We start from the raw sequence: 57,671 nt of genomic DNA on the forward strand, positions 1-57,671 counted from the left end.
TGACGGTGACGCTTCCGGCGGGGGCGACGCTGACGGCCTCGAGTGGTGCGACGGTGACAGCGGGTGTGGATCCCTTGCAGCGGATCGTGACCGTTCCGTTGGGGACGAATGTGACCTTGACGGCGGGCAACGGAGTGTGTCCCACGGAGGTCCGCACGTTTGTGGCCCCGAGCTGTCCGCCGTGTGTGGTACCGGCCCTGACGGTGACGGGTCCGGTGTGCGACACGGCCACGGGGACCTACAGCATCGGTTTCTCGACGAGTGCGGGAGCGAGTGTGACGGCCAACGCCGGGACATTGGATGTAGTCAATAGTCGAATTACGGGCATCACGCTGGGCACGAGTGTGACGGTGGTGGCCAGCAACGGTTGTGGACTGACGCGGGAGATCGTGACCTCACCGGCCAGTTGTTCGGCCAACCCACTGTGCGAGGGCTTCGAGCTGAGTGTGGGCCAGGGTGTGTGTGTGGACGGGGTGACCTACATCGCCAGTGTGACGGTGAGCGGGGGCGCGAGTCTGACGGTTTTAGGAGCGACGAGCTTCAGTAACGGAGTGATCACGGCCGCTGTGGGCACGAATGTGACGGTGCTGGCGGGTCTGTCGGGTTGCGAGACCAAGCGTCAGGAGCTCGTCAGTCCGACGAGTTGTACGGTGACGTGTGCCAGCCCGTTGATGAGCGTGGCGGGTCCGGTGTGCGATGGCAACAACCTGACCTACCGCCTGACGGTAACGGTTCCGGCGGGGGCGACGCTGACGGCCTCGAGTGGTGCGACGGTGACAGCGGGTGTGGATCCCTTGCAGCGGATCGTGACGGTGAGTCTGGGGACGAATGTGACGTTGACGGCGGGCAACGGGGTGTGTCCCACGGAGGTCCGCACGTTTGTGGCCCCGAGCTGTCCGCCGTGTCAGAAACCGACGCTGTCATTGACGGGTCCGGTGTGTGACACAGCGACAGGGACCTATAGTGTAGGCTATGAAGTGAGTGTGGGGGCAAGCATAACAGCCAGCTCAGGCACGCATGATACGGTCAATCAGAGATTCACGGGCATCAGCGTGGGCACCAGCATAACGGTGGTAGCCAGCAACAACTGTGGGGCCTTAAGTTCGCTGGTGATCAACTCGCCGGTGAGCTGTACGACTAGTCCGCAGTGTCCGGAACTGGTGGAATTGAAAGTGGGTCAGCCGGTGTGTCTAAATGGGGTGAGTTATGCGGTGAGCGTAACGGCAACGGCCGGGGCTTCGTTGACCACCATTGGTGGGGGTAACTATGCCAACGGAGTGGTCACTGTACCGGTGGGTACAAACGTGACGATCGTGGCTAGCCTGCCGAACTGTCCGCCAGTGACGGCTCCGATCACCAGCCCGGCTTCGTGTACAAATACGTGTGCAGAACCGCTGGTAAGTGTTGCAGGCGTCCTCTGTGATGGCAACAATGTCACCTACCGTGTGGTGTTTACGGCTCCAGCCGGGGTAACGGTGACAGCCAGCAGCGGAGTTGTGAGTGGCAATCAGATCACGGGTATTGCGTTGGGTCAACCCGTGAGTGTGACAGCGCGCAACGGTAGCTGTCCGGCTCAGGTGATCGATCTGAATGCCCCAACTTGCCCATGTAGTCTGAGTGCAACACTGGCTGCAAGCAACACGGTTGTCTGTGTGGGTAGTTCGTTGGTCTTAACTGCAACCGTAGTACCGACAGGACCATATACGTATACCTGGAGCGGTCCGAACTTCAGCACCGTAACCACTGTACCGACCGTATCGATTCCGAATGCGACGGTTGCTAACAGCGGTAGCTATAGCGTGGTGGTTGCGAACGCAACGGGTTGTAGCACAACAGCTGTTACACCGGTTTCCATCACGGTAACCCCGGCACCGACGTCATCTAGCAATGTTGTTCTGTCGATCTGTAACAATGAGACGGTTGATTTGGCACCGTACTTCCCGGCGGGTGGTACATTCACAGAAATCACCAGCAGTAGTGCGTTGGTGGGTTCGATCTTCAACGGAATTGTTTCGCAGGCAGGTACATTCAGCGTGACCTACTCTTCAGTGGTTACGGGATGCGGTAGCTCAACGTCGGTTGCCACAATCATTGTGCGTAGCTGTAGCCCGCCACCGTGTGATTTCCCGATCAGTACGGGCGTCGTCGATGCCAATTGTGGGGCTAATGACGGACGTGCCCAGGCACTGGTTGGCGGATTGCCGAGTGGAGCGACGGTAGGCTATAACTGGAGCAATGGCGCCAGCGGACCGCAAATCACGGGTCTTGTGGCCGGGGTATATTCCGTAACCGCGACGGTTACCAATGTGCCGGGGGCTCCTTACCTTAAAGGGTGTATTGTGGTCGATACAATTAATGTAGACGAAATCGGTGGCCCCGAGGCTGTCGAAGCCGGTATCATTCCAGCGAGCTGTCCGGCTAATAACAATGGTCAGGTAACGATTAACATTCGGCGAGGTACAGCTCCCTTTGTGATTACTTATACAGGTCCAGTCAATGGTTCTGAGCCAGTCGCTAATTTGGGTAATCAGACTATAACAAATTTGCCGGCGGGTGATTATGTGTTCAAAATTACCAGTACTGTCAGCGGTGCCACCTGTTCAGGCTTTGTACCGGTTCATATTCCGCGCGATGATTCAGGTCGAATTTCTGTGACGCCAACGCCGACGAATGCGGTGGCTTGCGGATCGCCGACGGGCAAAATTCAGTATACGGTTAATCTCCAGCCGGGCGTACTGGCCCCCTTTACCTATTTGCTCAATGGACAGGTAGTCGGAACGTCAACGTTGCCAACCTACACGCTGGAAAATCTCGTAGCGGGTGCGTACGTCGTGAGCGTCATCAGTGCAGATGGTTGTACGGCCGCCGAAGTTCCGGTCATTATCAAAGATACCGGAGCACCGGCCATAACGGGCTGGACTGCAATCGATGCGAAGTGTCCGACCGATGTAGCGTCACTCTCCTTTGTTGGTGGACAACCGGCTACTACACAATACAAAGTAACCAGTGTTGAGAACGGTGGAACGATCACTGTAGTGTCGGGTAACCAGCCCACTTCGTTGGTGGTAAGCGTCGGTTCTTACGCGATCATCCGGACGAGTACAATGGATAACTGTACGTCGGTCGATACATTGATCATCAATGCCCCGACGGGTCTGGATTTCAACGTTCAGTATGCTGCGGCCACTTGTGGGCCGGATGGATCCGCTCAGGCTGACGGTAAGATCTGGGTCGTGAAAATTGACGGCGGAAAAGATCCTCATGCGGTGCGTGTTCTCGATAGCAATAATACGGTTGTCGGCAGTACCACGGCTACATCGGGGCTGAACTCAGGTAACTACATTATTGAAGTGACCGATGCAAATGGGTGCTCGGGTATTCAACAACTGCTGATCACCATCCCGGATTGCCGGAAAATCTGCCCGGTACTACCGGTTGATCGGGTCGTGTATGATCCGAATTGCGGAGCCAGCGATGGTACGGCGACGGCTTCATTGGGAGGCTTACCGGCCGGAAGCGTGGTCGATTATATCTGGAGTAATGGTCAGAACGGACCGACTGCACTGGGCTTAAGCAAAGGCGTTTATTCCGTGACAGCCATTGTGACGAGCTCTACCGACGGTAACGCGGTGGGTTGCCAGTATATGGCTACGGTGAATGTCAATGAGGTCGGTGGTCCGATTCCAACGCCTGTGGCGATCATTCCATCGCGTTGCTCAGCCAACACGGGTGTTGTTTCCTTGAGTATCACGGGCGGTACCGCACCTTATAAAGTGACCTGGACCGGCCCGAATGGCGTCACGGGTAGTCAGGCCGCGCCGAACCCCGCGTCCACCCCAGTCCAGAACCTGGCCCCAGGTAGTTACACCTTCGTCGTGACGGGAACCGGTTCACCGTGTCAGGGTGTAATGGATGTGACCATTCCGGTATCTACTTCAGCCGATATCACGCTAACCGCTGTTCCAACCAACGTAGGAAGCTGCGGAGCCAGCAATGGGTCACTGTTTGTGACGGTAACGGGAGGGACACCAGATTACAGCTTTACGCTGAACGGTCAGCCTTATGCCACGCAACCAGGAACAACGCTGCCAATTCCCAACTTACCGGCCGGGTATTACACGATCGGTGTAACAGCAGCCAATGGGTGTACGACCAGCATATCGGCCGTCATCAGCACCACTGGTGGCCCGGCTGTGTCGGGATGGACAGCCGAAAGTCCGCTTTGTCCGGCCAATACCGGTGCCCTGAAATTTGCAGGTGGTCAGGCCGCCACGGTGAGCTACCGGGTACTGTTGGGTGGCACGACGTTAATTGCAACAGTACCGGGCAACCAGACGGCGAATGTGACCGTATCGCGTGGCGTATACGTGATTGAACGAAGCGATAACAACTGTATCAGTTCGTACCAATCCTTCACGATCACCTCACCGGATGGTTTGGACTTCAATGTGCAACGGACGGGTGAAACCTGCGGTGTTGGCGGAACGGGTAACCGCGATGGCAGCATCCGGGTCATTCAGGTCAATGGTGGTACGGAACCCCACAGTGTAACCATCTTGAACGGTCAGAATCAGGTAGTCCAAAACGCAAATGCCCTGGCTGCTGGTCAGTACAGAGTGATTGTCGCGGATGCGAACGGCTGTTCGGGCGTCAGAGATGTTCTGGTGACGGTACCTCCCTGTCAGCAAGTGTGTCCAACCCTCAGCTTTAACAAGAAAGTATTCGATACGCAATGCGGTCAGGCTGGTGGTACGGCAACTGCTACCTTGTTGGGTGCACCGCCGTTCATCACGTACGAATGGAGCAATGGCATGAACGGATCAAGTATCGCAAACCTGCCTTCCGGTATCTATAGCGTAACGGCGACAGTTACGACCCAAAACGGATTGTACAATGGTTGTCAGTATACCGACACCGTACACGTCAATGATATCGGCGCGCCAATTGCTGAGATCATTCAGACATCCGGCGCTAGCTGTACGGCGTCGAACGGGAGTGTTATTCTGAATATTTCCGGCGGCACAACGCCTTATACGGTTAGCTGGACGGGAGCGGCTTCTTCATCGAGATCGGTGACTGCGAGCCCGGTTCAGATTCCCGGATTGCCTGCTGGTGATTACATCTTCACGATAACGGGCGGTACATCAACCTGTCGTTCGTTCGTAGAAGTAACGATTCCGCATAACGATACGGCGGTTATGAATGTATCGGCGACACCAACGGATGTTTCGGGTTGCGGAGCTTCGGATGGTTCGATCAGCCTGAATGTAACGGGTGGTACCGCACCGTTCTTCTATGTCGTGGATGGGTATATCAACCTGTCCGAGACTGGTCGGACACCAAACTTCCCGAATCTGCCAGCAGGACTGCATACCATCCGTGTACAAGATGCCAGTGGATGTCTGGTTGAGAAGAAAGATATTCTGATCAATACCACAGGAAATCCGCCGATCACGGGCTGGACAAAAACCGACGCTCAGTGTGCAAATAACACGGGTACGTTGGTCTACACACCGACTCCGGGTATTGCCAGTGATCAGTATGTGGTTCGGATCGCCGGATCGAATACCGTCATCGGTCAGACGGCTGGTACTGCAAGCGCGTCCTTCACGGTAGCAGGTGGCACGTATTTAGTAACCCGAACCAGTTCTAACTCGTGCGTGGCCGTCGATACACTGATTGTCAATCAGCCGAAAGGTTTTGAAATCAACATTCAGGCCGTTTCGCCCACCTGTGCATCGCTGACCAGTGGCAGTATCACGGTAGTCCAGACTACCGGCGGTACGGCTGATTATCTGACGGAGGTGAGCAGTACGACCGGAGTTGTCTCGAGTCCGGTAGCCCTGGGTGCTGGTAGTTATACCGTCACGGTAACCGATGCCAAAGGGTGTACGATCAGTGACGTTGTAAGCCTCACGCTCGGGTCATGTAACTTCTGTTTCAACCCCTATGTGTACCTACAAGGTTCTTTGATCGATGAAGATGGAATCTGGCCGACGAATCCGGTAACCAGTACAGTAACTGCCGGACAACCGTTGATGCGTGATGACTTGCGTGCACTGGGAATCATTCCGTTATCCGATCCGTACCGGATGGCGCCCTACATCACGACGTTCTATCCGGGAGGTATCGGTTCTGTTCCTGCTCTGGATCCCTTCAACGAAACGATTACGAATCCGGCGGTTACGTTAGCGGATCGGGGTGAAAACTCAGTGGTAGACTGGGTGCTGGTCGAATTCCGTGACAAAACGAATCCGTCGATTGTCAAGTACACTCGTTCCGGTCTGGTATTGCGGAATGGCACGATTGTGGATGTAGACGGAACGTCTTGTCTGGATATCAGCCACGTGGAACCGGGAGACTACTATGTGGCCGTTCGTCATCGGAATCACCTGGGTGTGATGACGCAGACCACGCGTAGCCTGAATGTAACGGGATCGAATGTGACGGTTGACTTCCGCACCCTTACCCCAGCGCAGATCTGGCACGATACCAGTGATCCGAATATCATCAATCTGTACGGTGATAAAGAACGCCGGGATATTTCCTGGGCTCCGGGATACTATGCACTGTGGGGTGGTAACGCCAACCGTGAGGATAAGACAATCTTCCAGGGGCAGGACAATGATCCACAGGAAGTGTTCAATCAGATTATCACCGCTCCTGGAAATATAGCTAACCTCCAGTCGTACATTCTGAATGGTTATTTCAGTGGAGATGTCAACATGAATGGCCAAACAATCTTCCAGGGACAAGGTAATGATTCACATATCATTTATAACATCATGATTCAGCACCCAAGTAATATATTGAATGTGCAATCATTTGTTATTCAGCAACAACTGCCTTGAGTCGGTAGGGAGATAGGATGGACATTATGAGAAAGAGAGTAATGAAATTAGGTAGCAGTCTAAAAGACATGATTAAGATGAAAGCTGTACTGAATTTTTGGCTTAGATCCTGGATACTGTTGCTCCCGCTTTATTTGGCGGGAGCTTGGGGAAGTGTAAGCCAGGCGCAGAATGTGCCGGGTTGTGATCCGAGAGCCAGGACGCCAGTGGTCGACTTTCAGTTGACGTACGATCCGGCCACCAATCGGTATACGACCTGGTACATTCCAACCGATAATTCTCTTCATCGCCTGGTAACGGGTCAGTTTACCATCGTTGCTCCCAACGGGTTTACTACACCCGGTGCTAACGGGCGTGATGCCAGTTTTCAGATTACCAATATAAATGGTGTTTGGTCTCCCGATGAAGTTGTTGATAATGAATATATTACATCGCTTGGGGTGGCAACGATACCTGAATTGAATGGCCTGGCCGTTCACCAAGTGGGGATGGCTCTGTCAGCCGTTGACGTGGACCCGGATGGTTCAGGGCCATTGAGTACGATGGCGCCAGTTACATCGGGTGTTCCGGTACCGCTCTTCTCTTTTCCGGGTAACGGCTGTGCGGCAGTACTCCGGATTCTCGTCAATGGTGAGCCGATCCGAAATGCCATTCTTTCAAGGTTCGGTGCCAATGTCAACAATAACCTGACAATTCAGATTCCAAGAGCTCCTCAAATTCCTAACCTGGAACGGTATTGCAAAAATGCTCCGCTTGATTCTGTACAAATTGTATTACCCGATATTCAAGATGATACCCAAACTTTATGTGCTACTTCTACATCCTATTCTAATAATTATTTCACGCAGGTTTTTCGGAATTGGAATCCGGCCAATTTACCAGCCGGTACATTTGTCGTACCGGCAAATGCCCAACAATGGTCGGGGTTTACAGTAACGCCTTCTTCACTCTCCGCCAACGTATCGATCAATGCGACCACGGGGGCTTATACGGTTACTTTTCCCGTCGTGGGAGGGGTAACCCAACCCGGTTCTGTAACCATTTGTAACACCCTGCGGGATAGTTGTAACACCGCAAGCGACCAGGCGTGCGTCATCGTCTCGTGGCTTAGTTCGGGCCAGGTGTCAATTACAAACAATCCGACGGTCTGTCTTTCGAACGGAACTACCACTGTCTCGTTGACGGCCACTTCCGGTTTTGCCAGCTACGACTGGACCGGGCCTGGCTTAACGGCCACCATGGGTAATCCGGTTACCGCTACGTTATCGGCAGCCGGTGTCTACTCCTATACCGTTATCGTCAGTAACGGCCAATCTTGTACGGCCTCGAATGTGACGTCGGTTACTGTCCTGAATGGGGCTGATCTAACGGGCATAACGCCAACCAACCCGACATCCTGTTCGGGGTCCGACGGAATGGCAACCTTAACGGGTTTGATGGCGGGTCAAAGTTATTCCATTACCTATACGCGCAATGGCGGTGCTCCAGTTACGCAGACACTGACGGCCAATGGGACGGGTCAGGTAGTGGTTACCGGCTTATCGGCTGGAATCTATTCTTTTACGGCTTTCACTGGTGTGTGTGCAAGCATGCCTGTATCCGTTACCCTAACAGACCCTAATCCGCCGACTGTTCCAACAATTACCGTCAACCCTTCCGCAACCATTTGTCTGGGAACCAGCTTGACATTATCGGCGACCGGATCGGCCAATGCCAGTTTTAACTGGGTGGGTTCGAATTTATCGCAGCCAACAGGCAATCCGGTTACCGCGACACCCAACACGGCTGGGAGCTTTGTGTACACGGTAACCCAGACGGTGAACGGCTGTACTTCGGCACCAGCCAGTACAACCGTTACGGTTCATCCAACACCAACCGTTACCGCCACCTCTACCACCGTTACGGCCTGTATTGGAGGCAGTTTTGATTTGACCGCTACCCCTTCAGGGGGAACTCCTGGCTATCTCTTTACGTGGAACGGGCCGAATTATTCGACAACCACCACGGCCAATCCGGTTACGGTTTCCAATGCTATACTGGCACAGACCGGAAACTATACGGTCACGGTAACTGATGCAAACGGTTGTACCGCTACCGGAATGACCCCGGTTTCCGTGAGTGTGGTTAACTGCTGTTCGTTGACAGCAACGGCTACATCCAGCCAGAGTGTCCTGTGCGCCGGAGGTAATGCAACGCTCTCCGTGACAACACAAGGAGCGATCGGTACCCTCACGTACCAGTGGAGTCCCAATGTCGTACCGGGTACGAGCCAAAGTGTGACCGTCTCGCCGACCACCGCAACAACGTATACCGTAGTGGTGACGGATACAGGATCACCCAATTGTAGCCGGATTGCTACGGTGACGGTGATGGTGAATCCCGCACCGGTAATTAATTTAACGACTTTCTCTTCAACCGTCTGTGCCGGAAACAGCATTCAATTGACAACCAATGTGACCACCGGAACCGTGCCACCGTACACGTATGTCTGGACGGGTCCTAACTTTGCCACGACAACGACCGTTAATACGGTTAGTGTTCCCAACGCAACAACGGCAAATAGCGGAAGTTATACCGTGGTTATGACGGATGCGAATGGTTGCAGCGCCACGGCGACCACACCGGTGGCAGTGACCGTAACTCCATTACCGACATTTTCACTTGTTCCATCAAATCCTACATCGTGTTCAGGAATAAATGGGAGTATTGCGATCAACGGATTAGTTAGCGGACAAATCTATACGGTCAGTTACTCGCAAAACGGAACGGGTTCGCAGTCGAGTTCACAACTTGCTTCGGGGGGGCAGATCGTGCTGAATAATTTGACGGCCGGTGTCTACTCCGTGACGGTGGCGATAAATGGCTGCGCATCGGCTCCCCAATCGGTTACCCTGACGGATCCGACGCAGCCTGCTCCGCCGGTTATAACACCAGGCCCCTCCACAACCATCTGTTTGGGTGGGTCAGTGACACTGACGGCTATGGGTACAAACCTGCAGTGGGTCGGAACAAACTTGACCCCCTTGACCGGAAGCCCAGTCATTGCATCTCCGGGTACCTCAGGCAATTTTATTTATACCGTAACCCAGACTGTGGCAGGTTGTGCGTCCTTACCGGCGAGTGTTACTGTCATTGTCAATCCTACTCCTAGCATTGCCAGTGTAACGGCTCCGCCGACCTGCGTAGGGCAGCCGCTGAGTCTGTCGGCAACGATTACCGGTGGAACTTTACAGTATAACGTTAGCTGGCGAACCCCTGACGGACTCACACTGCCCGGAAATCCGCTGACTCGTTCTAATGCCCAGGTCAGCATGGGTGGTAATTACACAGTGATTGTCAGCGATGCCAATAGCTGCACGGCTACCCAGGTGGTAAGTACAACCGTTGGGGCGTCTCCCAATGTGCAGGTACAACCCCAACAGGCGTGTGCGGGGGGGGATATAACCTTAACTGCTACGGGAGGAGCAGGTAATTATTTCTGGACAGGCCCAAATGGTTTCACGGCTACAGGGCAAATCGTTGTCTTATCGAATGTGGATGCTTCCGATGCCGGGAGTTACACAGTGGTTGTAACCGGCGGGAATGCCTGTACAGGTACAGCCACTGGAGTCGTAGCGGTAAATCCCGGACCTGTAATTAAAGCCAGTTTTGTTTCAACGACAGTCTGTATTGGCAGTACCTTATATTTGCTTGGCGATATAACAACCGGCTCCGTGCCACCTTATCAGTATAATTGGGTTGGTCCGGATGGCTTTTCTTCCACCGCTCAAAATCCAACCATCTCATCTGCACAGGTCAGCAATAGCGGCAGTTATACATTTACCATAACCGATAAGAATGGCTGTAGCGCCACGACGACAACACCGGTTTCAGTAACAGTTAAAGATTGCTGTCCTCCTCGGGTGGCGAGTATTTCGGTAACGGCGCAGGATCCGGCTTCCTGCGGGGGCAGCAATGGATCGGCGACGGTGAGTTTGTTACCTGCTTCTCCGGCGGGAGCCAGCCTCAGCTACCAGTGGAGAAACTTGGTGACCAATGCACTGGTCAGTACCAGCGCATCCGCAACCGGGCTGGTGGCAGGCGTCTACTCGGTAACCATCACCGAAACCATCAATCTGAGCTGTGTGCAAAGCTTCACCAGTACGGTGGCCATCAGCGAAGCCCCCGGTCCGGATGTGGATGTGCTTAGCTTAGCGGGAGCCAATTGCGGCTCAGCCAATGGCAGTGTGAGCCTGAGTGTGACAGGGGGCACAACGCCCTACAGCATCAGTTGGAGCGGGGCCGCCAGTGGTAGCACCACAGCTTCGGTCTCGCCGGTGGTGATCAATGGCCTGGTGGCGGGTAGCTACAGTTTCCGCATAACCAGTAGTGGCAGTACCTGTCAGGGTACAGAGGTAGTCAGTATCCCGGTTCTGCCCACGAGTCTGAGTCTGACGGCTCAGGTGACACAACCGATTACCTGTGGCAGTTCAGGGACAGTGGTAGTAAGCTGGAATGCGGTGGGCGGTCCTTACACGCTGACGGTGGATGGGGTGCCGATGGCCGTGAATGGGACAAGTCAGAGCTTGATTCTGGCCGCAGGTACTCACAGCCTTCAGATTGCCAGTGGGAATCCCTTGTGTGTCTCTGACAGCCGGGTGGTGCTGATCAATCCGGTACCGGCGCCGTTGGTGGTGGGCTGGAGTGTGTCTCAACAGCCGGTGTGTTCGGGGGATGTGGGTGTGATCAGTTTCGGGGGCGGTCAGTCCTCGGCCACGCAGTACAGTTTGAGTCAGTTGGGGGGGAGCTTGATTGGGGTGACGGGTGGCGATGTAGGCCGGAGTTACCCGGTGGGTTCGGGCACGTATGTAGTGAGTCGGACGGAGCCGACGGGCTGTGTGTCGAGTGACACGCTGGCGGTAATCTCGCCGGTGGCCATTAGCTACAATGTGCAGATGGTGGATGGAAGTTGTGGACAGGGGGGGAGTCTATCAGTGAACAATATTCGCGGAGGAACCGGAATTTACCTGATTGTGTACAGTGGTCCGGTATCAGGCACGGCTTTGGAAGGTCAGGTGGTGAGTGGGTTACCAGCGGGCGTTTACACGGTGACGGTGCAAGATAGCCAGGGCTGTTCGATCAGCCGAACTGATAGCCTGACCGTAGGATCGGCTCCCAGTGTGGTGGCTACCATCAGTAGTCAGACGGTATGTGTAGGAGGCAGCTTTGTGCTGGCCGCCAATGTGACACCAGTCGGAAGTTATACCTATAGTTGGAATGGACCGGGCGGGTTTGTAGGCACCGGAGCTACGGTGACAGTAGGGCCGACGACATTGGCCCAAAGTGGCAGTTATACTGTTATTGTTACTACGGCAGATGGTTGCTCAATTACTCAGGAGACCACTTCGCCAATTAGTGTGACCCCTTGTTTGCCAACCTGTAGTATAGGATTAAATATAATCGCGACGAGCGCACACTGCAATCAGTCGGATGGCGGGGCGACGGTGACGGCCAGTGGAGGTAGCGGCAGCTATAACTACCGCTGGAGCACCGGCGCGACCACCCCGACGGTGAGTGGCCTGGTCAGCGATGTGTATAGTGTGACCGTGAGCGATGCGGCCAACAGCAGTTGTTTCTCGACGACGCTGGTTGCCGTGGGTAACGCAGGTGGTCCGCAGTTGACCGTTAGCTCGACGAGTCCGGCGGTATGCACGGGTGCCACGGGTACAGCCAGTGTGACGGCCACGGGGGGAGTCGGGATTTACAGCTATCGCTGGAACACGGGGGTCAACGGGCCGACGGTGAGTGGTCTGATCAGTGGAATCTACAGTGTAACGGCGACGGACCAGGCGGGCTGCAGCGATGTGGCACTGGTAACGATTCCCAGCAGTGTCGGTAGTCTGACGGCGACGGTGAGTGGGACAACCGCCTTGTGTGGTCAGGCCACGGGTAGTGCCAGTGTGGTGGCCAGTGGCAGCAGTGGCTACCGATATTTGTGGAGCAATGGAGCGACTACGACCACTGTAAACACTCTGGTGGCAGGGATTTACAGTGTGACAGTGACCGATGGCAATGGATGCTGGATAGTGGGCAGTGTGAGTATCGATGCGGTGGGTGGTCCTACATTTACGATCAACAAGACGGATGTGAACTGTTACGGAACAGCGACGGGCCTGGCCACAGTGAATGTGGTTCAGTCGTCGGGGATACCGACGTATCGTTGGAGCACGGGGGCCTTGACGGCGAGTGTAAACAATCTGGTGGCAGGTGTTTACAGTGTGACGGTTACCGATGGCAACGGTTGTGCTTCGACGGATCAGGCGGTGATCGGTCAGCCGTCGGCAATTGTGGCCGAGTTGACCTCGAGTTCGATAGGTTGTGGCAGTACGGTGGGTACGATCACAGTCAGTAACATCAGTGGAGGAACACCAACCTACAATTACCAATGGAATACGGGAGCAACAGGACCGATGTTGAGCAATGTAGGTCCGGGCAGCTACACGGTGACGATAACGGATGCACAGGGATGTGTAGCTACAGGCACGGCGATGTTGAGCCAGCCGAACTGTCCGCTATGTCAGAAGCCAGCCCTGACCTTGACGGCCCCGGTCTGTAACACGGCCAGCGGGACCTACACGATTAGTTATCAAGTGAGCGCGGGGGCCAGTGTGACGGCCACGGGGGGCAGTCATAATGCCACTTTGCAGACGATCACCGTCAGCCAGGGGCAGTCCGTGACGGTGGTGGCCACCAGCAGTTGTGGCACTCAGAGTGTCCTTGGGGTACCGGCTCCGGTGTGTCCGCCAGCGGGCTGTACGGCCAGTGCAGGCCTGTCGGTGGGCCAGGCTCTCTGTTCGAGCACTGGGACCACGTATATGGCCAGTGTGACAGCCAGCCCCGGAGCCAGCCTGAGTGTGGTTGGGGGCGTGGGCAGCTATGCCAATGGAGTGGTGACGGCTCCGGTGGGCAGCAACGTGACAGTGGTAGCAAGCCTGGGTTGCAGTGTACAGCGGCTGGTGTTGATTAGTCCGGTGTCCTGCACTGGCACCGCCTGTGAGACTCCGCTGGTGAGTGTGTCAGGTCCGGTGTGTGAAGGTAGCACCTACAGTGTCCACTATGTAGCGGGCACGGGCGTGACGGTCAGCTCGCCATCGGGGGTTGGCCAGTTGAATCTGGCCACCCAGACCTTGAGCGGTGTACCGGTGGGGGTGAGTGTGAGTCTGACGGCGACCAACGGCAGCTGCACACAAATCATTTCGATTCTGCCGCCAACCAATTGTCTGCCAATCTGCTCACCCCGAAGGGCCTCGATCTCGATCACGGCATTGGATCCGGCTTCCTGTGGGGGCAGCAATGGCTCGGCTACGGCCACCCTGCTGCCGGGTTCGCCGGTGGGTGCCACGCTCACCTACCAGTGGCGCAACCTGGCCACCAACGCCCTGGTGAGCACCTCGGCCACGGCCAGTGGCTTGGTGGCAGGCGTCTACGCGCTGACCATCACCGAGACGACCAACAACGGGGCCTGTGTGCAGAGCTTCACGACCACCGTCTCCATCAGTGAAACACCCGGCCCCGATGTGGATGTTCTCACCGTGAGCGGAGCCAACTGCGGAGCTAGCAACGGCAGTGTGCAGTTGAGCATCACCGGTGGCAGTGCTCCTTACAGCGTCAACTGGAGTGGGGCCAGCAGTGGCGCAACGACGGCTTCGGTGAGCCCGGTAACGATTCAGGGCCTGACGGCGGGTAACTACACCTTCACCATCACCAGCCAGGGCAGCACCTGCCAGGGTACCGAGTTTGTCAGTGTGCCGGTTCTGCCCACCAGCCTGAGTCTGAGCACCCAGATCACCCAACCGGTGACCTGCGGCAGTTCGGGTACGGTGGTCGTCAGTTGGAATGCGGTAGGTGGCCCCTACCAACTGACGGTGGATGGGGTGACGAGTTCGGTGGCGGGCACCAGCCAGACGCTGATCCTGGCTGCGGGCACGCACAGCATTCAGATTGCCAGCGGCAACCCCCTGTGCGTCTCCGACAGCAGGGTGGTGGTGATCAATCCGGTGCCCGCGCCATTGGTGGCGGGCTGGAGTGTGACGCAGCAGCCGGTGTGTGCGGGTCAGGCGGGGGTAATCAGTTTCGTAGGCGGTCAGTCGCCGGGCACGCAGTACAGCTTGTCGGTGCTCAACGGGGCGCTGATCGGGGTGACGGCGGGCGATGTGACCCGCAGTTACAGTGTGGGGGCAGGTGAGTATGTGGTCACGCGCACGGAGCCGGGGGGCTGCGTGTCGAGTACGGTGCTAGTGGTGGTAAGTCCGGTGGCCATCAGCTACAACGTGCAGCCGGTGGACGGGGTGTGTGGTCAGGGGGGTAGCCTGGTGGTGACGAATGTAAGCGGGGGCGTGGGCAGTTATCAGCTGGTGTACAGCGGACCAGTCTCGGGCTCGCTGGTGGAAGGCCAGCCGGTGAGTGGGTTGCCAGCCGGGGTGTACACCATCACCGTCAGTGGCGGCAACGGATGTTCGATTAGCCGAAGTGTGAGTTTGAGCGTGGCTGCGGGTCCGAGTGTAGTAGCGACCATTAACAGTTCAACAGCGTGCGTGGGGGGCAGCTTTGTGCTGAATGCGACGGTAAGTCCGGTAGGCAGCTACACCTATACCTGGTTTGGGCCGACGGGCTTGGTCGGCAGCGGTCCAGCGGTGACGGTGGGGCAGGCGACGCTGGCCCATAGTGGCAGTTACACGGTGGTGGTAACCTCGGCGACGGGGTGCTCAACCTCCCAGGTGACGACCACCGGCATTACCATATCGACGTGTGCGCCCGTTTGTTCAATCGGCATCAATGTGATTGCAACGGCCGCCCACTGCAACCTGTCGGATGGACAGGCCACCGTGAGCGCCAGTGGAGGTAGCGGCAGCTACCTCTACCGCTGGAGTACGGGGGCCACGACGCCCACAATCACGGCCGTCGCCACGGGTGTCTACAGCATAACGGTCACCGATGCCACCAACAGCAGTTGCTTCTCGACCACGCTGGTGGCCGTAGGTAATGCCGGCGGTCCGCAAGTGACGCTGCTTTCGACAACGCCAGCCCTCTGTGGGCAGGCTACCGGAACGGCCAGTGTGACGGCCAATGGTGGTAGCAGTTATCAATATCAATGGAACAATGGGCAGGCTACTAACATCCTCAGTGGCGTCGTAGCCGGTACTTATAGTGTGACGGTCACCGACCAGGCTGGCTGTAAGGATGTGTTATTGGTGACGATTCCTGACAGTGCAGGAAGTCTGACGGCGACTGCCAGCGGCACGGCTTCAACCTGTGGGCAGGCCATGGGCACGGCAACCGTAGTAGCCAGTGGTGGCAGTGGCAACTACCTCTACCGCTGGAGTACGGGCAACACGAGTGCCAGCATCAGCAACCTGATTTCGGGCGTTTACAGTGTGACGGTGAGCGATACCAACGGGTGTTCAGTAACGTCTACGGTGAGCATTGATGAGGTGGGTGGTCCGCTGTTTACGATCAACAAGACAAATGTGAGCTGTTACGGTACCGCCACGGGCACCGCTACGGTAAACGTTACTACAAGTGTGAGTGTGCCAACTTACCGCTGGAGCACGGGAGCTGTCACGGCCAACATCAATAATCTGGTGGCGGGTGTCTATAGTGTGACAGTAACCGATGGCAACGGCTGTCGCGCAACCGATCAGGTGGTCATTGGTCAACCGGCCCCGTTGGTGGCTGAGTTGACCAGCAGTTCGATTGCCTGCGGCAGTTCGACGGGTTCGATCACGCTGAGCACGGTCAGTGGGGGCACCCCAACCTATACTTATCTGTGGAGTAATGGATTGACCTCGTCGTCGTTAGTGAGTGTGGGACCGGGCAGTTACACGGTAACAGTGACCGACGCGCTGGGTTGCGTGGCTAAAGGCACGGCAACACTGAGCTTACCAACCAATTGTACAACTTGCCAGGCTCCGCTGCTGACGCTGTCAGCGCCGGTCTGTAACACAGCAACGGGCACCTACACGATCAGTTATCAGGTCAGCGCGGGGGCCAGTGTGACGGTCAATGGCGGCACGCTCAATGCCAGCCTGCAAATGATCACCGTCACACAAGGTCAGGCCGTGACGGTAACCGCCACCAGCAGTTGCGGGACACAGAGCCAGATGGGCGTTCCGGCCCCAAGTTGTGGGCTGGGCTGTACGGTCAACGCGGGTCTGTCGGCCGGGCAGGCGATCTGCTCGGGTAGTGGCACGTATGTGGCCAGTGTGACGGCTAGTGCGGGGGCCAGCCTCAGTCTGGTTAACGGGGTGGGCAGCTACGCCAACGGTGTGGTGACAGCCCCGGTGGGTACGAATGTGACAGTGGTGGCCAGCCTGGGTTGCAGTGTGCAGCGGCTGGTGCTGGTAAGTCCGGCTTCCTGCACAGGTACTGTCTGTGAGACTCCGCTGGTGAGTGTGTCGGGTCCGGTGTGTGAAGGCAGCACCTACAGCGTGCACTATGTTGCGGGGGCCGGCGTGACGGTCAGTTCGCCGTCGGGGGTTGGTCAGTTGAACGTGGCTACGCAGACGTTGAGCGGTGTTCCGGTGGGTGTGAGTGTAAGCCTGACGGTGACCAACGGCAGTTGTATGCAGATCATCCCGATTCTGCCGCCAACCAATTGTCCAATTACAACGTGTCAGAAACCGATATTGACGGTGACGGACGTAGTGTGTTCGACGGCAACCAATAGTTATTCAGTGAGCTATCTGGTGAGTGCCGGAGCCAGTGTGACAGCCAGTACGGGTAATGTGAATGCGGTTTCCCAATTGATCACGGGAATTGCCCAGGGCCAAACGGTGACAATCGCGGCAACCAGTAGTTGCGGTAACCAAACGACCACAACGGTTTTATCACCAAGCTGTTCAGTGAGTTGTACGGCCGATGCGGGCTTGTCAGTAGGTCAGGCGATCTGCCTTAACACGGGCAGTGGCACGTATGTAGCCAGTGTGACAGCCAGTGCGGGAGCCAGCCTCAGTCTGGTTAACGGGGTGGGCAGCTACGCCAACGGTGTGGTGACAGCCCCGGTGGGTACGAATGTGACGGTGGTGGCCAGCCTGGGCTGTAGCACCGAACGGGTGGTCATCAACGGCAATGTGACCTGTGACAATCCGTGTGCAAATCCGCTCATCAGTATTGGGGGCACCAGTTGCGAAGGTACCACCTACAGTGTGAGATACACTGCTCCAACTGGCGCGACGGTCACTTCCAGTCGGGGTACGGTCAATCCTGGTACGCAAACGATTGCGGGAATTCAGGCTGGCTTACCGGTAAGCATTACAGTGACGAATGGCCAGTGTACACAAGTGATTGACGTACTGACACCAACGGATTGTCCACCGGTATGTCAGGCTCCGGCGTTGACCCTAAGTAACCCGGTTTGTAACACCGCTGCCAACACGTATTCTGTCGGGTATATGGTTACGGAAGGTGTCATAACCGTGTCTTCGAATGTGGGTCAGGTTAATGAGGTAACCCGCACGATTACGGGTATTCCGTTAGGCCAGGATGTTATAATTACCGCCAGAAATCTGGTTTGTGGTAAAACGACTTCGATGGCGGTGAAATCGCCAGCTTGTCCGGTGGGTTGCACGGCTGTAGCGGGGCTATCAGTAGGTCAGGGTATATGTCAGAACGGTAGCACGTATGTAGCCAGTGTGATGGCCAATCCGGGTGCCAGCCTGAGTTTGGTCAACGGAGTGGGCAGTTATGCCAATGGTATAGTGACTGCACCGGTAGGCACCAACGTAACGGTGGTTGCTGCCTTGGGTTGCAGTATACAGGCTATAGAGATCGTCAGTCCGACCTGTACAACTCCCTGCGAAGATCCCCTGATTAGCGTAGGAGGTACAAGTTGTGGCGGTACCACCTATAGCGTGCAATACACGGTTTCGGTGGGAGTAAGCGTAACGGCAAACGCAGGTTTCGTCAATGCAGCTACGCAGATGATCACGGGTATTCCGGCGGGAACACCGGTAAGCATTACAGCAGCTAACGGAGCATGTGTACCCCAAGTGATGGTCGTTTCATCACCAGTCAATTGCACCGTTTGTCATAGTCAAAATGGTACGATTACCGTTCCCGCCGTTCCGGAAAATTCCAGAAACTGGCTCGAAACGTATACATTGACGATTACGCCAATTGTAGTCAACTGCTATGAATCGCTGGCTTACCTGGTCACGGATGTTGCGGGTACAATCCTCTACGTGAGCAATACTCCAAGTTTCACCGGGGTTGCTCCGGGGACGTATTTGGTCTACGCAACCACGAGACCGCTTAATTCGATTATCGGTAAAAATATTAACACGGCCTGGGATCTTTTAGTGGATTCTCCGTGTATGTGGATAGCCTCTGCTCCCTATGTCATGGTCGTTTGCGCTTCAACGAACGAACCACCGTTGGTGCCGGGGAAACCGGTCATTACGGAACCGGGGAAACCTATAACGGTCTGTCTGCCGATCACCGATCCAAACCCGGGCGATACACACACCACGCAATTGTGCGCTCAACCGGCCCATGGCACGGTCACGACGCCCGTGGTCGACAACCAGACGCACCAGGTATGCTTTACGTACACGCCGGACCCGGCTTACACGGGGATGGATCAGGTTTGTTTGATCACCTGTGACCAGGGTGGCCTGTGTGACACGACGTATGTCCCCATCACGATTGTGCCCACGCTGCCCCCCACGGTCGACCCCAAACCGCCGGTAGTCCCCGTTACGCCCATTGTAACCATCACGGGTATTCCCAAAACCGAATGTTATCCGATTCTGGACCCCAACGTGGGCGATGTACACAGCTATACCGTATGTGGGCAACCGGCTCATGGCACGGTCAATGTGTCAATCAACAACCAGACGCATCAGGTTTGTGTGACGTATACACCGAACGCGGGGTATAGCGGACCTGACCAATTATGCCTGCACATTTGTGATCAGACGGGTTTGTGTACGGACGTAATCATTCCCATTGTGGTTATTCCGATTCCTCAGCCCCCAACCGTTCCGCAGCCGCCGATCGTGGTGCCGCCGGTCATCGTTACGCCCGTGGATGTGCCGCAAACCGTGTGTGTGCAGATCAATGACCCGAATGTTGGGGACTTTCACACCACCAGGATCTGCGGTCAGCCGACGGCCGGTACCTTGACTGTGGGAGCGGTTAACAACCAGACGCATATGGTCTGTGTAACGTACACGCCACCACCGGGTTACAGTGGTCAACCGTTGGGTGGCTGCCTCGAGGTGTGTGATCAGGCGGGTCTTTGTACGCAGGTGCCTGTTACCATCACGGTCATTCCGGATCCTTCGACGCCCTGCCCGACCATTTCGTCGATTTCGACCAATCCGACCACTTGCACCGCTAACAACGGTAGTGTAACACTGCTTGGGTTGACGGCCGGTCAGAGCTATACGGTGTGTTACACAAAGGATCAAACTGCACCGCTCTGCCAGACCTTGACAGCGAACCAGAACGGACGGATTGTGCTGTCGGGCCTGGGTGTAGGCGTCTATACGAACATTACAGTAAGTCAAAATAGCTGTACGAGTAACGCCCTGTCCGCCGTTCTCTCCGGAGGATTGCCGGCGCCAACCGCAACGTGCAGTGTTACGGCGGTTTGTATGGGCGAAAGCATAACGCTCACGGCTTCCGGAACGAATATTCAGTGGTTTGGTCCCGGATTGCTCTCCAATACCGGAAGCCCCGTAACGGCCATCCCGAATGTAACCGGTATCGTAACGTACTCGGCGATTCAATCGGCCAATGGGTGCGTTTCACCCCCGGCTGTTGTGACGGTTGTGGTCAAACCGACCCCGACGTTCTCCTTGACAGCGACCAACCCGACGGTTTGCAACGGCACCGATGGCAGCATGACCCTCAGTGGGTTGACGCCGGGCCAAAGCTATACGGTTTGTTACACAAAAGACGGCGGACTGCCGGTCTGCGCTGAGCGGCTGGCGAATGTGAACGGCCTGCTGGTTATTAGTGGTCTGTCGGCGGGTTCGTATACCAACATTACCGTCAACGAGCTGGGTTGCCTGAGTGTACCCAAAGCGATTACCCTGACGAATCCGGCTTTGCCCGCGCCGACGATTACGGTGGCACCGAGCACGACCATTTGTCTGGGGCAACCGATTAGCCTGACGGCAAGCGGAGCGCCGGGGGCAACCTTCACCTGGAAAGGGTTGGGGCTGCTCGGGACGACGGGTAGCGTGGTAACGGCCAATCCGCAGTCTACTGGTACGTTGAGTTATACCGTAACGCAGACCATTGCCGGTTGCGGATCATCTTTCACCGTGACATCCATTACCGTAAATCCGGTACCGAGTGCGGTTGTGATCAGTAAAACCGATCCGACCAATTGCGCCAATCCAAATGGGGTAATTACCCTCGGTGGCCTGCTGTCCAACCAAAATTACACGGTTTGTTACCGGGTCAACAACGCCGGTTCTCCCGTTTGCCAGCAACTGCCGTCGAACGCAACTGGAAACATCGCCCTGAACGGGTTGACGTCCGGGGTCTACAGCGTAACCGTTTCCAACGGGGGCTGCAGCAGCCAGCCAGTTTCGGCCACGTTGACGGGTCAAACGCCGGTGCAGCCCACGGTGAACGTTCTGCCGAGTGCAACCGTTTGCTTGGGTCAGTCGGTTACCCTGACAGCTTCCAGCTCCGCGCAAGGAACCTTTACGTGGTCCGGGCCTGATTTGTCAGGAGTTGCGGGTGGAACGTTGACAACAACTCCGACCGCGACGGGCGTGCTGACGTACACGGTAACGCAAAATGTAAACGGTTGTACGTCGATACCCGCTACGGTTTCCATCACGGTGGTGGCTATTCCGGCTCCGACTCTGGTGGCTACGACGGCCCCGACGACCTGTTCCGGTACCAATGGTAGCCTTACCCTCGGTGGACTCACGGCGAACCAAAGCTTTACGGTTTGCTACAGCCGCAGCGGGGCTGCCGCTCAATGCGCTCCGTTCGTAGCTACAGGTAGTGGTCAACTGGTCGTAACGGGTCTGACTTCGGGCGCCTACAGCCTGACGGTGGTTTCGGCGGGCGGTTGTCGGAATGCCGTTCCGGTATCCGCTTCGGTCGCCAGCAGTACCGCCTGTTCGGTCTGCTCGAATGCTCCGCTGATTGTTGCTCAACCGATGCTGATCTGTAAAGACAGTACCAAAACGGTTTCGATGCAGATTCTGGACGCCGATCCTGGCGATTCGTTCACGGCTACGGCCTGTGGAGTGGGCATGAGCAATGCCACGGTAACGGTAGGTGTTGATAACCAGACTCGGCAGTTGTCCATTACATACCAGGCGGCTCCCGGCTTCATCGGCATCGACCAGGTCTGTGTAACCGTGACGGATAAATGCGGAAATACGGATCAGGTTTATGTACCAATTCAGGTCATCCGTTGCGTTTGTGGGTGTACCGGAAAACCGCCGGTGGTGGTGCCCCAGCCGATTATTACCACGATCAATCAGCCCAAGGAAATTTGTGTCCCCATTGTGGATACACCGACCGACACGCATACGGCAACGGTTTGCGGGGGACCCCAGCACGGTACCGTCGAAGTGACGGTCAATAATCAGACCCACTTGCTGTGCGTCAAATATACGCCGAGCACTAATTACGTGGGCACCGACAAAGTTTGCATCACAATTTGCGATCAGACGAACCGGTGTACGGTCATCGAAGTGCCGATTACCGTGGTTGATGTGCCGAATCCGCCGGTTCTGTCGGTGGTGCCGGTCGTGACGAACTGCTCTTCGACGACCTCGGCCTACATGCCGATTCTCGATGTCAACGTCGACAATACCCACAGCGTGACCGTCGTGTCGCAACCCTTGAACGGAACGGTGTTGGCGTCGGTGGATCAGCTAACTCACCGGGTATTGATTACGTACATTCCGGCTCCGGGCTTTACAGGGAATGACAAAGCCGTCGTGCGGGTTACGGATAGCGATGGACTTTCCTCGGCTGATACGGAGGTGCCGTTGTTTGTGAATCCCGACACCTGTCCGGCGTGTGTGACGATGGAACTGAAGGTGTTGCTGGAAGGGCCTTACAACACAACGACGCAGAGGATGAACACTGTTCTGAACCAGCGGGGCTTGCTGCCGGGTCAGACGCCGATCGGTCAGTTTGCGGTGGCAACTCCGCCGGGTCAACCCTACAATACCGCGCCGTGGAATTACACCGGTACGGAGAACGTGACGACCTACGCGCCGGATGTGGTCGATTGGGTACTGGTCTCGTTGCGCACCGACGAGTTATCGACGACGCCGGTGTTCCGGGTAGCGGGTCTGTTGCACGATGATGGTCGCATCACGTTCGTCAATCCGTGCTTCAGCATCCCGGATGGGTCGTACCATGTCGTTATCGAACACCGCAATCACATGGGAGTGATGTCGCCGACGAAGGTGTCGATTGTGAATAGTCAGTTGGTGTTTGACTTCACGCTACAGGATTCGTATAAGATTGCCGACCCCCCGTCTTTTGGTGAAATAGCCGTCGACGGCAAATGGATGATGTACGGAGGTGATGGCAAGAAAGACACCTTCAGTGACAACTTCGACATCAACTTCTACGATTCCAATTTATGGAAGGATGAGAGCGGGATTTTCGATCAATACCGAAAAGGCGACTTTAACATGGACGCGGATGTGAATTTCGCCGACAGCGTCCTCTGGAAGAAAAACAACGGCCGATACTCAAAAGTACCCCATTAATACCCACAAAGGGTCCGGTGGCCAAATCCGCCGGACCCCAGATTATGCCAAACCGATTGACGGGATTGAATGAAAAAGCAATGACTATGAAACGGGTTTTCTTTCTCTGGGCTTTATGCACGTCTTTACTTACGAAAGCGCAAAATGGCCAGTTCGACGTACGGTTGCAGTTGCAAAAAGCCGATTGTGCCAACCGAAAGCTGCGGGTAGCTGTTGAGGTGAAAGCCCACGATGCCACCCGTTCGTTTCTGATGGGAAATGCCAATTTACGGTTTTCGTACAACGCCCAACTGCTGAAAGCACCAACCATCGTTGAGCAACAGAATTTTACGAGTCTGGGCGAAAAAGCAAGTAATAACTATGCGCCTTTAACCCTAAACGGATCGGTGGAACGGAGCGGCAACGGCATTGTTTCGCTGAATGTATTCTATAGTGGGGCGGAACACAACGCTACGCTCGTTACCGAAACCTGGCTACCGGTTGCGACGTTGGAATTCGATTTGGTCAATCCGCAGGAAAAAGCCGGAACCGTAATCCAGTGGAACGACGACAAATCGTTCCCGGTCACCGGTCTGAGCGAAGTGGTGCTGAAGAAAACCAACTCCGATTTTGACTACGACACCTACGTCGTGAAAGCCAGCGGGGTGTTTGAAAGTCTGACGATCCCTTCCGTTGCGGATTTATGTTCGGGAACGAATCCGGAAACAGCGGGCGAACTGGTCATTCCCGAAGGTTTTTCGCCCAATGGCGACGGGAAAAACGATCAGTTCGTGCTTCGCAATCTGGGCGGTCTGCGGGCTGAAGTGACCATCTTCGACCGGAACGGGACCGTGATTTACGAATCAAAAGATTACCAGAATGACTGGAACGGTCGCGATGGTAACAAAGACCTGCCAATCGGAACGTATTTTTACAGCATCCGGCTCAGCGATGGACGGAAGTTTACGCGAGCCCTGACGATTTCCCGCTAAGCTCCCGATTAGGTGCTTCAGAAAACCGCCGGTATTCGGACCAAATCCTGAATTTCGCGACCCCCGTGGTCAAAGCGAGCGAGCGTATAGACCGTCCCATCGGTACCAATAGCAATGGAATTGACGTATGTAGGTCGGGAGCTGTCGGCGTAGAAAGTGGGTCCGTGGTCTTTGTAGGTCTTACTTGGAATATGGAACGTGATCAGGTGCAGATTTTCCAGCCCTTTGGCGGCTCCTTTGGCAATCTGCTCAACCCCTTTCAGCCGTTTGCCGTCCATGTAAATAGGACCGCCGGTGAGGTAATAAATGGTTTCGCCGTCGGGGCCGGGCTGAAAACCGAGGTAGCCGTAGCTAAACTGGTCGTACATACCGCTCTTGCGCGAAGGTTCCGACGTCAGTCGCTCGACCAGTTCAATGGCTGGTTTTCTGGGATCGAATTTGAACAAATAACCCGAATTGCCGTGGATGCCGAAGGCGACCTGTTCGGGAGCATACCAGAAAATCTTGCGCCAGTTGTAGCCCATGCTGCCGGGGTGTGTTGGGTCGTACTGACCGAAATAATCCAGCCTTAAATCCACTCCTTCCAGCGGTTGAATGGCTCCGTTATCGGGCGAATACTTGAAAATCAGTCCTTCCGGGGTAGAAAAATAAACCGCTCCATCCCGCGGATCGACCAGCAGGCTGCGGCACAAGACCCGGTAGTCGTTCCCCGGCTGTCCGGCTTCACCCCGCGCCGACACCGGCCCGAGATTCGTTAATTCCCCGGTTTGGAGATTATACCGAATAAAATACCCCACCGGCCAGGTGATGCCGTACAACTGGCCGCGCTCGCGATCCAGCGTCATGCTCAGAATTCCCTCACCTTCGGGTGCCGTCATCAGGTCTTCAAACGCCCCTGTCGTCAGGTCATAGGACAAAAAATGACCACCGGGATACAACGCCCGGCCCTGCGGTGGATTGACCGGCAGGCGCTCCATGCCGTCGATCATTTCGTAAAAACCGATATGCGTAGCGAAGTACAGTTTACCAGCGTGTTCGTAAAACCGCACGTGGCTTTTGCCCTGTGGAATGGCGTTGGCGTCCGTTTCGCCACAAATTTCGGTCAGATCGGCCAACAATTCGCTCCGACCGGTGGCCGGGTTGTAGCGGTACATTTTACCGCCTTCCGTCGGTGATTCGGAGCAAAGAACGTAATAGATCTGGCCGTCGCTGGCGGCTGTGATGGCGTTGTAAGTGTCATGGGCCAGCGCAAAGCCGGAGTAATGCGGGGTTGCAAGTAAAGGCATGAACAGGAGTAGGTGAGTTACTTGGTTAAGGATTTTGGTTTGGGGAGACCCGCCTGGGCCGCCAGCTTTTCGACCTCCGCCAAAATCTGTTGTTGCAGTCCGGCGACCCAGGGGCTGGGCAAACCGTATACCATCTGGGATGATTCGCCCTCGTAACCACCCTCTTTCAGAATCGTTTCGGACGGAATGTAGCCCATGACATCGTTGCAATACCCAAAGACAAAAGCATTTAACCCAAACCGCTTTTTGACCTCCAGCGCGTATTCAATGACCAGTTCCCCGCCGAAGCTGAACAGCGGCTGATTGCCCAGTCGCCAAGCCTGAACCGGGTAGGCATACTGGGTCAGATACGGTTTTCCGGCTTGCTGCTCCCGCAATACGCGCGTGGCCCATCGTTTCAAATAACCGTCTTTTTCCTGAGCGATTTTAGTCAACTCGGCCACCGAAGGTCCCGGGCTGAGCTTCAGCGGAATTTCAGAATACGCAGTATTGAGTTGGGCATCAAGGCGTTGCATCGGTTCGTCCAGCACCCGGTCGACGGCGGCTGCCAGCTCCCGGCCATACTGCCGGGCCAACGGAACCGTCCGGCGGGGGAGGGGATTCTGATCCCCGGCGGCTCCCTGAAAAAACAGGGCCGTCGTGCCGGGATGGCTGTTTTCCAACTCAATTTGGGCAAAACCGGCGTAATCGCCCGAGAGCTGGTACAGATCCAGCACCGTCGGGTGGCAGGCATACCCAAACGCAATGGCTTTCAGCTTTCCGTTGGCATCGACCACCTTGATGACCGGAACGGCGTAATCATTGGGTCCACGCAGTTCGGCTTGCTCGCGCAGCGCGCCTTCCTTGTTGTTTCGGCGGTTGACCTGAAACCGGGTCACGCCGTTCTGGCTGTACAATTCGGCGGGTTCCAGCTTCCGGAACGCATCCGTCACCAGTTGAATGATCTGCTTTTCGAGTGCCTGACTGTAGGCATTGATCACGGCCTGCTCCGGCGCGCCGAGCGGGTAAATGTCGTGCAGGGCATCCTCCAAAACCGGGCCGGAGTGCGTGTGCGAACTGTTCAGCAAAACCTGAGCGTTGGTTAGGCCCAGGGTTTGGGACAGCTTCTGCCGAATCCGGTCCGACATCGCTTTCGGAAATCCGAGCAAATCGCTGGAAACCAGCACGGCCCGCTGGCCCTTTTCATCTTCCAGCGCCAGCGCCTTTGCCCACAAATCGTGTAGCTTACCGTCGGACGGATGCGTGCGCGAGGCATACCCGGCCTGCCAGATGGGTTGTTGTGGGGTGATGTTTACTTTGGCGACCCCGGCTTTCCAGCCTTTTCCCAACGCGCTGAAGGCAACCAGCCAAACCGCTGCAACCAGCCATAGAAAACGGTTTCTCGTCATTTCGTCGCCAGCAGTTTGTCGGCTTGGGTATAAATTTTCTCGATGGCGCTGGCAATGTCGTCCATGTCCTGCCGACTGCCGAGCAGCATGTTCTGCGTCAGCCAGACGGCTTCTTCGTTGCAAAGCCGGTCGTTCTGTGGACACTGGTTGCGCTCGACATACCCCTTAAAATCCAGCATCTCTTTCGGATACATTTTCTGGTAGTTCTTCGACCGAAAGGCGTCGTTCAGATAAGGCATGTTGTTGAGCGTCGCGTACCCTTTGGAGCAGGGAATCCCTTCGGCCGTCAGCGCTTTCAGAAATAACTCCCGCGAAAGCCCTTTGAAGGCTTTTTGCTGAAACCGGAACGGGAAGAGGTGAAAAGCCGCCCGCGTCACATCGTCGTACAGCTTGTAAGGCACGATGCCGGGAATGGAACGGATTTTGGCTTTCAGATAAGCCGCATTTTCGTTGCGGGTGCTGGTTTCGGTGTCGAGTCGTTGGAGCAGCGCCAGCCCGATGGCGGCCTGGTACTCGGTCAGCCGAAGCTTGGTGCCCTGGATGAGCGTCCCGATCCCGATGACACCCGAAACCGTACCGTACGGATTGCCGTAATTGTGGTACGAAAAACAGCGGTCCATAAACGCATCGTTGTTGCTCACAATGGCACCGCCTTCGCCAATGGCCAGGTTTTTGGAGTTCTGAAAACTGAAGCAGCCCGCATCGCCGAACGTACCCACTTTCTGCCGATTGATTTCGGCCAAGTGCGCCTGGCAGGCATCTTCAATGACGATGAGGTTGTGTTTTTTGGCGATCGGCAGAATTTTAGTCATGTTGGCCGGTAAACCCAGAATATGGACCGGAATGATGGCGCGGGTCCGGGGTGTAATTTTGGCCTCGATTTTTGCCGGATCAATCTGGAACGTTTCGGGATCGACATCCACAAAAACCGGCATGGCACCCGTCGCCAGCACCGGAGCCACTGTACCGATAAACGTATACGGCGGCACCAGCACCTCGTCGCCCCCGCGAATGTTGTACTGCGCCAGGGCGGCAATCAGCGCATTCGTGCCGTTGACGACCGACAGGCAGCGCTTGGCTCCGACCGTTGCGGCCCATTTTTCTTCAAACTCCGTTACCACATTCGCCCGCGACCAGACGCCACTCCGAATTACGTCTAGTAACCGCTTTTCGTCGGTTTCGGGTTTCCAGATCGGCCAGGTCGGCCAGTCTTTGGCTCGGAGCGGTTTTCCGCCCAGCAACGCCAGCGGTTCAGCGGCCGAATGGACGGTGGGAGCCGCCAAAAGGACGGTTGCAGAAGCGGCAGGAGCCGGTATGGTGGTCAGCACGGACGGCGCCAGCGCGACCCCAAATCCGGTAAGCGAGTTGCGCTTGATAAACGCACGGCGGGTGAGCGGTTTAAAGGCCATGAGCAGGATGGGTTGGATGCGAAAAAGCAGAAACTGCCAGAGCGTTTGCAAAAGATCAGGAAAATGTACTATCTTTTCTACTAGCTACCAAATTATTGATCCAGAATGGTTCGGGAAGCAGTAGAAAAGAATATCTTTGTACGAAGGTAAATTTTGTTTACAAGAATTGGCTAATTTTGTTAGAAAAAATTTATGAAAATTGACTCTCTCGCGAACAAAGTATACATCGAGCTGCGCCGAAAAATCCTTTCAAATCAGTTGGTGTCGGGGACAAGGCTGAAAGAGGATATCTGGGCCAAGAAGCTGGAAGTCAACCGGATGGCGGTCCGCGAGGGGCTGACCCGGCTGCTGGGTGAAGGGTTGATCGAGTTCGGGGAGAAGGGCGGTTATTTTGTGAAAACCATGACGGCCGACGATGTGCGCGACATCCGGGAACTGCGAGAAATCCTGGAGTTGGGCGCGTTGCGGCTGGCGATGCAGAAAATTGACGACCAGCAGATTCAGAAACTGGAAGCCATCTGCAATGACTTTACGGCCATGGTGGAGCGCGGTTATTTTGGCGGAGCCTGCGAAGCGGACGTAAAATTCCACGAAACGCTCATCGAAATTGCTCATAATGATAAACTGAAAAACCTGTACGAAATCAGTAACATTCCCATTTTTCACCAGAAATTGGGGAAGACCCAGATTCACATGAATGATTATGAACAAACCGATCAGGAACACCGATCCATTGTGACCGCGCTGAAAGAACGGAATCTGGCGAAAGCCGAGGAGGCACTGACCCGTCATTTGGTGAGGGGAGAAATTGCCGCGCTTGAGTTGGATTAATAGCATAGAGAGTAGGTTAGAGTTGATGGAATTCTAATAAGTGCTCAAAGGCTTCCCCGTCGGGAAGCCTTTTTTGTTTACTCAGATTTTTCTTCAAGCTAGCTACAGTCATACTTAGAATGGTTTTGTGGCAGTTTTGAAAAAAATGAAAAAAGAAATCGGAAATTTTTTTGTTTACAAAAATTGCCTATAATTGTAAACATATTTACCTGGTCGAGCGAAGGAATTGGAAGTAGTTAGAAGGTAAAAGCAGCCGGATCGCAGGAGTGGATGGGGCTTTAGCGAGGTAGTCGCCGTAGTGTCGGAGATCGGAAGCCCCGGGGTGCTGAATGAACGAAATCAGAAGTAAACCCAAACAATAAATGAATGACTATGCTCTACTCTTTCCTTCCACGAAACGAGAAAGTGCTCCTGCTTTTTCTTTCCTTGTTTACCTGCGTGATGGCTTTGGCCCAGACGCCCATCACGGGCAATGTCACCGGGGCTGACGATCAGAAACCGATTGCCGGAGCGACGGTTTTGCTCAAAGGCAGTACGACCAATGGAACCGTGACGGACGCCGGCGGCAAATTTACGATCAGCGTTCCGGCCCAGGCCGTGCTGGTGGTATCTTACATTGGGTATCAGGCCCAGGAAATTCCGGTCGGTAATCAAACCAGTATTTCCGTCGTGCTGACACCTTCGGCCACCTCGCTGAGCGAGGTCATCGTGACGGGCTACACCTCCGAGCGCAAAAAAGATATCACCGGTTCGGTTTCCATTGTTGACATGAAAGCCGTGAAGTCGATCCCGGCGGGGTCGGCAGTGCAGGCCTTGCAGGGGCAGGCTGCGGGGGTGAACGTCATCAGTTCGGGCGCGCCAGGGAGTCCGGCCAACATCTTTATCCGGGGAATTAGCTCGTTTGGCAATACGCAGCCGCTGGTGCTGATCGACGGAATTCAGGCCGAACTCAACGACGTGAGCGCCGACGATATCGAGTCGATTCAGGTACTGAAAGATGCCGGAGCCGCAGCGATTTACGGGGTGCGGGGCTCCAACGGCGTGTTGGTGGTGACGACTAAAAAAGGGAAAACCGGCCAGCCGACACTTTCGTACGACGCCTATTACGGCACGCAGATTCCACAGCAGGGTAACGTGTTCAATCTGCTCGGATCGCAGGATTTCGCCCGACTAACCAAGATTGCGTATCCCAATACGGGCCTGTTTCAGAACGGTTTACCGGATTTTACGTACCGGGGCCGGGGTGCAACCGGCGTCGGGAATGCGGGCGATCCGGCCGTGGACCCGGCCAAATACAACTTTGACGCCAACAATCCGGCCAACAATTACCTGATTCAGGCCGTCAACAAAACCGGCACCGACTGGTTTCACGAGGTCTTCAAGAATGCGCCCATCACGAACCACAACCTGACGGCCAGCGGGGGGACCGACAAGTCGAATTACCTGGTGTCGCTGGGTTATTTCAACCAGCAGGGCACACTCATCAAAACGTATCTGCAACGGTATTCGGCCCGGGTCAACACCCAGTTCAAGGTGCGGAACAACATTCGGATTGGCGAAAATCTCTACTTTTTTTACAAAAAGAACCCTGGTTTTGATAACCTGAGCACGGGTAACCCCATCGCCTGGACGTACCGGGCCATGCCGATCATTCCGGTGTACGACATCAAAGGCAACTACGGGGGCACCTTCGCCGGGCCGGAACTGGGAAGCTCCTCCAACCCGGTGGCCGTTCAGAACAATACCGCCAACAACAAGTTCAACACCTGGAATATCGTCGGCAATGTGTTCGCGGAAGTCGACTTTCTGAAGTACTTCACGGCCCGCACCAGCTTCGGCGGTTTTGTGGATAATCAGTACTATACCAACTTTACGTTCACGCCGTACAATAACTCGGAAGGCAACACGAACCCCAACACCTTTGCCGAAACCGCCCTGTACAACAGCAACACGATGTGGACGAACACACTGACGTTCAACCACCTCTTCGGGGCGCATAGCGTGAAAGTGATTGCCGGTTCGGAAGCCATCCGGAATTACGGGCGGCTGGTAACGGGTTCGTCGAGCGGGTTGTTTTCGACCGAATTCGATTACCTGAGCCTGACCAACGGAACCACCAACATCACCAACGGAAGCAGTGCTTACGAGAACACGCTGTTTTCGCTGTTCAGCCGACTGGATTATGCCTACGCCGACAAATACCTGCTGGGCGTCACGGTGCGCCGGGATGGGTCGTCGCGGTTTGGGGCCAACCGACGCTACGGTGTCTTTCCGTCAGTGTCGCTGGGGTGGCGTGTGACGGGTGAGAAATTCATGGCGAATGTGACCTGGCTGGACGAACTGAAAATCCGGGGGAGTTACGGGGTGCTGGGGTCGCAGAACAACGTCAGTCCGCAGAACGCTTTCACGCTTTTTGGGGGTACGTTTTTCAACGCTTACTACGATATCAGCGGAGCGGGGCGGTTAGCGCAGGGCTTTGCCCAAACGAGCATCGGTAACCCGAATACCGGCTGGGAAGAAAACATTGTTACCAACCTCGGTTTCGACGCTACGTTGCTGAAAAACCGGCTCGATGTGTCGCTCGAATACTACAAAAAGTCGATCAACGGCCTGTTGTTTACCCAGCCGCTTCCGGCCACGGCGGGCGGTGCAACGGCCCCGACCGTCAACATCGGCGACATTCAGAACAAAGGCGTGGACGCGGCCGTGACGTATCGCGGAACGGTTTCCAACAGCCTGCGCTTCAGCATCGGGGCGAATATCACGACCTACAAAAACGAAGTCGTGACGATTCCGAACCCCGGTTATTTTGATGCCGCCAACACGCAGAACCTGGGGCTGGTCATCCGAAACCAGGTCGGCCAGCCGGTGAGTTCGTTCTTTGGGTATCAGGTGCTTGGTTTGTTCAAGAGCGAGTCGGAAGTGACGTCGTCGCCTACCCAGAGCGGAGCCGCGCCGGGCCGGTTCCGGTATGCCGATAGCAACAACGACGGCAAGATCGATGCCAACGACCGGACCTTTCTGGGCAGCCCGAACCCCGACTTTACCTACGGCCTGAACCTGGGCATCACCTACCGCAACTTCGACTTCTCGACGGTGCTGTACGGTTCGCAGGGCAACGAGATTTACAACACCATCCGCTCGTTTACGCACTTCTTCAGCACCTACGTCGGCGGGAAAAGCAATGAGCTGCTCAACGCCTGGACGCCGGAAAATCCCAACAGTTCGATCCCGAAAATTGAATCGACCGGATCGTTCAGTTCGTCGGGCGTCTCCAATTCCTTCTACGTCGAGAACGGTTCGTTCCTGAAAATGCGCTCGCTGATCATCGGGTATACGGTCAGTCCGGCGCTGCTCCGGAAAGTGGGCCTGAATAAGCTGCGGCTGTATGCGCAGGGTGCCAACCTGTTTACGATCACGAAGTACACTGGGCTGGACCCCGAAATCAGCGGCAACAGCTCGGCCTTCGGGGTCGACTACGCCAACTACCCGGGCAACCAGAAAAATTTCATCTTCGGTCTGAACGTCTCCTTCTAACCTGCCAACTCCTTGATCGTCATGAAAAAAATAAAGATCCTGGTCACGCTCAGCAGCTTCGCGTTCCTGCTCCTGACGGCCAACTCCTGCAATGAAGAATACCTGGAAGTGGGGCCGCTGGGCACCACAGGCGAAACCACGCTGGCCAACAAAGCCGGAGTAAACGGTTTGCTGACCGGCGCGTACTCGCTGCTCGACGGCTGGGGCGTTCCGGGTACAACCTATTACTTTGTGGGCGTCAGCAACTGGATTTTCGGGGGTGTCACCTCCGACGATGCGCACACCGGCACCCAGGCGTCGGCACTGCCGCCGATGGAAGCCGTCGAAAGCTACAATTACGACCCCTCGCTGCTGCCCTTCAACGACAAATGGAAAGTCCTGTACGCCGGGGTGCAGCGGGCCAACGACGTGCTACGGGTGCTGGCAAAAGTAACCGATCCGTCGCTCACGGCCGAAGAAGCCAAACAGATCAAGGCTGAAGCTACGTTTCTGCGGGCGCTTTACCACTTCGAAGCCGCCAAACTCTGGGAAAATGTGCCGTATCTGGACGAATCGGTCAGCTACGCGAGCGGCAACTACAACGTCACTAACGCGACGGCGATCTGGCCCAAAATCGAAGCCGATTTCAAATTTGCGGCTGATAACCTGTCGGCTACCAAAACGGAGGTTGGACGGGCCAATAGCTGGGCCGCCAAGGCGTTTCTGGCGAAAGTCTACCTGTTCCAGGATAAATACACGGATGCCAAACCGCTGCTGGAAGACCTGATGGCCAACGGCGTCACGTCGAACGGCTTGAAGTATGCGCTGGTCAACTTTGCCGATAACTTCAATCCCTCGAAGAAAAACAGCGCCGAGTCGGTTTTTGCCGTGCAGATGTCAATCGCTGAAAACTACCAGAATGGTAATTACGGCGATGCGCTCAACTTCCCGATGGGCGGCCCGGCTACCTGCTGCGGAGCCTACCAACCGTCGTTCAGCCTGGTCAATTCGTTCAAAACCGACCCGAATACCGGGTTGCCGCTGATCGATACGTTCAACGATGCGGACGTGAAAAACGACCAGAACATTGAAAGCAGCACGCCCTTCACGCCCTACGACGGCACACTCGACGCCCGGCTGGACTGGACTGTCGGACGGCGGGGCATTCCGTACCTCGACTGGGGCAACCACCCCGGCAAGGCCTGGATTCGGGTGCAGTCGGTGGCCGGTCCGTACAGCCCGATCAAAACCGTCTATTACCAGGCCGCAGCGGCCACGACCTCGGCGTTCTCGCGCTGGACCTCCAACAACTACACCATGATCCGGTTTGCCGACATTCTGCTGTGGGCCGCTGAGGTGGAAGTTGAAATCGGGAGCCTGGCGAAGGCCCAGGAGTACGTCAACCGGGTGCGGGCGCGGGCGGCCAATCCGACCGGTTGGGTGAAGAAATACATCGACCCGACCAGCCCGCTGAAAGGCTTCACGAACGAACCGGCGGCCAATTACAAAGTCGGTTTGTACACGAACGAGTTTACGGCGAAAGGCAAAGAATTTGCCCGCGAAGCCGTCCGATTCGAGCGAAAACTGGAACTGGCGATGGAAGGCCACCGGTTTTTCGACCTCCGCCGGTGGGACAACGGAACCGGCTACATGGCGAACGCGCTGAATGCCTACGTCAAGCACGAGACCTCTATTCCGGGCTATGATTTTACGTACATGAAAGGCGCAAGCTTTAAGAAAGGCAAAAGTGAGTTGTACCCGATTCCGCAGGCTCAGATCGATTTGAGCGTCGTGAGCGGGGCGGCTACGCTGAAGCAAAATCCGGGGTATTAAACCCGCTGAACAGGTAGGTTGACGGCTGCAAAATAGGCCGTCAACCTAAATATAGACTGGCTGTATCTGCCCTAACCCAATCACGAAAACGAATCGAATGCTGTTTCACGCATCATCCTATCCGGACCTTCAGCAACAAACGACGAAAGTGGTGGTGTTGCCGCTGGGGGCCATCGAGCAGCATGGCCCGCATCTTTCGGTTTCGACGGATACGGATCTGGTGACCCAACTGGCGCAACGGGCCGAGAAACAATTATCCGACTATATCCTGCTCTGCCCGACGCTGCCGTTCGGGTCGAGCCACCACCATTTGTCGTTCGGCGGAACCATCAGCCTGACGCCCGTCCTTTATACCCAGGTCGTTGTCGAGATGGTCAGTTCGCTGGTCGTCAGCGGTTTTCGGCGGATTGTGCTGCTCAACGGCCACGGCGGCAACATCACACCCGTCCGGCAGGCGCTCGCGGTTTTGAGCCAGCGCTTCGATGCCAGCCACCAGCCGACGATTGCCCTGGCGACGTACTGGGAACTGGCCGGGAAAGCCTTCGCGGGCGACCCGCCGATGGAAAGCCCCGCCCTGAGCCATGCTTGCGAGTACGAGACGAGCCTGATGTTGCACTTGTTTCCGGAAAAAGTCTGGATGGAGCGCGCCGAACGGGCTAGCCGACCGGCCGCCAATGGCTATATTGGCTGGGAAGACGACGAGCCATACCGGGGTGTGACGGTTTTCAAGCAAACCGCCTTTGTGTCGGGCAATGGCAGCAGCGGGGAGCCGCAGTTGGCAACGGCTCAAAAAGGCAAGCATTTGTTCGACAGCGCGTTAGTTGCGTTGATTGATTTTCTGGCCGCTTTCAAAGACTGGCCTTTATCCGAAAATTTAACCTTAAAACATGCCTAAACAGGAAATTGAACACCCCGATAAGCGGGTCGATACGGGCGCGTATTCGGCGGGGGTGCTGGTCGACGGCTGGCTGTTTGTCAGTGGGCAGGGACCGCTCGATCTGGCTACCGGCGAGGTGCTTCACGGGACTATCGAAGAGGAAACCTTGTTGACGCTTTCGCACATTCAAAAGGTGGTCGAAGCCGCGGGCGGAACCGTCGACGACATCGTCAAATGCACGGTGCATCTCGAAAATATCAACGATTTTGACCGGTACAACGAGGCTTACCGCTCGTTTTTCACCGGGATCAAACCGGCCCGAACCACGGTTCAGTCGGTGTTGTCGGACGGGATCAAGATCGAGATCGACGCCATTGCCCGCATCCAACCCCAACAAGCGTGAGCATGGAAAAAGGACGAATCGGAACGGTGGGGCTGGGGCTGATGGGCAGCAGCATTGCGACCTGCCTGCTGGCCGCCGGGCATGAAGTGATTTCGCTGGTCAAAGACATTGCGCAGGCCGACGAAGCCCGTGCGCGCATCCTGAGTTACCTGCAACAATTGCAAGAAGAAGGCTTGCTGAGCGCCCCACCGGAAGCGGTTTTGCAGCGAATCACCGTCACCGACGACGTAACGCAACTCGCCGGTCTGGAAGTGGTGATTGAATCGATTATTGAAAATGTGGCCGAGAAAAAACGGGTTTACGAGCAACTGGAGACGGTTTTGAGTCCCACGGCCATCATCGGCAGCAACACCTCGGCCATTCCGGTGTCGGTGCTGCAAAGCGGTCTGCAACACCCCGAGCGGGTGCTGGGCATCCACTGGGCCGAACCCGCGCACATCACCCGGTTTATGGAAGTGATTTGCGGCAACGAAACCGACGTTCAATACGCGCACCGGATTGTGGCGCTGGCCGAGGGTTGGGGCAAAGAACCGTCGCTGCTCCGGAAAGATATTCGCGGGTTTATCACCAACCGCATCATGTACGCCATGCTCCGGGAGGCTTTTCACCTGGTCGAAAACGGCTACGCGACGGTGGAGGACGTGGACCGCTCGCTGCGGAACGACCTGGGCTACTGGATCACCTTCGCCGGGCCGTTCCGGTTTATGGACCTGACCGGCATTCCGGCCTACCTGACGGTGATGAAAGACCTGTTTCCCGACCTGAGCAACACCACCGAAACGCCCCGGATGCTGGAAGAACTAGTGGCTTCGGGCGCGAAGGGCGTCGGCAATGCACACGGTTTTTACCCGTACACGCCCGAAACCGCCGAAGCCTGGGAAGCCAACTTCATCGCGTTCAGCTATGACATCCGGAAACTGGCGCAAACGTATACGCCCAAACCTACCGACGAATCGAAATGAGCCGGATCATCGCCATCAAAGCCACCGAAGTCATTGTTCCGGCCAAACCGGGTAGCTTGAATTCCGAGGAGGTCGTGGATAAAGATGCGGTTTTTGCGCAAAAATTCCTGACGGGTGAACGCTGGACCGAGTTTGCCAACCAGCCGAAGTGGATCATCGAACTGACGCTGGACAACGGCCTGGTCGGACTCGGCGAAACCTACCGCAGTGCCTCGCCGGAAGCCCTTCGGGCGGTTTTGCACACGCTCGTCGGGCAGGACATCCTGAAACTGAACTGGCGACGGTTGCCGATTGCCGACCAGCGGATTTACGAAGCCTTCGAGTCGGCGGTGCTGGATGCGGTGGGCAAAATGCTCGGCGTACCGGTGTACCAACTGCTCGGCGGGGCCTACCGCAACCGCGTCGACTGCTTCGGCTGGACGGGCCGGCGGACGCCCGAGGAGGCCGCGCAAAAAGCGTTCGAAGCGATGCAGAAAGGCCACAAAGCCTTCAAATTCAAGTGCTCCGACGAAGACCCCGTGCGGCTCTGGACGGAAAAGATTCGGAAAAAATGCGGGGACGGCATCAAAATCCTGCTCGACCCCAACCAACGCTGGACCGATGTCGAAACGACCCTGCGGCTGATGGAAGGCGTTGATAAAACCGTTATGCTCGGTCTGGAAGATCCGATCCGGCACGCCGACGTTGCCGGTTTTAAGTCGCTCCGCCGGACGCTGGAGATGCCCCTGTACCGGCACATTTCGCTGCCGTATACACAGGACATTCGCGACATGATCGCGTTCGTGCGGGCCGATGCCGTCGACGGGTACAACTTCAACGGCTCGGCGTACAATGGCGTGTTGCTGGCCGAAATGGCCCACCTCGAAGGCAAAGCCTGCTGGCGGGGGTCGGAGGTCGATCTGGGCATTTCCGAAACGATGGGCCTGCACATTGCGGCCGCCAGCGTCAGTTGCACATTGCCGTCGGACCTGTTCGGCGAACTGGTGCGCACCGACGACCTGATCACGGAACCGATCCGGTTTGAACAGGGGGCCGCGCTGGTACCACAAGGCCCCGGTCTGGGCATCGAACTGGATCAGGAGGCCCTCGACCGATTCAAAACCAATCAAATCTTATGCAACCGGGTATGAAAAGTAAACGACTTTCGTGGGCCATCCTGTTTTTCTGCAACCTGATCTGGGCGTTTCATTTCACCAGCATCAAGTTGACGCAGGATCAGGTTGGGCCGTATTTCACGGTCTGGGCACCGATGCTGCTGGCAACGGTTTTTCTGGCCCCATTTGTCGTCCGCGATTTTCGGAAAGGTCGCAAAAAGCTGAAGGACGTGCTGGTTTTCGTGCAACTGGCCGCGCTCGGAGCGTTTCCGTCGCAGGTGCTCATGACATACGGAACGCAGTATTCGCTGGCGAGCAACGCGGCCATTCTGGTGATGGCGCTGCCGGTCATCACGGCGGTTTTTGCCTTTGTGTTGCTGAAGGAAAAGATGAACACGGCCCGGTGGATCAGCTTCGCCATCGCCATCGTCGGCGTGGTGCTGTGCTCGACCGAAGACATCAAAAGCGCCGATTTAAGCTCCCGCTACGCTCTCGGCAACACGATGATTTTCCTGGCCATTCTGGGCAATGCGTACTACAACGTGGGCTGCAAAAAGGTGGCCGAACAGTACACCGAAATGGAGATGGTGTTCTACACGTATTTGGTCATGTCGATTCTGCTGACGCCCCTGGTGCTATATTACGAACCCGGCACCTTCGCCCGGGTGCCGGACTTTACGACCAACACCTGGATCGGCATGATTTCGCTCACGCTGTTCCATAACTTCCTGTCGATGCTCCTGTTTTTCAAGGCGTTGAAGAACCTGGATGCGACGCAGGTGGCGATTTCGAATTACCTCATCACCTTCATGGGACTACCCATTGCCGCCCTCTGGCTCGGCGAAACACTCAACGAGCAGGCCATTTTGGGGGGCGTGCTGGTCCTGACCTCAACCCTGATCCTATCCATTGTCGATAGCCGGGTACAACAAAAAAAAGTGGATACGATCAATCAAGAACCTGCTAAATTATGACAACGACAGAAAACGAACTTTTCGGCGTAGTGCCCATTATTCCCACCCCGTTTACGGCAACCGAGGAAATTGACGAAGATTCCCTGCGGAACCTGGTTGATTTCGCCATTGCCGGGGGCATCGGCGCAGCCTGTCTGCCCGCGTACGCCAGCGAGTTTTACAAACTGACCGACGACGAAAAACTGCGGGTCGTCAAAGTCGCCGTCGAACACGCGGCCGGGCGGTTGAAAATTGTGGCTCAGTCGAACCATCCGTCGCTGAAAGTGGCCATTCGGCTGGCCCAGGCCAACGTGGATGCCGGGGCCGATGTGATTTCGCTGGCGGTTCCGCGCATTTTCAGCCTGCCCGAAAGCGCCCTGAAAGCGTATCTGTCGGAGTTTCTGCAAGCCATTCCCAACACACCGGTTTTGATTCAGGATTTCAACCCCGGCGGCTCGTCGATCAGCGTGTCGTTCATTCAGGAGCTGATGGCCGAAAATCCGAATTTCAAGTACCTGAAACTGGAAGAACCGCTCTGCGCGCCCAAGTTCGAAAGCATCATTCAGGCGACGAACGACCAAATCGGCCTGTTCGAAGGCTGGGGCGGTCTGTACATGCTCGAACTGGTGCCGATTGGCATTCGGGGCGTCATGCCGGGGCTGGCGGTGGCCGACATTCTGCAACGCGTTTTTACGCTGCGGAAAACCGGCGAAGACGCCAAAGCCTTCGATCTATTCGAGAAAATCATGCCGCAGATTTTCTTCTCGCTCCAAAACATGGAACTGTTCCATTACGCCGAGAAGGAATTACTGATGGCGCGTGGCATATTGCCCAACAGCATCGCCCGGAAGGCCGCCTACATTCCCGATCCGTCGAGCGTGCGCTACATCCGGGAACTGAACCAGCGGGTTCTGGAACTACTCAGCGACGAAACCTACGCCATCCGGCCAGTTGAAAAAGCGCTTGTTTAAAAGGGAGCATCGGCAAGCCAGCGAATTGCGCGTAACTTGCCAACGGTGCTTTTACCCTGACCATTTACCTAACAAAACACATGCAGGAATTTAGTGGACAAGTGGCCCTGATCACCGGGGCCGCTTCCGGAATCGGATTAGCCATTGCCGAAAAACTGCTGGCCGAAGGAGCCAAAACCGCCTTGCTCGACTTTAACGAAGACGGCCTGAAAACCGCCTTTGGTGCATACGGTGACCAGGTGTTGCTGATCAGCATCGACATTACTGACGAAAACCGCGTGGCCGAGATTGTTGGGCAGGTCGTCGGGCATTTCGGCCGAATCGACGCGCTGGTGAACTGCGTCGGGATTACCGGCGCGACCAACATCAAGAGCCATGAGGTGAGCAGCGAAAACCTGCACAAGGTGTTTGAAGTCAACTTCATGAGCAGTTTTTACACCTCGAAAGCCGTGTTGCCGACCATGCTGGCGCAGCGCTACGGCCGGATTTTGCACATTGCGTCCATTGCCGGAAAGGAAGGCAACGCGGGAATGCTGGCGTACTCGGCTTCGAAAGCAGCCGTGATCGGCATGACGAAGGTGCAGGGCAAGGAGTATGCCGAAACCGGCATTACGGTCAACGCGCTGGCTCCGGCCGTCATCCGAACCCCGCTGGTCGATGCCATGCCCGACGCCCAGGTGACGTACATGACCGACAAGATTCCGATGAAACGTTGCGGCACGCTCGACGAAGCGGCCAACCTCGCGGCTTACATCATTTCGCCCAAAAACAGTTTCACCACCGGTTTTACCTTCGATCTGTCGGGCGGCCGGGCGACGTATTAGAACGCCATGAAAAGCCTTGTTTTCGGAATGCTGGCCGTCTGGCTGGGAACGCTGGAGGTCGGCGCCCAGTCGCGGCCGGTTTTGCTGCCGGAACCGCAATCCGTTCAGTACGGCACGGGGACGCTGGCGCTGGCCAACCTCACGCTGCCCCCGCCGACGAACGCGCCCACCGACGTGGTTTTTGCGCTCGGCGAATTTCGGAAGTGGATTCGGGAGCAAACCGGGTTACCCCTGAAAACCGTCACGTCGGCGGCCGGGGCGACGTTGCGGTATTCGATCCAAAAACCGGGGCAGGACCTGCCGGGAACCGACGACGCCACGAACGGCAACGCCCGCGAACAGTACCGGCTAACCGTCAGGCCGAAGGGCATCGACATTGCCGCCGAAACGTCGACGGGCTTGTATTACGCCGTGCAAACCCTTCGGCAATTGGTGCAGGGCACCGGAAACCGGTCTTTTCTGCCCACCGTAACGATTCAGGACCGCCCGAAACTGGCGTACCGGGGTGTCATGATGGACTTCGCCCACGGCGGTTTGCTGACTGTGGCCGAAATCAAACGTCAGATCGACTTTTTGGCCCGCTGGAAAACGAATCAGTATTATTTCTACAACGAAGTCAGCATCCAGCTCGATGGCTACCCGACCCTGAATTACCGGGCCAGCTACTCGAAAGCCGAGGTGCGGAGCATTCTGGCCTACGCCCGCGAACGGCACCTGGACGTGATTCCGTTTGTCAATTTCTACGGGCATTTGCACGAGTTGATCCGCAACGAAAAGTACGCGTCGCTGGGCATCGGCACCTACGGCCACGAACTCGACCCGCGCAAACCGGCGGTGCAGGCCGTCCTGAAAGACTGGATCGGGCAGTACATGACGCTGTTCAGCAGCCCGTTTATCCACGTCGGTTTTGACGAAACCTGGGAAACCAAGCGGCTGGCCAGCGATCCGAAAACCGGCCTGAACCCCGAAAACCTGTACATCGACCAGCTCGCGTTTGTCAGTCAGGAACTGAAAAAGTATGGCAAAACACTGATGGCCTGGACCGACATGAGCGCGTTTTACCCCGACATCATCGCCCGGTTTCCGCCCGACGTGGTGCCGGTGATCTGGGAATATTCGCCCGATACGACGAACATGTACCGCTACCTGAACCCGGTTTTGAAGGAACGAAAACCGTTCTTTATTCAACCGGCGGTCTCGGGTTGGGGGCATCTGTATCCGTCGGCCGACTACACCTACGAAAACATCAATCTCTGCCTGCAAGTCGGGTTGCGGCACCAGACGCGCGGGTTCATCACCTCCGTCTGGACCGATTCCGTCGAGCCGCTGGTCCGGGCGTCGTGGCTGTTTATGGCCTACGGTTGCATCGGGGCCTGGCAGGGCAAAGTCCCGGAAAAAACCGGTTTTCCGAAAGCCTACACGGCCGTGATGTACCCAAGGCTGGCCGGGGAACTGGGTCCGGCGCTGGACCACTTGGCGAGGGCGGGCCAGCACCTCGAAAAATGCCTCGGGAAAAACACGCAAAGCCTGCCGCGCGGGACGCTGGTGGAAAGCTGGTCGAATCCGTTTTCGACGTATTACCTAACGAATACCGCCGAGCATCTGGCTGATTTTCAAGCCGTCCGGCAGCAGACGGAAGAAGCGCAGGCCTTGCTGATTACGGCCCTGCAAAAAGCCGCCAAACCCGATAGCGGGATGATTACGTCCCTGCTGATGACGGCCCGGCTGATCAATTACTCGGCACAACGGTTTTTGTGGGCCAAGGCCATCACCGACCGCTGGAACGACGCGATGGTGACCCGGAAGCAGGAGGATTACGTCTTTTACGACCTGACGTACCCCTGCCACAGCCTGCTGGTCGACGCGATGGACGAAACCGGCGAGCTGAAAACCGCCTATGCCCAGGCTTGGCTCGATGAGTGTTTGCCGTACCGCCTGAACACCATCCTGGGGCGGTTCGATGTGGATTTTGGGCTCTGGCGGAAGCTGCACCTGAACGTGCTGGACTACAAAATTCAGCAGAAGAAAACCGAGCCCGTGCCGATGTTCGAAGTCCTGTTTAAACCCGATTTTTAACCCGCTGATGAACACCCCAACCCTGCAGTTTCTCCACCCGGTTGACGGCGACATGCTCCACGCCCGCGACGGCGTGATGACCGACACCTTTCTTGAAATTCGGGCGCAGGTCAGTGCGCCGACCGGCCATCTCGTAACCCTCAACGACGAAACCGCCACGGAACAGGACGGAATCTACTCGGCAACGGTCCGATTGACAGACAGTACAAATGAGCTGATCGCCGTCGATACCACCTCGGGCGATAGCCAGTCCATTACGGTTTTCTGGCTGCCGGATTTTGCGGGCCATTACCGCCTTTCAATTGATGATAACATCTGGTTTCTGCGGGATATTTACCAGTATCAGGCTAGTTATAACTCGCTGTTTGATAATCTATTTCTTGGTTTTCTGAAGCAGGTTCACGACGAATACGGGACCAAGGTTCACCTCAATCTTTTCTACGAAACCGACGGTTTCAATCTGTCGCAGTTCCCGGATAAGTACCGCCCTGAATGGGAGCAGAACGCTGACTGGCTGCGGCTGAGTTTCCACGCCCGGGGGGAGTTCCCGGACATGCCTTATCGCACGGCCGGCTACGCGCAGGTAAAGCAGGATTGCGATCTGGTGATGGCCGAAATCCGCCGGTTTGCGGGCGAAGCCGTCATGGGGCCGGTCACGACGATTCACTGGGGTGAAGCCACCGTGGAGGGTTCGCGGGCGTTGCGGGATGCGGGCTATTGGGGGCAACTCGGGTATTTCAATGTTGACGAAGACCTGCCCGCCGTGTCGTATTACCTGAGTGTTGAGCAACGACGGCACCTGAAAAAACGGTTTGTCTGGCGCGACAACCGGGAAGGCATTGCTTTCGTGCGGAGCAGCATCGTGCTGGATAAGAAAGACGTGCCCGACATTGTTCCGTTTCTGGACCACTATGCCAGCCAGCCGTCCGGTTTGCCGCCCTACGTCGATTTCCTCGTGCACGAACAATATTATTATCCGTTTTACGAAGCCTACCAGCCTGACTACCGCGACCGGATTCTGACCGCCGTTCGCTGGGCCACCGACCGGGGCTACACCCCGGCTTTCCTGGGCGATGCGCTGTTTGCGAAACCGCGAACAGAAACCCCTAAATCCCCTGAAGAGCAGGGTTGTTAAGTGCTGTTAAAACTCTGCCCCCAACCCCCTAAAGGGGGCTTAAATATCCGGATTTGACAGTTCCCTTTAGGGGGTTGGGGGTGAAAAGAGTCCGGAGATTGTCACTTTGTATGATCATCACTTAAGTACTTAACAGCCCTGCCCTGAAGAGGACTTTAAAAATTACGATTAAACGCGTCCAAGTCCCCTTCAGGGGATTTAGGGGCAATCAGCCATACAAAAGAACCAAAAACTGCCATGGAAACCAGTCGCAGAGATTTTCTGAGAAAAACCGGGTTGGGCGTGCTGGCCGCCAGTCCGTTGTCGGTATACGCCCGCACGCCCGACGAGTTGCTAAGCATCGAGCAGCAAGCGCAGCGAACGCCCCCGCAGGCATTCAACATGTGCGGCTATGCGGCTCCGAAACTGGATGTGGTGCGTGTCGGGATCATCGGCATCGGCAACCGGGGCATGGGGGCTGTCGAACGCTTGAACAAATTGGAAGGTGTGGAGATCAGGGCGCTGTGCGATCTGCGGGCCGAACGCGTGAACCTGGCGAAACAGAAAGTGGCAGCGTCGGGCCACAAACCGGAAACATATTCAGGAACGACCGAAATCTGGAAAAAACTGGCCGATCGCACCGACCTCGATCTGGTGTACATCCTGACGCCCTGGGCCTACCACACGCCGATGGCGGTTTTTGCGATGAACCACGGCAAGCACGTGTGCGTGGAAGTGCCGGCCGCCAAGACGCTCGAAGAGTGCTGGCAACTGGTCGAGACCTCGGAGCGGACCAAAAAGCACTGCATGATGGTCGAAAACTGCTGCTACGACTTTACCGAACTGCTGACGCTGAATCTGGCCCGCAACGGCTTTTTCGGCGAAATTGTGCATTGCGAGGGCGGCTACATCCACAATTTGCAGGAACTGGCCTTCTCGAAAAACCACTTTTACCAATTATGGGAACTGGACGAGATGGCAAAACGCAAGGGCAATCTGTACCCGACCCACGGCCTGGGGCCGATCTGCCAGGTGCTGAACATCAACCGGGGGGATCAGATGGATTACTTGGTGTCGATGTCGACCAACGATTTTGTGCTGGGCGCGCTGGCGAAAGAACTGGCCGCCAAAGACGACTTTTACAAACCGTACGTCGGAAAACCGTTCAACGGCAACATGAACAATTCGACGATTCGGACCAAGAAGGGCAAAACGATTCTGGTGCAGTACGATGTGTCGTCGCCCCGGCCGTATTCGCGCCTTCAGCTGGTGAGTGGCACGAAAGGCGTGGTGCTGAAATACCCCGAACCGGCGCGGTATTCGACCGGCCACGAGTGGATGACGGAGTCGGAATACAAAGCTCTGGAAACGAAGTACATGCCGCCAATTTTGACGAAAATGGGCGAAATAGCCAAGAAAGTCGGCGGGCACGGCGGGATGGATTTCCTGATGGATTGGCGCACCATCGACTGCCTGCGCAACGGCCTGCCACTCGATCAGGACGTGTATGATGCCGCGCTGTGGAGTTCGGTCGGGCCGCTGAGTGCCTGGTCCATTGCCCACCGGTCCAATTCCATCGACGTGCCTGATTTTACGCGGGGGGCCTGGCTGAAAAACCAGCCGGTCGACATTTCGATGACGAAAGGCGGAACGACGGGGGCGAAGGTGTAAGACCGTAGTGGCCGAAACCGTTTTTTTGTGGTTAAGCGGGTGTTATTTATGCAACCGCTCCAGCAATTCGCGCCGGTAGGTAATGCCCACCGGCAATTCGGACTCGCCAATCAGAACCGTGTTGCCGCTGAGCTTGTCAATTCTGTTGATGGCGACGATATACGATTTATGAACCCGAATAAACTGGTCGGACGGCAGGCGGCTTTCCAGTTCGGCGGTGGTCAGGGGTGTCAGCAGCATCCGGCCCGGCAGAAACAGCTTGACGTAATTGCCCCAGCTTTGGGCATAGAGCAGGTCACTCAATTTGATCCGCAGCCAGTCGGCATCGACTTTAACCATCATCGAATCCGCCGGTCCGGTTGCAGACTGAACCTGAGTCGGTGCCATACCTGCGGGCGTTGCGGTTTGGGCCAGCACGCGGTCCACGGCTTTCAGAAAGCGCGGAAACGGAATCGGTTTGACGAGGTAATCGGTCACCCCAAATTCGTACCCCCGCAGCGCAAACTCCGTGTAAGCCGTGGTAAGGATCGTCTTAGGGGTGTAGCTGAGCGTACTGAGCAAGTCCAGGCCGCTCAGTTCGGGCATGTTGATGTCGAGAAACAGCAGATCGACGGGCTGGCGGTGCAGAAAATTCAGGGCATCCAGCGCGTTGTAACATTGCCCGGCCAGCGTCAGCCGGTCCATCCGGCCGATGTAGTTTTCGAGCACGTAATGGGCCGCTATTTCGTCGTCGACAATCAGGCAGCGAAGCGGTTCCACCATGGGAATAAACGAGTTACCCGACCAAAGCCGGTTTTCAGGAGCGTTCATAGGTTGTTGTTTACTGTTCGTTCAGATGGAGCGGGCTAGGCGATGGCCATTTCGGCATTTTGCGCGGTCTGGGCCGACAGTTGCCGCAGTGGTAATACCAGATCGACCACGTAGTAGTCGGGCGTTGGCTGAATGGTCAATTGATGGGTGCCGGGATACAGCATATCCAGACGCTGCCGGGTATTTTCCAGGCCGACACCCGTTGAAACCGGCGCTTTGGCCCGGCATGGAATGGTATTGGCAACGTGCAGGTGCAACTGCTGGTTTTCTATCCGGATCGATACGGCCACTTCACAGGGCGTAATACCCGCCGTGCCGTGTTTAAATGCATTCTCGACAAACGGCATCAACAGCATGGGTGCCACCACGTACCGATCCGGTTCCTGCTGGTCGGGGCCTTCGAAAAGCACCCGGCAGCGGTTGCCGACCCGTTCGGTTTCGAGTGCCATGTAACTTTCCAGAAACTCCAGTTCATCGACCAGCGGTACCCATACCCGGCGCGTACTATCGAGTTGATACCTAAGCAGTTGAGAAAGTTGCATGATCATATCCGGGGTACGACCCGGTTCGTGCAAACTCACCCCGTACAGGTTGTTGAGCGTGTTGAACAGAAAATGCGGATTCAGTTGCGATCGCAGCACGCTGAGTTCCATCTCCTGCATACAGAGTTTGAATTGTTCCTGCTGCTGACGTTGCTGGTAAAACCGGTTGATCAGTAGCGGTACGTTAAACAACAACAGACTGACCGTGGCGCTGGCGACCGTGTAGAGGTAAATCAAGGCGGGCGTGAACCCTTTCTGGAGCGTGTCCGTGCAAAGCCACACGTTGACCTGCATCAGAAGCACCGAGAAGAGCAACAGAACCACCGCCGACCACCCGGCATACTGCCGGGTTTTCTGACCGTCGAGGAGTTTTGGCAGGACAAAAAACCGCTGGACCTGGGCGTGTCCGTACAGCAGGCAGAAATACAGCAATTCGCGCCAAAGTACCTCCCTGGAGTTGAGTAACTCCCAGGAAGTTAGTGAGTTAAGGGTGAAAAAGGCCAGGAATAACAGAGCTTCCTGCAACCAGCGGTGGCGGGGGCAAGTCTGAAGTTGCTGCATCATACGCACGATCGGCTGAAAATCAATACCCTAACAAAGTAAGGGTGCCCGCCGGAGATTGCCAAGTTTAGATGACCAATTGCATTCGTCCGGCGTTTAACCGCGTACGTCATCTATAGTTTTTTCCGCTGTTGTCCGGCTGCTTACTTTGCAATGCTATTTCAACCTGAACCCGCTCAACCGGTTTGGGCAACGTTTTTGAACGCTGCCGACCGGCTTCCGTGCCTTTCACACCTAACCAAAAACACGCTATGCAACAACCTGAAAAACATCATTCCTCGTTTTTAACCCTGGTTCTGCTGCTGTCGGGCAGTCTGCTTGCGCTGCTGGGCTGTAGCGCATCGGGCCAGGAATCGCAGCAAACCGCCAGCGAGGTACCGACGCTCCCCGTTGTCGAGGTGCAAAAAGCCGCCATGACGACCTACCAGGAGTTTCCGGCTACGCTGGAAGGCAAGGTCAACGTCGATATTCGTCCGCAGGTGGAAGGATATCTCGAAAAAATCTTTGTCGACGAAGGAGCCGCCGTTCGGAAAGGGCAGCCGCTGTTTAAAATTGATGAACAAAGCTACCGCGAACAACTGAGCAACGCGCAGGCCAGCCTGCTGATGGCGAAAGCCAACCAGGACAAGGCCGCGCTGGAAGTGGCCCGGCTGACACCATTGGTGCAGAACAAAGTCATTTCGGAGGTACAGCTCAAAACCGCCCAGTCGATGCTGAATGCTGCCAAAGCGAGCGTGGGGCAAGCCGAAGCCGCCGTCAGCACGGCTAAGACCAACCTGAGCCGCACGCTGATCACCGCACCGGCCAACGGCTACATCGGTCGGTTGCCCTACAAACCGGGTAGCCTGGTGGGCCGCGCCGAACCGCAACCGTTGACGACCCTTTCGGACGTACGCGAACTGTACGCTTACTTTTCGATGAGCGAGACGGATTTCCTGCAATTCACGCAGCAGGCGGGGGGCAATAGCCTGGCCGACAAGATCAAACGACTTCCGTCGGTGGAACTGCTGCTGGCCGATAACACGCCGTACGCGCAGAAAGGCCGGATCGAGATGGTGTCCGGGCAGTTCGACAAAACGATGGGTTCCATCAGCTTCCGGGCGACCTTCCCGAATGCGCAGGGGCTGCTCCGGTCGGGGATCACAGGCCGCATCCGGATTCCGGAGCCGCACGGCGCGATGGTGGTGGTTCCGCAGGAAGCTACCTTTGAGCGGCAGGACCGCGTGTTTGTATTCGCCCTGACGGACAGCAACAAGGTGGAAAGCCGACCGCTCCAGATTCTGGGCGAAAGCGGAACGTATTACCTGATCCGTTCGGGAATCCAGCCCGGCGACCGCATCGTCCGCGACGGCCTGGACCGGCTGCACGACGGCGACGTGATCGTGCCCAAACTCGTCAGTTCGGACACCAACCGGCTGACGAAGGCGTCTCTATAACATTCAACAAATCCGTCACATGAGCTGATGGGAACACGGCCGGGTCGCCGTCGCGATTAAACAGATTAAACGGATGAGAACAGATTTATCCGTTGAAATCCGTTCTATCCGTCCAATCCGTGTTCCTATCCAACCAGACTGACCTCTTTTTTTATGCTCAAGCTATTTATTGAACGACCGGTACTGGCAACGGTCATTTCCATTCTGCTGGTCATTCTGGGAATCATTTCCCTGCTGACCCTGCCAGTGGCGCAGTTTCCGGACATTGCGCCCCCCAGCGTGCAAGTCACGGCGACCTACCCCGGGGCCAACGCCGAGGTGGTGGCCCGCTCCGTGGCCACCCCGCTCGAAGAAGCCATCAACGGGGTCGAAAACATGACCTATATGACCTCCTCCGCCGGAAACGACGGAGCCGTCGCCATCAACGTCTTTTTTGAACTCGGCACCAACCCCGACCTGGCGGCTGTCAACGTGCAAAACCGGGTTGCCAAAGCCACCAGCCTGCTGCCGACCGAGGTGGTGCAGGCCGGAATTTCGACCCAGAAGCAACAGAACAGCATGATCATGTTTCTGGACCTGATCAGCACGGCGGAGGTCTACGACGAAACATTTTTGCAGAATTACGCCAAAATCAACATCATTCCCGAATTACAACGCATTAAAGGCGTCGGGCAGGCTGTGGTGTTTGGGGTGAAGGATTACGCCATGCGCGTCTGGCTGAAACCGGACCGGCTGACGGCCTACGGGTTGTCGCCCCAGGATGTGCTGGCGGCCATCCGCGATCAGAACCTCGAAGCCGCTCCCGGTCGGATGGGCGAAAGCAGCCCCGAAGCGTTCGAGTACATCATCAAGTACAAGGGCAAATTCACCAAACCGGAAGAGTTTGACCAGATCGTGCTGAAAGCCAACGCCGACGGGTCGGCGATCCTGCTGAAAGACGTGGCCCGGCTGGAGTTCGGTTCGTTTACCTACAACGCCAACACGCGCGTCGACGGCAGAGCCGCCACCGGGATCGCGATTTACCAGACAGCGGGTTCTAACGCCAACGACATTCAGATTGCCATTCTGGAGGTCATGAACAAGGCGACGCGCTCGCTCCCAAAAGGCATTCATTACGCGGTGGAATACAGCACCAAAACGTTCCTCGATGAATCCATCGATCAGGTGACACACACGCTGGTAGAAGCTTTCATTCTGGTGTTTATCGTTGTCTTCCTGTTTTTGCAGGATTTCCGCTCGACGCTGATTCCGGCCATTGCCGTGCCGGTGGCCATCATCGGCACGTTTTTCTTCATGCAGTTGTTTGGCTTTACCATCAACCTGCTGACGCTCTTCGCGCTGGTGCTCGCCATCGGGATTGTGGTCGACGACGCCATTCTGGTAGTCGAAGCGGTCCACACGCGCATGGAGCAGGGTATCCAATCGGCGCGGGCGGCTACACTGCGCTCGATGCAGGAAATTTCCGGCGCCATCGTGTCGATCACGCTCGTCATGGCGGCCGTGTTCGTGCCGGTGGGCTTCATGAAAGGCCCGGCGGGCGTGTTCTACCAGCAATTTGCGTTTACGTTAGCCATTGCCATCTTTATTTCGGCCGTGAACGCCCTGACGCTCAGCCCGGCGCTCAGCGCCCTGATTCTGACCAACAAACACGCCGATGACCACCCGCAACCGCAAAAACCCGGTTTCAAAACCCGGTTTTTCAAGGCCTTCAACGCCGGTTTTTCGGCCGTCACGAACCGGTATGTGGGCGCTACCCGCTTCCTGATCCGGCAAAAATGGGTGGCCCTCAGTGGGCTGGCGCTGGTCCTGGCCGTGACGGTCTGGCTGGTTCGAACCACCCCCACCGGTTTTATTCCGTCGGAAGATCAGGGCTTTATCGTTTACTCGCTGAAACTGCCGCCGGGCGCTTCGCTGCAACGCACGCAGAAGATTTCCAGCCGGATGGAGCAGATTGTGAAACGGATTCCTGCCGTGCATAGCCACTACGGCATCAGCGGTTTTAACGTGATCGCCAACTCGTCCAGCCCCTCGTACGCCGTGGGCTTCATCAACCTGAAACCGTATGCCGAACGGGGTGAGGTGCCTGACCTGGATGCCGTGATGGGCCAGATCAATACGGAACTGGGGAAAGTGAGCGAGGGGCACGTCGATGTGTTTACGTTCCCGACCGTACCCGGTTTTGGGAGTGTCGATGGCTTCGAACTGGTCTTGCAGGACCGGACGGGCGGCAAGCTCGACAAGTTGGGCCAGAGGGCCAAAACGTTCATCGAAGAGATCGGGAAACGGCCCGAAATTGCGGCTGCGTTCACGACCTTCGATACGGGTACTCCGCAGTATTCGGTGGAAATCGACGTGAAAAAAGCGAAGCAGTTGGGTGTTTCGACGGGCGATATTCTGCAAACCATGCAGGTGTATTACGGCAGCACCTTTGCGTCGGACTTCAACCGGTTTGGCAAGTTTTACCGCGTCATTGCCCAGGCCGACAGTCCCTACCGGGCCGATCCGTCGTCGATGAACGGAATTTACGTCAAAAACACGGCGGGGGAAATGGTGCCGCTCACCACGGTGGCGTCCCTGAAACGGGTGTTCGGTCCCGAAGTGGTTACGCGCAACAACCTGTTCAACGCAGTCGTCATTAACGGAATCCCAAAACCGGGGTACAGTTCCGGCGACGCCATCCGGGCCGTGGAAGAAGTGGCCGCGAAGATTCTGCCCAACGGCTACACGTACGAGTGGACCGGCATCACGCGGGAGGAAATTGCGGCCGGAAACCAGACTGGCGTCATTTTCCTGCTGAGTCTGGTGTTCATCTACTTCCTGCTGGCGGCCCAGTACGAAAGCTACCTGTTGCCGCTGGCCGTCATTCTGTCGGTGCCGACGGGCGTGCTGGGCGTGTTCTGGGCCATTAGCTGGGCCGGAATCGATAACAATATTTACGTACAAGTTGGGCTGGTGATGCTGATTGGGTTGCTGGCCAAAAACGCCATCCTGATTGTCGAATACGCTGTTCAGCGACGCCGGGCGGGGATGCCGCTGGTGGCATCGGCCCTGGAAGCGGCCCGCTTGCGGTTGCGCCCCATTCTGATGACCTCGTTTGCGTTCATCGTGGGCCTGATTCCGCTGATGAGTGCCACAGGTTCGTCGGCCAAGGGCAACCATTCCATCAGCATCGGCACGGCCGGGGGCATGCTGTCGGGCGTTGTACTGGGCATTTTCATTGTCCCGGTTTTGTACGTCATTTTTCAGAAACTCCAGGAGAAAATCAGTGGCCGCAAACCGCTTCCCCAACCCGAACCGGAGGGTGAACTGGCGGCCTAACATTCTTGAATCAATACGCATGAAAGTTATTCAATTGGTACAAAAACCGCTGACGGTCGTCTGGGCGATGCTGGTGCTGACGCTGGCGGGGTGTAAAGTCGGCCAACCGTACCAGCGCCCCACGATGGCCTTGCCTGAGCAGTTCCGCTCGGCCCCGACGACCACCGATTCCGGAACAGTGGCCCGGATTCCCTGGCGCGACTTTTTCCGGACGCCCGAACTGCAAAACCTGATCGGCACGGCCCTGACCAGCAACTTCGATCTGCAACTGGCCCTCAAACGGATCGAAGCCAGCCAGGCGTATCTTCGGCAGACCCGGTATGCGTTGCTCCCCGCCGTGAATGCCCAGATCGCGGCTTCGACCGTGACGCCTTCCAAAAACAGCCTTAACGGGCTGAGCCTGGAAAATTTCCTGGGCACGCGCCATCTGGAAGACTATTCGGCCAACCTCGGCCTGTCGTGGGAAGCCGACATCTGGGGCAAAATCCGGCTCCAGAACGAAGCCACGCGGGCTGCGTATTTGCAAACGAACGAAGCCGCCAAAGCCGTGCGGACACAACTGGTGTCGCGGGTTGCCAACGGGTATTTCAACCTGCTGTTGCTGGATGCCCAACTGGACATTGCCCGGCGGAATGTGGCGCTGAGCGATTCGATTGTCCGGATGATCCGGTTGCAGAAGGACGCGGGCGAGGTCACCGAACTGGCCGTCGAACAGGCGCAGGCGCAGCAACAAGCCGCTGCCTTGCTCCGGTCGCAACTCGAACAAACCGTCACGCTGGAAGAAAACGGCTTGCGGCAACTACTGGGCGACATGCCCGGCGAGGTGCCCCGGTCGGTCCGGCTGGAAACCTTTCCGGTGGCCGATTCGGTGCTGGCGGGTGTTCCGGCGCAGGTACTCGCCAACCGGCCCGACGTGCGGGCCAGTGAACTGAACCTGGTAGCCGCCAACGCCCGGGTGGGCGTCGCGCAGGCCAGCCTGTATCCGTCGCTGGTGATTACGGCCACCGGTGGGCTCAATTCGTTTCAGGCCAGCAACTGGTTTATGTTCCCGGCCTCATTGTTTTACTCGGTGGCGGGTGGGTTGACGCAGCCGGTTTTTCAGCGCCGACAACTCAAAACCCAACTGGAAGTGGCGCACATTCAGCGCGACGAAGCCGCCATTGCGTTCCGGCAGACGGTGACCAACGGCGTCCGGGAAGTGGCCGACGCGCTGGTGCAGACCGAGAAGCTGAAAGAGCAGGAGCAGGTAGCAGCCGCCCGGGTCGTAACGCTCAAACAGGCCATTGCCAACGCCCGGCTGCTGTTCACTAGCGGGCTGGCCACGTACCTCGAAGTCATTACGGCCCAGAGCAACGTGTTGCAGGCCGAACTGACGCTGGCCCAGATCAAACAGCAGCGGCTGAGCGCGATGGTGGATGTTTACCGGGCCGTCGGGGGCGGCTGGCAGTGACGGCTGAATTGGCGGAAGTTGTTGCCGTAAGAGACCAACCGTAAACTTAAAGTCGCCCGTTTTGGCTCAAAAACCACCTGTTATCGATTGCCGGTTTTGAAAGGGCGGTTTTCGGGTAAGTTTGTAGTCGTTCCATCCGCTACGTCAAACGCTCAAACTGCCATGCGCTCCTTCTTTACCTATTTCGCCCTTGCCGTCCTGTTTGTCCTGGGTGTCAAACTGGTCAACGTTCAGCAGCGGTATGTGAAGCCAGTCGCGCCCGTGATCAAAACCGACGATGGAAAGCTGGCGGATGAAATGATTTCCCGTCGTTAACCGCTTCGTTTATCCTTTCTTCCCGACTTATCGACTTCGTTAACTTCGGTGTTCGGATACACCATTGGCCTGCATTAGGGCCAAAAAACTAGCCCGATCCGGTCCGGATCGGGCTTCATGTCGGTGGGTTAGTGGTAAGGTGGTTGACTTAGGCAACAGCGGTTTTGGCTTTCGGGTCGTTGCCGTAGGCGTTCGGTCCGGCGGTGCCTTCCGTACAGGCCAGAATCAGGTTGTACACCGGAATCAGGCAGTACCAGCCGCTTTTGTTGACGTCGTGCATCCGGCGGATGGCGACGGCCACCGAGGGAACCAGCGTGGCCAGGCTGAACAGCATCGTGACCATACCCATCAGCGTTGAGCCGCCGAAGAGCAGGATGTTCGTGAAGTTCAGCACCTGCGTGATGCCCATGTTGATCAGGAAAAACTGCCAGTACTCGCTGCGCCGGGCGCGGCCGTTGAAATCGTTGTACTTCTTCAGCACCGAAACGTAGTTGTCCAGAATGGAAGAAGAGGCAGACGAAGGCATGGAAGTGTTCATTGTGTTTGTTGTTTGGATTGTGGATGGTTTGCGTTTTTGTTTGGTTTATTCAGTCCGGCAAAGGCTTGAAGTCGTTGGCTGTCAGGCGGCTGGCGGTGAATTGTTGAATCAAAATTACAAGGCCGGAATGCGCTTCGCTACCGCAGAACGGTAACTGGTAGGGAAATTCTGGTAACTGGCGGGCGAGGGGCCTTAACTGGTTTTATCCGATTCCCTAAAACCCTGTCAGCGGTCGACGACCCTGAAAGCGGTTCTAGGGCTGCCCGCTACAGAACCGGAACGGCTTGTCTTAAAACCGGACGCGGGCTGTCCGAAATCGGTCAGGTCTTTCAGGAAAACCGCTTTTAGACGCCCGTCAGCGTGGATTCAAGGGCGTGGTATGAAAGTTGAGCCGGTAAAGGAAACCTTAATCCTCCTTGTTGAATATCATGAAAAAAGGATTTTTTACCTTGCTTTTTGTTTTCTCATTAACGGCTGCTTTTGCCCAGACGACGCCAGCCGATGAGGTTGCGGGCGTTCGGCAGGCCTGCTTCAATTACATTGATACATTCTACAAAGCCGATACGACGCTGGCCTATGCGAGCATTCATCCGACGCTGCAAAAACGCGGATTCTTTTTCGATGAAAAGACGGGCCGCTATTCGAAGCAATTGGAAATGCCGTTTCCGGCTTTGATCCGGCTGGCTAAAACCTGGAACAAAGACGGCAAACGGGCTAATGCCGGGTCGCCCCGAACCGTCGAGGTGTTCGAGGTGGCCGACAAAACCGCAATGGCCAAAGTGACGGCAGTCTGGGGAATCGATTACCTTCACCTGATTAGGGAGAATGGTAACTGGATGATCGTCAACGTGCTGTGGCAATCACCGCCGAAGTCGTTGCAGGCATTGAAGTGAACATTGCCCTCTGTCCGGAGCAATGCACACCTGTACGGTTTTCACCCAAAGAACAATTCAATCTACTTCGGAAACCGATTGAAGCAGGGCTTCAATTTTTTGCAATAGGTCCTCAACGTTGAACGGTTTGGACAGGAAGGCATCGGGTGTCGCCTGGGCAATGCCTTGCCGGGCGATCGGAGGTTCGGCGCCTGAAATTAAAATTACGGGTATTTTATGACAAGCCATTTTTTGGTTTTCCAGAAAATCAATTCCGCTAAAACGGGGCATCAGCAAGTCCAGCAACACCAGGTCGGGACGTTGTTCGGGGGAGCGGAGCCAGCTCAGGGCGTCCTGCCCATCGTTGGCAATCAGCACATCGTACCCGGCTTTGGTTAAGTATAAAGTCAATAGTTGCCGGTACGTCACATCGTCATCCACAATTAAAATTCTTCGTTTTCGGGTCATTTCATCGTCTCTGTTCATTGGCGGCATGAGTTAGCTGTCAGCTATTTTGCCTGTTTTCACTTTGTTAAATTACATACTACCGTCGGCGGTTGTCGTTTTGGTGACTGCCTGAGCGAGTTCATCTTGGCCTGGTGGCTTGTGCACAGCACATATAGATCGCGTGCCTGGTTTTCAATTTGTGCTTACCATCGGTGCAGTAGTAGATCCATTTTTACTTCATTTTGTTCAGCTCACTTAGCGAACGGTTCTATCCGGATGCCGGTATGCTGCAGGGATTGCTGTAAACGAGTCGCCAACTTTGAAGAGAAACGCCCTGGTGGTTATTTTGCCCGGAACTTACCCCAACGCGGAATGAACCGCTGGTTTCAACCGGTCGGCGTAGACTTTCCCGGGTTTGGTTGACCGCTTACTTACAATTTCTTCCGTTAAGGCAAATAGGCACGCAGATTGACTTCTGATTGATACCAGTGTCCGGATTGAAATCCGGCGACAACAGAAAATTGATGACAAGTTCCGTACTGCATTGGGGCAGTCTGGTTAATCACTTTGCTTGTGACGTTATGTGGCTTCACGTCTCGATTAAGTACACACAGGGGAACACCCGCAGGTACCGCTTTTTTGGGACTTCTATCGAAGACCTTATGGAAGTGTTGAATTATTTTGTCAGGCAGGGTTTGGAGCTTCAGTCGGCTTTCCTGACGGATGCGGAGGGGCGTCGTACGGAATTACCCGTGGCTGGCTTTGATGGCGGTGTTGTATCCGAAACAATGCGCAGGCTGGAAGCAGAATACCAGACCCTGTTCCAGTTGGTGAGCATTCCTAAGAAATAAAATGGGCTTATACGACTTTCGGCTTCGGAGAAAGCGGCAAGTAGATCGTAAACATGGTGCCGTGGTTAGGGCGGCTGCGAACGTGAACCAAACCGCCATGGTTGTCGACGACTTTCCGGGCGATGGCCAGACCAATCCCCGTACCCGGATACTGGGCGCGCCCGTGCAGTCGCTGAAACAGTTCAAAAATCCGCTGGCTGTGCCGTTCGTCGAACCCGATTCCGTTGTCGGTAATCCGGAGAGCGGCCCAGGTCGCGGGCGTCGTTTGTTCCGGTAACGAACTTTCCCATTCCTCCGGGGAGACAGCCTGAATGGTGACACGCGGAGGCTCATCTGATTTTGAAAATTTCAGGGCGTTTGAAAGCAGGTTTTGAAACAGTTGCCGGAGTTGCAGCGGACTGCCCGTAAGGTGAGGCAGTGGGTCTACCGTTATCTGAGCGTGTTTCTCCCGGACCACCATTTCCAGATCGCTGAGGATGTCCTTTAACAACGAGTTCAGGTCTACCCGAACGAAAGGCTCCTGGCGACCCGTCAGCCGGGAGTAGGCCAGCAAGTCCTGAATCAGGTCCGCCATCCGGCTGGCCGCGTCCTGCATCCGCCGGAGCCAGTCAGCCCCATCGGTTCCCAGCACCGGGCCGTACTGATCGGTCAGCAGATTGCCAAAGGCCTGAATTTTGCGCAGGGGTTCGCGCAGATCGTGGCTGGCGACGTAGGCGAATTGCTCCAGAGACTGATTGGAACGCTGGAGTTCCTGGTTGA

Annotated in this window: 31 protein-coding genes (1 of these 31 running past the window's edge); 23 read left to right on the forward strand and 8 right to left on the reverse strand. The window is 56.2% G+C overall.

Annotation, left to right across the window (positions count from 1 at the left end; all coding sequences use genetic code 11):
* The first annotated feature begins 5 nt into the window (after nucleotides 1–5).
* The 3 genes from ACO2Q8_RS23505 to ACO2Q8_RS23515 all read left to right on the forward strand — a co-directional run bounded on the left by ACO2Q8_RS23505 (nucleotide 6) and on the right by ACO2Q8_RS23515 (nucleotide 24,564).
* The gene (locus ACO2Q8_RS23505) at nucleotides 6–6,851 is read left to right on the forward strand and encodes a hypothetical protein (RefSeq protein ID WP_423347320.1); all 6,846 of its coding nucleotides are present in this window, start codon (nucleotides 6–8) and stop codon (nucleotides 6,849–6,851) included.
* 119 nt (nucleotides 6,852–6,970) lie between these two features.
* Complete coding sequence (locus ACO2Q8_RS23510) at nucleotides 6,971–23,593, forward strand: Ig-like domain-containing protein (RefSeq protein WP_423347321.1); 16,623 nt, start codon at nucleotides 6,971–6,973, stop codon at nucleotides 23,591–23,593.
* A gap of 86 nt (nucleotides 23,594–23,679) precedes the next feature.
* Complete coding sequence (locus ACO2Q8_RS23515; RefSeq protein WP_423347322.1) at nucleotides 23,680–24,564, forward strand: gliding motility-associated C-terminal domain-containing protein; 885 nt, start codon at nucleotides 23,680–23,682, stop codon at nucleotides 24,562–24,564.
* 17 nt (nucleotides 24,565–24,581) lie between these two features.
* On the opposite strand, the gene ACO2Q8_RS23520 is transcribed toward ACO2Q8_RS23515, so the two are convergent.
* The 3 genes from ACO2Q8_RS23520 to ACO2Q8_RS23530 are packed head-to-tail and all read right to left on the reverse strand — an operon-like array spanning nucleotide 24,582 to nucleotide 28,647.
* On the reverse strand, nucleotides 24,582–25,850 hold the full coding sequence (locus ACO2Q8_RS23520) for a hypothetical protein (RefSeq protein WP_423347323.1): 1,269 nt from the start codon (nucleotides 25,848–25,850) through the stop codon (nucleotides 24,582–24,584).
* 17 nt (nucleotides 25,851–25,867) lie between these two features.
* Nucleotides 25,868–27,238 (reverse strand): neutral/alkaline non-lysosomal ceramidase N-terminal domain-containing protein, encoded by a 1,371-nt coding sequence (locus ACO2Q8_RS23525; RefSeq protein WP_423347324.1) that lies wholly within the window; start codon nucleotides 27,236–27,238, stop codon nucleotides 25,868–25,870.
* Nucleotides 27,235–28,647: a DegT/DnrJ/EryC1/StrS family aminotransferase gene (locus ACO2Q8_RS23530; protein ID WP_423347481.1), complete on the reverse strand. Its 1,413-nt coding sequence runs from the start codon at nucleotides 28,645–28,647 to the stop codon at nucleotides 27,235–27,237. The genes ACO2Q8_RS23525 and ACO2Q8_RS23530 overlap by 4 nt, the downstream gene beginning before the upstream one ends.
* A gap of 192 nt (nucleotides 28,648–28,839) precedes the next feature.
* Here ACO2Q8_RS23530 and ACO2Q8_RS23535 point away from each other — a divergent pair, with 192 nt between their 5' ends.
* The 13 genes from ACO2Q8_RS23535 (at nucleotide 28,840) to ACO2Q8_RS23595 (ending at nucleotide 45,772) form a co-directional block, all read left to right on the forward strand.
* Complete coding sequence (locus ACO2Q8_RS23535) at nucleotides 28,840–29,478, forward strand: GntR family transcriptional regulator (RefSeq protein ID WP_423347325.1); 639 nt, start codon at nucleotides 28,840–28,842, stop codon at nucleotides 29,476–29,478.
* A gap of 372 nt (nucleotides 29,479–29,850) precedes the next feature.
* Nucleotides 29,851–33,015 (forward strand): SusC/RagA family TonB-linked outer membrane protein, encoded by a 3,165-nt coding sequence (locus ACO2Q8_RS23540; protein ID WP_423347326.1) that lies wholly within the window; start codon nucleotides 29,851–29,853, stop codon nucleotides 33,013–33,015.
* Between the two features lie 21 nt (nucleotides 33,016–33,036).
* Nucleotides 33,037–34,827, forward strand: a complete 1,791-nt coding sequence (locus tag ACO2Q8_RS23545; protein WP_423347327.1) for a RagB/SusD family nutrient uptake outer membrane protein — start codon at nucleotides 33,037–33,039, stop codon at nucleotides 34,825–34,827.
* A gap of 97 nt (nucleotides 34,828–34,924) precedes the next feature.
* Nucleotides 34,925–35,722 (forward strand): creatininase family protein, encoded by a 798-nt coding sequence (locus ACO2Q8_RS23550; RefSeq protein WP_423347328.1) that lies wholly within the window; start codon nucleotides 34,925–34,927, stop codon nucleotides 35,720–35,722.
* The gene (locus ACO2Q8_RS23555; protein ID WP_423347329.1) at nucleotides 35,715–36,107 is read left to right on the forward strand and encodes a RidA family protein; all 393 of its coding nucleotides are present in this window, start codon (nucleotides 35,715–35,717) and stop codon (nucleotides 36,105–36,107) included. Before ACO2Q8_RS23550 ends, ACO2Q8_RS23555 begins: the two co-directional genes overlap by 8 nt.
* 2 nt (nucleotides 36,108–36,109) lie before the next feature.
* Entirely contained in the window at nucleotides 36,110–37,069 is a 960-nt protein-coding gene (locus ACO2Q8_RS23560) for a 3-hydroxyacyl-CoA dehydrogenase family protein (RefSeq protein WP_423347330.1), read from the forward strand.
* Nucleotides 37,066–38,199 carry a mandelate racemase/muconate lactonizing enzyme family protein gene (locus ACO2Q8_RS23565; RefSeq protein WP_423347331.1) on the forward strand — a complete coding sequence of 378 codons (1,134 nt, stop codon included), beginning with the start codon at nucleotides 37,066–37,068 and terminating at the stop codon, nucleotides 38,197–38,199. Before ACO2Q8_RS23560 ends, ACO2Q8_RS23565 begins: the two co-directional genes overlap by 4 nt.
* Nucleotides 38,196–39,137, forward strand: a complete 942-nt coding sequence (locus ACO2Q8_RS23570) for a DMT family transporter (protein WP_423347332.1) — start codon at nucleotides 38,196–38,198, stop codon at nucleotides 39,135–39,137. The genes ACO2Q8_RS23565 and ACO2Q8_RS23570 overlap by 4 nt, the downstream gene beginning before the upstream one ends.
* A complete protein-coding gene (locus ACO2Q8_RS23575) occupies nucleotides 39,134–40,087 on the forward strand; it encodes a dihydrodipicolinate synthase family protein (RefSeq protein ID WP_423347333.1) in 954 nt (317 codons plus the stop codon). The genes ACO2Q8_RS23570 and ACO2Q8_RS23575 overlap by 4 nt, the downstream gene beginning before the upstream one ends.
* Nucleotides 40,088–40,167: 80 nt before the next feature.
* Nucleotides 40,168–40,911: an SDR family NAD(P)-dependent oxidoreductase gene (locus ACO2Q8_RS23580; RefSeq protein ID WP_423347334.1), complete on the forward strand. Its 744-nt coding sequence runs from the start codon at nucleotides 40,168–40,170 to the stop codon at nucleotides 40,909–40,911.
* A gap of 6 nt (nucleotides 40,912–40,917) precedes the next feature.
* A complete protein-coding gene (locus ACO2Q8_RS23585; protein WP_423347335.1) occupies nucleotides 40,918–42,987 on the forward strand; it encodes a beta-N-acetylhexosaminidase in 2,070 nt (689 codons plus the stop codon).
* Between the two features lie 7 nt (nucleotides 42,988–42,994).
* Complete coding sequence (locus ACO2Q8_RS23590; RefSeq protein WP_423347336.1) at nucleotides 42,995–44,122, forward strand: hypothetical protein; 1,128 nt, start codon at nucleotides 42,995–42,997, stop codon at nucleotides 44,120–44,122.
* Between the two features lie 237 nt (nucleotides 44,123–44,359).
* Entirely contained in the window at nucleotides 44,360–45,772 is a 1,413-nt protein-coding gene (locus tag ACO2Q8_RS23595; RefSeq protein WP_423347337.1) for a Gfo/Idh/MocA family protein, read from the forward strand.
* Nucleotides 45,773–45,814: 42 nt separating this feature from the next.
* Here the strand turns inward: ACO2Q8_RS23595 and ACO2Q8_RS23600 are convergent, their stop codons facing one another.
* On the reverse strand, nucleotides 45,815–46,582 hold the full coding sequence (locus ACO2Q8_RS23600; RefSeq protein ID WP_423347338.1) for a LytR/AlgR family response regulator transcription factor: 768 nt from the start codon (nucleotides 46,580–46,582) through the stop codon (nucleotides 45,815–45,817).
* A gap of 35 nt (nucleotides 46,583–46,617) precedes the next feature.
* A complete protein-coding gene (locus ACO2Q8_RS23605; protein ID WP_423347339.1) occupies nucleotides 46,618–47,688 on the reverse strand; it encodes a sensor histidine kinase in 1,071 nt (356 codons plus the stop codon).
* A gap of 248 nt (nucleotides 47,689–47,936) precedes the next feature.
* Here ACO2Q8_RS23605 and ACO2Q8_RS23610 point away from each other — a divergent pair, with 248 nt between their 5' ends.
* The 4 genes from ACO2Q8_RS23610 to ACO2Q8_RS23625 all read left to right on the forward strand — a co-directional run bounded on the left by ACO2Q8_RS23610 (nucleotide 47,937) and on the right by ACO2Q8_RS23625 (nucleotide 54,204).
* Entirely contained in the window at nucleotides 47,937–49,121 is a 1,185-nt protein-coding gene (locus ACO2Q8_RS23610) for an efflux RND transporter periplasmic adaptor subunit (RefSeq protein WP_423347340.1), read from the forward strand.
* 153 nt (nucleotides 49,122–49,274) lie between these two features.
* The gene (locus ACO2Q8_RS23615; protein ID WP_423347341.1) at nucleotides 49,275–52,439 is read left to right on the forward strand and encodes an efflux RND transporter permease subunit; all 3,165 of its coding nucleotides are present in this window, start codon (nucleotides 49,275–49,277) and stop codon (nucleotides 52,437–52,439) included.
* Between the two features lie 19 nt (nucleotides 52,440–52,458).
* A complete protein-coding gene (locus ACO2Q8_RS23620; RefSeq protein WP_423347342.1) occupies nucleotides 52,459–53,889 on the forward strand; it encodes an efflux transporter outer membrane subunit in 1,431 nt (476 codons plus the stop codon).
* Between the two features lie 162 nt (nucleotides 53,890–54,051).
* Nucleotides 54,052–54,204, forward strand: a complete 153-nt coding sequence (locus ACO2Q8_RS23625; protein WP_423347343.1) for a hypothetical protein — start codon at nucleotides 54,052–54,054, stop codon at nucleotides 54,202–54,204.
* 148 nt (nucleotides 54,205–54,352) lie between these two features.
* Here the strand turns inward: ACO2Q8_RS23625 and ACO2Q8_RS23630 are convergent, their stop codons facing one another.
* Nucleotides 54,353–54,742: a DUF805 domain-containing protein gene (locus ACO2Q8_RS23630; RefSeq protein WP_423347344.1), complete on the reverse strand. Its 390-nt coding sequence runs from the start codon at nucleotides 54,740–54,742 to the stop codon at nucleotides 54,353–54,355.
* On the opposite strand from ACO2Q8_RS23630, the gene ACO2Q8_RS23635 reads away from it, so the two are divergent.
* Nucleotides 54,729–54,896, forward strand: coding sequence for a hypothetical protein (locus ACO2Q8_RS23635; protein ID WP_423347345.1), 168 nt, complete (start codon nucleotides 54,729–54,731; stop codon nucleotides 54,894–54,896). The two genes, ACO2Q8_RS23630 and ACO2Q8_RS23635, sit on opposite strands and share 14 nt — an antisense overlap.
* A gap of 274 nt (nucleotides 54,897–55,170) precedes the next feature.
* A complete protein-coding gene (locus ACO2Q8_RS23640) occupies nucleotides 55,171–55,635 on the forward strand; it encodes a nuclear transport factor 2 family protein (protein WP_423347346.1) in 465 nt (154 codons plus the stop codon).
* Between the two features lie 57 nt (nucleotides 55,636–55,692).
* Here ACO2Q8_RS23640 and ACO2Q8_RS23645 read toward each other — a convergent pair whose 3' ends face one another.
* Nucleotides 55,693–56,100 carry a response regulator gene (locus ACO2Q8_RS23645; protein WP_423347347.1) on the reverse strand — a complete coding sequence of 136 codons (408 nt, stop codon included), beginning with the start codon at nucleotides 56,098–56,100 and terminating at the stop codon, nucleotides 55,693–55,695.
* 623 nt (nucleotides 56,101–56,723) lie between these two features.
* Here ACO2Q8_RS23645 and ACO2Q8_RS23650 point away from each other — a divergent pair.
* Nucleotides 56,724–56,912, forward strand: coding sequence for a hypothetical protein (locus ACO2Q8_RS23650; protein ID WP_423347348.1), 189 nt, complete (start codon nucleotides 56,724–56,726; stop codon nucleotides 56,910–56,912).
* 7 nt (nucleotides 56,913–56,919) lie between these two features.
* Here ACO2Q8_RS23650 and ACO2Q8_RS23655 read toward each other — a convergent pair whose 3' ends face one another.
* Nucleotides 56,920–57,671 carry the 3' portion of a PAS domain-containing protein gene (locus ACO2Q8_RS23655; RefSeq protein ID WP_423347349.1) on the reverse strand. Its footprint extends 1,882 nt past the window's final position, so only the last 752 of its 2,634 coding nucleotides appear in the window; the start codon falls outside the window, past its right edge; it ends in the stop codon at nucleotides 56,920–56,922.

The organism is Larkinella sp. VNQ87, assembly GCF_049445795.1.
Classification (GTDB): domain Bacteria; phylum Bacteroidota; class Bacteroidia; order Cytophagales; family Spirosomataceae; genus Larkinella.

What these genes read in the sequence shown, in the direction of transcription:
- ACO2Q8_RS23625 (WP_423347343.1), top strand. Translation starts at nt 54,052, where the DNA reads ATGCGCTCCTTCTTTACCTATTTCGCCCTTGCCGTCCTGTTTGTCCTG.
- ACO2Q8_RS23600 (WP_423347338.1), bottom strand. Translation starts at nt 46,582, where the DNA reads ATGAACGCTCCTGAAAACCGGCTTTGGTCGGGTAACTCGTTTATTCCC.
- ACO2Q8_RS23545 (WP_423347327.1), top strand. Translation starts at nt 33,037, where the DNA reads ATGAAAAAAATAAAGATCCTGGTCACGCTCAGCAGCTTCGCGTTCCTG.
- ACO2Q8_RS23570 (WP_423347332.1), top strand. Translation starts at nt 38,196, where the DNA reads ATGAAAAGTAAACGACTTTCGTGGGCCATCCTGTTTTTCTGCAACCTG.
- ACO2Q8_RS23535 (WP_423347325.1), top strand. Translation starts at nt 28,840, where the DNA reads ATGAAAATTGACTCTCTCGCGAACAAAGTATACATCGAGCTGCGCCGA.
- ACO2Q8_RS23520 (WP_423347323.1), bottom strand. Translation starts at nt 25,850, where the DNA reads ATGCCTTTACTTGCAACCCCGCATTACTCCGGCTTTGCGCTGGCCCAT.
- ACO2Q8_RS23525 (WP_423347324.1), bottom strand. Translation starts at nt 27,238, where the DNA reads ATGACGAGAAACCGTTTTCTATGGCTGGTTGCAGCGGTTTGGCTGGTT.
- ACO2Q8_RS23615 (WP_423347341.1), top strand. Translation starts at nt 49,275, where the DNA reads ATGCTCAAGCTATTTATTGAACGACCGGTACTGGCAACGGTCATTTCC.
- ACO2Q8_RS23530 (WP_423347481.1), bottom strand. Translation starts at nt 28,647, where the DNA reads ATGGCCTTTAAACCGCTCACCCGCCGTGCGTTTATCAAGCGCAACTCG.
- ACO2Q8_RS23580 (WP_423347334.1), top strand. Translation starts at nt 40,168, where the DNA reads ATGCAGGAATTTAGTGGACAAGTGGCCCTGATCACCGGGGCCGCTTCC.
- ACO2Q8_RS23620 (WP_423347342.1), top strand. Translation starts at nt 52,459, where the DNA reads ATGAAAGTTATTCAATTGGTACAAAAACCGCTGACGGTCGTCTGGGCG.
- ACO2Q8_RS23630 (WP_423347344.1), bottom strand. Translation starts at nt 54,742, where the DNA reads ATGAACACTTCCATGCCTTCGTCTGCCTCTTCTTCCATTCTGGACAAC.
- ACO2Q8_RS23610 (WP_423347340.1), top strand. Translation starts at nt 47,937, where the DNA reads ATGCAACAACCTGAAAAACATCATTCCTCGTTTTTAACCCTGGTTCTG.
- ACO2Q8_RS23640 (WP_423347346.1), top strand. Translation starts at nt 55,171, where the DNA reads ATGAAAAAAGGATTTTTTACCTTGCTTTTTGTTTTCTCATTAACGGCT.
- ACO2Q8_RS23555 (WP_423347329.1), top strand. Translation starts at nt 35,715, where the DNA reads ATGCCTAAACAGGAAATTGAACACCCCGATAAGCGGGTCGATACGGGC.
- ACO2Q8_RS23595 (WP_423347337.1), top strand. Translation starts at nt 44,360, where the DNA reads ATGGAAACCAGTCGCAGAGATTTTCTGAGAAAAACCGGGTTGGGCGTG.
- ACO2Q8_RS23605 (WP_423347339.1), bottom strand. Translation starts at nt 47,688, where the DNA reads ATGATGCAGCAACTTCAGACTTGCCCCCGCCACCGCTGGTTGCAGGAA.
- ACO2Q8_RS23565 (WP_423347331.1), top strand. Translation starts at nt 37,066, where the DNA reads ATGAGCCGGATCATCGCCATCAAAGCCACCGAAGTCATTGTTCCGGCC.
- ACO2Q8_RS23650 (WP_423347348.1), top strand. Translation starts at nt 56,724, where the DNA reads ATGGAAGTGTTGAATTATTTTGTCAGGCAGGGTTTGGAGCTTCAGTCG.
- ACO2Q8_RS23575 (WP_423347333.1), top strand. Translation starts at nt 39,134, where the DNA reads ATGACAACGACAGAAAACGAACTTTTCGGCGTAGTGCCCATTATTCCC.
- ACO2Q8_RS23550 (WP_423347328.1), top strand. Translation starts at nt 34,925, where the DNA reads ATGCTGTTTCACGCATCATCCTATCCGGACCTTCAGCAACAAACGACG.
- ACO2Q8_RS23540 (WP_423347326.1), top strand. Translation starts at nt 29,851, where the DNA reads ATGCTCTACTCTTTCCTTCCACGAAACGAGAAAGTGCTCCTGCTTTTT.
- ACO2Q8_RS23590 (WP_423347336.1), top strand. Translation starts at nt 42,995, where the DNA reads ATGAACACCCCAACCCTGCAGTTTCTCCACCCGGTTGACGGCGACATG.
- ACO2Q8_RS23585 (WP_423347335.1), top strand. Translation starts at nt 40,918, where the DNA reads ATGAAAAGCCTTGTTTTCGGAATGCTGGCCGTCTGGCTGGGAACGCTG.
- ACO2Q8_RS23635 (WP_423347345.1), top strand. Translation starts at nt 54,729, where the DNA reads ATGGAAGTGTTCATTGTGTTTGTTGTTTGGATTGTGGATGGTTTGCGT.
- ACO2Q8_RS23560 (WP_423347330.1), top strand. Translation starts at nt 36,110, where the DNA reads ATGGAAAAAGGACGAATCGGAACGGTGGGGCTGGGGCTGATGGGCAGC.
- ACO2Q8_RS23515 (WP_423347322.1), top strand. Translation starts at nt 23,680, where the DNA reads ATGAAACGGGTTTTCTTTCTCTGGGCTTTATGCACGTCTTTACTTACG.
- ACO2Q8_RS23645 (WP_423347347.1), bottom strand. Translation starts at nt 56,100, where the DNA reads ATGAACAGAGACGATGAAATGACCCGAAAACGAAGAATTTTAATTGTG.